65 protein-coding genes (2 of these 65 only partly in view) are annotated in these 56,857 nt (G+C 47.5%); 61 read left to right on the top strand and 4 right to left on the bottom strand.

The window, feature by feature from the left end:
* The 31 genes from rpmC to V8I28_RS10260 all read left to right on the top strand — a co-directional run.
* Positions 1–181, top strand: the 3' portion of a protein-coding gene (gene rpmC, locus V8I28_RS10410) for a 50S ribosomal protein L29 (RefSeq protein ID WP_020090139.1). 14 nt of this gene lie to the left of the window's left edge; 181 of the gene's 195 nt are visible here — the last part of the coding sequence; its start codon lies beyond the left edge, outside the window; its stop codon occupies positions 179–181.
* Positions 182–209: 28 nt separating this feature from the next.
* Entirely contained in the window at positions 210–476 is a 267-nt protein-coding gene (rpsQ, locus tag V8I28_RS10405; protein WP_168899175.1) for a 30S ribosomal protein S17, read from the top strand.
* 50 nt (positions 477–526) lie between these two features.
* Positions 527–895 (top strand): 50S ribosomal protein L14, encoded by a 369-nt coding sequence (gene rplN, locus V8I28_RS10400; RefSeq protein ID WP_168901468.1) that lies wholly within the window; start codon positions 527–529, stop codon positions 893–895.
* Between the two features lie 36 nt (positions 896–931).
* Entirely contained in the window at positions 932–1,243 is a 312-nt protein-coding gene (gene rplX / locus V8I28_RS10395) for a 50S ribosomal protein L24 (RefSeq protein ID WP_168899174.1), read from the top strand.
* A gap of 25 nt (positions 1,244–1,268) precedes the next feature.
* Entirely contained in the window at positions 1,269–1,811 is a 543-nt protein-coding gene (gene rplE / locus V8I28_RS10390) for a 50S ribosomal protein L5 (RefSeq protein WP_341780045.1), read from the top strand.
* Positions 1,812–1,830: 19 nt separating this feature from the next.
* Complete coding sequence (locus tag V8I28_RS10385) at positions 1,831–2,016, top strand: type Z 30S ribosomal protein S14 (protein WP_081624603.1); 186 nt, start codon at positions 1,831–1,833, stop codon at positions 2,014–2,016.
* Between the two features lie 33 nt (positions 2,017–2,049).
* A complete protein-coding gene (rpsH, locus tag V8I28_RS10380; protein ID WP_011668485.1) occupies positions 2,050–2,448 on the top strand; it encodes a 30S ribosomal protein S8 in 399 nt (132 codons plus the stop codon).
* Positions 2,449–2,478: 30 nt separating this feature from the next.
* The gene (gene rplF, locus V8I28_RS10375; RefSeq protein WP_341780044.1) at positions 2,479–3,015 is read left to right on the top strand and encodes a 50S ribosomal protein L6; all 537 of its coding nucleotides are present in this window, start codon (positions 2,479–2,481) and stop codon (positions 3,013–3,015) included.
* A 38-nt stretch (positions 3,016–3,053) separates the two neighbouring features.
* On the top strand, positions 3,054–3,419 hold the full coding sequence (gene rplR, locus V8I28_RS10370; protein WP_341780043.1) for a 50S ribosomal protein L18: 366 nt from the start codon (positions 3,054–3,056) through the stop codon (positions 3,417–3,419).
* A 22-nt stretch (positions 3,420–3,441) separates the two neighbouring features.
* Positions 3,442–3,945, top strand: coding sequence for a 30S ribosomal protein S5 (rpsE, locus tag V8I28_RS10365; protein ID WP_020090131.1), 504 nt, complete (start codon positions 3,442–3,444; stop codon positions 3,943–3,945).
* A 14-nt stretch (positions 3,946–3,959) separates the two neighbouring features.
* Entirely contained in the window at positions 3,960–4,142 is a 183-nt protein-coding gene (gene rpmD, locus V8I28_RS10360; protein ID WP_341780042.1) for a 50S ribosomal protein L30, read from the top strand.
* A 35-nt stretch (positions 4,143–4,177) separates the two neighbouring features.
* On the top strand, positions 4,178–4,612 hold the full coding sequence (rplO, locus tag V8I28_RS10355) for a 50S ribosomal protein L15 (protein ID WP_020090129.1): 435 nt from the start codon (positions 4,178–4,180) through the stop codon (positions 4,610–4,612).
* A complete protein-coding gene (gene secY / locus V8I28_RS10350; protein WP_341780041.1) occupies positions 4,612–5,943 on the top strand; it encodes a preprotein translocase subunit SecY in 1,332 nt (443 codons plus the stop codon). Before rplO ends, secY begins: the two co-directional genes overlap by 1 nt.
* 93 nt (positions 5,944–6,036) lie before the next feature.
* Positions 6,037–6,687 (top strand): adenylate kinase, encoded by a 651-nt coding sequence (locus V8I28_RS10345; protein ID WP_341780102.1) that lies wholly within the window; start codon positions 6,037–6,039, stop codon positions 6,685–6,687.
* A 164-nt stretch (positions 6,688–6,851) separates the two neighbouring features.
* Positions 6,852–7,070, top strand: coding sequence for a translation initiation factor IF-1 (gene infA, locus V8I28_RS10340; RefSeq protein ID WP_011668477.1), 219 nt, complete (start codon positions 6,852–6,854; stop codon positions 7,068–7,070).
* A gap of 29 nt (positions 7,071–7,099) precedes the next feature.
* Positions 7,100–7,219 (top strand): 50S ribosomal protein L36, encoded by a 120-nt coding sequence (rpmJ, locus tag V8I28_RS10335; protein ID WP_011668476.1) that lies wholly within the window; start codon positions 7,100–7,102, stop codon positions 7,217–7,219.
* Between the two features lie 26 nt (positions 7,220–7,245).
* Positions 7,246–7,611, top strand: coding sequence for a 30S ribosomal protein S13 (gene rpsM / locus V8I28_RS10330; protein ID WP_057734531.1), 366 nt, complete (start codon positions 7,246–7,248; stop codon positions 7,609–7,611).
* A 17-nt stretch (positions 7,612–7,628) separates the two neighbouring features.
* The gene (gene rpsK, locus V8I28_RS10325; RefSeq protein ID WP_125574870.1) at positions 7,629–8,018 is read left to right on the top strand and encodes a 30S ribosomal protein S11; all 390 of its coding nucleotides are present in this window, start codon (positions 7,629–7,631) and stop codon (positions 8,016–8,018) included.
* A gap of 87 nt (positions 8,019–8,105) precedes the next feature.
* Positions 8,106–9,056 (top strand): DNA-directed RNA polymerase subunit alpha, encoded by a 951-nt coding sequence (locus V8I28_RS10320; RefSeq protein WP_341780038.1) that lies wholly within the window; start codon positions 8,106–8,108, stop codon positions 9,054–9,056.
* Positions 9,057–9,086: 30 nt separating this feature from the next.
* Positions 9,087–9,470: a 50S ribosomal protein L17 gene (rplQ, locus tag V8I28_RS10315; RefSeq protein WP_168848749.1), complete on the top strand. Its 384-nt coding sequence runs from the start codon at positions 9,087–9,089 to the stop codon at positions 9,468–9,470.
* A gap of 308 nt (positions 9,471–9,778) precedes the next feature.
* Positions 9,779–10,618 (top strand): energy-coupling factor ABC transporter ATP-binding protein, encoded by an 840-nt coding sequence (locus tag V8I28_RS10310; protein WP_341780037.1) that lies wholly within the window; start codon positions 9,779–9,781, stop codon positions 10,616–10,618.
* Positions 10,594–11,466, top strand: coding sequence for an energy-coupling factor ABC transporter ATP-binding protein (locus V8I28_RS10305; protein WP_341780036.1), 873 nt, complete (start codon positions 10,594–10,596; stop codon positions 11,464–11,466). The genes V8I28_RS10310 and V8I28_RS10305 overlap by 25 nt, the downstream gene beginning before the upstream one ends.
* Complete coding sequence (locus tag V8I28_RS10300) at positions 11,459–12,259, top strand: energy-coupling factor transporter transmembrane component T family protein (RefSeq protein ID WP_341780035.1); 801 nt, start codon at positions 11,459–11,461, stop codon at positions 12,257–12,259. The genes V8I28_RS10305 and V8I28_RS10300 overlap by 8 nt, the downstream gene beginning before the upstream one ends.
* Before the next feature lie 8 nt (positions 12,260–12,267).
* Complete coding sequence (truA, locus tag V8I28_RS10295) at positions 12,268–13,065, top strand: tRNA pseudouridine(38-40) synthase TruA (protein WP_341780034.1); 798 nt, start codon at positions 12,268–12,270, stop codon at positions 13,063–13,065.
* 137 nt (positions 13,066–13,202) lie between these two features.
* Positions 13,203–13,646, top strand: a complete 444-nt coding sequence (gene rplM / locus V8I28_RS10290) for a 50S ribosomal protein L13 (protein WP_168901474.1) — start codon at positions 13,203–13,205, stop codon at positions 13,644–13,646.
* A gap of 13 nt (positions 13,647–13,659) precedes the next feature.
* Positions 13,660–14,052 carry a 30S ribosomal protein S9 gene (rpsI, locus tag V8I28_RS10285; RefSeq protein WP_011668466.1) on the top strand — a complete coding sequence of 131 codons (393 nt, stop codon included), beginning with the start codon at positions 13,660–13,662 and terminating at the stop codon, positions 14,050–14,052.
* 243 nt (positions 14,053–14,295) lie between these two features.
* A complete protein-coding gene (locus V8I28_RS10280) occupies positions 14,296–15,036 on the top strand; it encodes an SDR family NAD(P)-dependent oxidoreductase (protein ID WP_341780033.1) in 741 nt (246 codons plus the stop codon).
* A 182-nt stretch (positions 15,037–15,218) separates the two neighbouring features.
* On the top strand, positions 15,219–16,583 hold the full coding sequence (locus V8I28_RS10275) for a TrkH family potassium uptake protein (RefSeq protein WP_341780032.1): 1,365 nt from the start codon (positions 15,219–15,221) through the stop codon (positions 16,581–16,583).
* Positions 16,584–16,596: 13 nt separating this feature from the next.
* Complete coding sequence (locus tag V8I28_RS10270) at positions 16,597–17,259, top strand: potassium channel family protein (protein ID WP_168899158.1); 663 nt, start codon at positions 16,597–16,599, stop codon at positions 17,257–17,259.
* A 252-nt stretch (positions 17,260–17,511) separates the two neighbouring features.
* Positions 17,512–18,030, top strand: a complete 519-nt coding sequence (locus tag V8I28_RS10265; protein ID WP_341780031.1) for a Panacea domain-containing protein — start codon at positions 17,512–17,514, stop codon at positions 18,028–18,030.
* A 181-nt stretch (positions 18,031–18,211) separates the two neighbouring features.
* Positions 18,212–18,688 carry a Cro/Cl family transcriptional regulator gene (locus V8I28_RS10260; RefSeq protein ID WP_341780030.1) on the top strand — a complete coding sequence of 159 codons (477 nt, stop codon included), beginning with the start codon at positions 18,212–18,214 and terminating at the stop codon, positions 18,686–18,688.
* A gap of 109 nt (positions 18,689–18,797) precedes the next feature.
* Here V8I28_RS10260 and asnA read toward each other — a convergent pair whose 3' ends face one another.
* Positions 18,798–19,805, bottom strand: coding sequence for an aspartate--ammonia ligase (asnA, locus tag V8I28_RS10255; RefSeq protein WP_341780029.1), 1,008 nt, complete (start codon positions 19,803–19,805; stop codon positions 18,798–18,800).
* Between the two features lie 638 nt (positions 19,806–20,443).
* Between asnA and V8I28_RS10250 the strand changes: the two genes are divergently transcribed.
* The 20 genes from V8I28_RS10250 (at position 20,444) to V8I28_RS10155 (ending at position 40,653) form a co-directional block, all read left to right on the top strand.
* The gene (locus tag V8I28_RS10250) at positions 20,444–21,871 is read left to right on the top strand and encodes an amino acid permease (protein WP_341780028.1); all 1,428 of its coding nucleotides are present in this window, start codon (positions 20,444–20,446) and stop codon (positions 21,869–21,871) included.
* A 177-nt stretch (positions 21,872–22,048) separates the two neighbouring features.
* Entirely contained in the window at positions 22,049–23,125 is a 1,077-nt protein-coding gene (locus V8I28_RS10245) for an LCP family protein (RefSeq protein WP_341780027.1), read from the top strand.
* Positions 23,126–23,449: 324 nt separating this feature from the next.
* A complete protein-coding gene (locus V8I28_RS10240; RefSeq protein ID WP_341780026.1) occupies positions 23,450–24,232 on the top strand; it encodes a YveK family protein in 783 nt (260 codons plus the stop codon).
* A 12-nt stretch (positions 24,233–24,244) separates the two neighbouring features.
* Positions 24,245–25,000, top strand: coding sequence for a CpsD/CapB family tyrosine-protein kinase (locus V8I28_RS10235; protein ID WP_341780025.1), 756 nt, complete (start codon positions 24,245–24,247; stop codon positions 24,998–25,000).
* Positions 25,000–25,782 carry a tyrosine-protein phosphatase gene (locus tag V8I28_RS10230; protein ID WP_341780024.1) on the top strand — a complete coding sequence of 261 codons (783 nt, stop codon included), beginning with the start codon at positions 25,000–25,002 and terminating at the stop codon, positions 25,780–25,782. The genes V8I28_RS10235 and V8I28_RS10230 overlap by 1 nt, the downstream gene beginning before the upstream one ends.
* A complete protein-coding gene (locus V8I28_RS10225) occupies positions 25,782–26,450 on the top strand; it encodes a sugar transferase (protein WP_341780023.1) in 669 nt (222 codons plus the stop codon). The genes V8I28_RS10230 and V8I28_RS10225 overlap by 1 nt, the downstream gene beginning before the upstream one ends.
* Positions 26,451–26,473: 23 nt before the next feature.
* A complete protein-coding gene (gene pssD, locus V8I28_RS10220; protein ID WP_341780022.1) occupies positions 26,474–26,923 on the top strand; it encodes a PssD/Cps14F family polysaccharide biosynthesis glycosyltransferase in 450 nt (149 codons plus the stop codon).
* The gene (locus V8I28_RS10215) at positions 26,923–27,411 is read left to right on the top strand and encodes a glycosyltransferase (RefSeq protein ID WP_341780021.1); all 489 of its coding nucleotides are present in this window, start codon (positions 26,923–26,925) and stop codon (positions 27,409–27,411) included. Before pssD ends, V8I28_RS10215 begins: the two co-directional genes overlap by 1 nt.
* Positions 27,408–28,169, top strand: coding sequence for a glycosyltransferase family 32 protein (locus V8I28_RS10210; RefSeq protein WP_341780020.1), 762 nt, complete (start codon positions 27,408–27,410; stop codon positions 28,167–28,169). Before V8I28_RS10215 ends, V8I28_RS10210 begins: the two co-directional genes overlap by 4 nt.
* A 3-nt stretch (positions 28,170–28,172) precedes the next feature.
* Positions 28,173–29,609 carry a hypothetical protein gene (locus V8I28_RS10205; RefSeq protein ID WP_341780019.1) on the top strand — a complete coding sequence of 479 codons (1,437 nt, stop codon included), beginning with the start codon at positions 28,173–28,175 and terminating at the stop codon, positions 29,607–29,609.
* Between the two features lie 24 nt (positions 29,610–29,633).
* Positions 29,634–30,623 carry a glycosyltransferase family 2 protein gene (locus V8I28_RS10200; RefSeq protein WP_341780018.1) on the top strand — a complete coding sequence of 330 codons (990 nt, stop codon included), beginning with the start codon at positions 29,634–29,636 and terminating at the stop codon, positions 30,621–30,623.
* Between the two features lie 22 nt (positions 30,624–30,645).
* Positions 30,646–31,755, top strand: coding sequence for a polysaccharide pyruvyl transferase family protein (locus tag V8I28_RS10195; RefSeq protein ID WP_341780017.1), 1,110 nt, complete (start codon positions 30,646–30,648; stop codon positions 31,753–31,755).
* Positions 31,756–31,765: 10 nt separating this feature from the next.
* The gene (locus tag V8I28_RS10190; RefSeq protein WP_341780016.1) at positions 31,766–32,041 is read left to right on the top strand and encodes a hypothetical protein; all 276 of its coding nucleotides are present in this window, start codon (positions 31,766–31,768) and stop codon (positions 32,039–32,041) included.
* Positions 32,042–32,346: 305 nt separating this feature from the next.
* Complete coding sequence (locus tag V8I28_RS10185) at positions 32,347–33,846, top strand: lipopolysaccharide biosynthesis protein (RefSeq protein WP_341780015.1); 1,500 nt, start codon at positions 32,347–32,349, stop codon at positions 33,844–33,846.
* A 229-nt stretch (positions 33,847–34,075) separates the two neighbouring features.
* On the top strand, positions 34,076–35,068 hold the full coding sequence (locus V8I28_RS10180; RefSeq protein WP_341780014.1) for a nitroreductase family protein: 993 nt from the start codon (positions 34,076–34,078) through the stop codon (positions 35,066–35,068).
* 1,069 nt (positions 35,069–36,137) lie between these two features.
* Positions 36,138–37,028 (top strand): LCP family glycopolymer transferase, encoded by an 891-nt coding sequence (locus V8I28_RS10175; protein ID WP_341780013.1) that lies wholly within the window; start codon positions 36,138–36,140, stop codon positions 37,026–37,028.
* A 197-nt stretch (positions 37,029–37,225) separates the two neighbouring features.
* Entirely contained in the window at positions 37,226–37,453 is a 228-nt protein-coding gene (locus V8I28_RS10170) for a hypothetical protein (protein ID WP_341780012.1), read from the top strand.
* Between the two features lie 408 nt (positions 37,454–37,861).
* Positions 37,862–38,218, top strand: a complete 357-nt coding sequence (locus V8I28_RS10165) for a hypothetical protein (RefSeq protein WP_341780011.1) — start codon at positions 37,862–37,864, stop codon at positions 38,216–38,218.
* A gap of 107 nt (positions 38,219–38,325) precedes the next feature.
* Entirely contained in the window at positions 38,326–39,363 is a 1,038-nt protein-coding gene (locus V8I28_RS10160; protein ID WP_341780010.1) for an IS30 family transposase, read from the top strand.
* 306 nt (positions 39,364–39,669) lie between these two features.
* Entirely contained in the window at positions 39,670–40,653 is a 984-nt protein-coding gene (locus V8I28_RS10155; RefSeq protein ID WP_341780009.1) for an acyltransferase, read from the top strand.
* A gap of 299 nt (positions 40,654–40,952) precedes the next feature.
* Here V8I28_RS10155 and V8I28_RS10150 read toward each other — a convergent pair whose 3' ends face one another.
* The gene (locus V8I28_RS10150) at positions 40,953–42,494 is read right to left on the bottom strand and encodes a tyrosine-protein phosphatase (protein WP_341780008.1); all 1,542 of its coding nucleotides are present in this window, start codon (positions 42,492–42,494) and stop codon (positions 40,953–40,955) included.
* 449 nt (positions 42,495–42,943) lie between these two features.
* On the opposite strand from V8I28_RS10150, the gene V8I28_RS10145 reads away from it, so the two are divergent.
* Together V8I28_RS10145 and V8I28_RS10140 are read left to right on the top strand one after the other, a co-directional pair.
* Positions 42,944–43,267 carry a type II toxin-antitoxin system MqsR family toxin gene (locus tag V8I28_RS10145; protein ID WP_341780007.1) on the top strand — a complete coding sequence of 108 codons (324 nt, stop codon included), beginning with the start codon at positions 42,944–42,946 and terminating at the stop codon, positions 43,265–43,267.
* A 15-nt stretch (positions 43,268–43,282) separates the two neighbouring features.
* Complete coding sequence (locus V8I28_RS10140) at positions 43,283–44,269, top strand: type II TA system antitoxin MqsA family protein (RefSeq protein WP_341780006.1); 987 nt, start codon at positions 43,283–43,285, stop codon at positions 44,267–44,269.
* Between the two features lie 122 nt (positions 44,270–44,391).
* Here the strand turns inward: V8I28_RS10140 and V8I28_RS10135 are convergent, their stop codons facing one another.
* Entirely contained in the window at positions 44,392–45,339 is a 948-nt protein-coding gene (locus tag V8I28_RS10135) for an NAD(P)-dependent oxidoreductase (protein WP_341780005.1), read from the bottom strand.
* 284 nt (positions 45,340–45,623) lie between these two features.
* Between V8I28_RS10135 and V8I28_RS10130 the strand changes: the two genes are divergently transcribed.
* From V8I28_RS10130 to cydC, 4 genes are all read left to right on the top strand, one after another.
* A complete protein-coding gene (locus tag V8I28_RS10130) occupies positions 45,624–47,078 on the top strand; it encodes a cytochrome ubiquinol oxidase subunit I (RefSeq protein ID WP_233670414.1) in 1,455 nt (484 codons plus the stop codon).
* Positions 47,071–48,081 carry a cytochrome d ubiquinol oxidase subunit II gene (gene cydB, locus V8I28_RS10125; protein WP_341780004.1) on the top strand — a complete coding sequence of 337 codons (1,011 nt, stop codon included), beginning with the start codon at positions 47,071–47,073 and terminating at the stop codon, positions 48,079–48,081. The genes V8I28_RS10130 and cydB overlap by 8 nt, the downstream gene beginning before the upstream one ends.
* 167 nt (positions 48,082–48,248) lie before the next feature.
* Positions 48,249–49,985, top strand: a complete 1,737-nt coding sequence (gene cydD / locus V8I28_RS10120) for a thiol reductant ABC exporter subunit CydD (protein ID WP_341780003.1) — start codon at positions 48,249–48,251, stop codon at positions 49,983–49,985.
* Entirely contained in the window at positions 49,982–51,718 is a 1,737-nt protein-coding gene (cydC, locus tag V8I28_RS10115) for a thiol reductant ABC exporter subunit CydC (RefSeq protein ID WP_341780002.1), read from the top strand. Before cydD ends, cydC begins: the two co-directional genes overlap by 4 nt.
* A 672-nt stretch (positions 51,719–52,390) precedes the next feature.
* On the opposite strand, the gene V8I28_RS10110 is transcribed toward cydC, so the two are convergent.
* Positions 52,391–53,368: a polyprenyl synthetase family protein gene (locus V8I28_RS10110; protein ID WP_341780001.1), complete on the bottom strand. Its 978-nt coding sequence runs from the start codon at positions 53,366–53,368 to the stop codon at positions 52,391–52,393.
* Between the two features lie 105 nt (positions 53,369–53,473).
* On the opposite strand from V8I28_RS10110, the gene V8I28_RS10105 reads away from it, so the two are divergent.
* From V8I28_RS10105 to pcrA, 4 genes are all read left to right on the top strand, one after another.
* A complete protein-coding gene (locus V8I28_RS10105) occupies positions 53,474–54,382 on the top strand; it encodes a 1,4-dihydroxy-2-naphthoate polyprenyltransferase (protein WP_341780000.1) in 909 nt (302 codons plus the stop codon).
* Between the two features lie 128 nt (positions 54,383–54,510).
* A complete protein-coding gene (locus V8I28_RS10100; RefSeq protein ID WP_341779999.1) occupies positions 54,511–55,086 on the top strand; it encodes a xanthine phosphoribosyltransferase in 576 nt (191 codons plus the stop codon).
* 109 nt (positions 55,087–55,195) lie between these two features.
* Positions 55,196–56,359, top strand: coding sequence for an ATP-grasp domain-containing protein (locus V8I28_RS10095; protein ID WP_341779998.1), 1,164 nt, complete (start codon positions 55,196–55,198; stop codon positions 56,357–56,359).
* A 365-nt stretch (positions 56,360–56,724) separates the two neighbouring features.
* A protein-coding gene (pcrA, locus tag V8I28_RS10090; RefSeq protein ID WP_341779997.1) for a DNA helicase PcrA crosses the window boundary here: on the top strand, positions 56,725–56,857 show its beginning. It continues 2,120 nt past the right edge of the window; the window shows 133 of its 2,253 coding nt (coding positions 1–133); the start codon lies at positions 56,725–56,727; its stop codon lies off the right edge, out of view.

The following is a 56,857-nucleotide window of genomic DNA, read 5'->3' as shown; positions in this document are numbered from 1 at the left end:
AATCAATGAATTAACCACTGCTGAAATGCTCGATAAAGAAAAGAGCTACAAGGACGAATTATTCAACTTGCGTTTCCAATTAGCTACTGGTCAATTGGAAAACACTGCACGGTTGAAGCAGGTTCGCAAGAACATTGCGCGGATTAAGACCGCTCTTCGTCAACAAGAACTGAACAAATAGAATACGATAAGAAGGAGGTCACTAATACATGAGTGATGCACGTAATAACCGCAAGGTTTACCGTGGTCGTGTCGTGTCTGACAAGATGGACAAGACGATCACTGTCGTTGTAGAAACGACGAAGACGGATGCAAGATATGGTAAGCGTGTCAAGTACTCCAAGAAGTACAAGGCACATGACGAAAAGAATGAAGCCCAAACCGGCGACATTGTTGAAATCATGGAAACTCGTCCATTATCTGCTACCAAGCGGTTCCGCTTAGTCGACATTGTTGAAAAAGCAGTAATCATTTAGGTGTCGTTTTTATCGTATTCTGAACTAGATCTGAAGGGAGGACACTAGCTGTGATCCAACAAGAAAGTCGCTTAAAGGTTGCCGATAACTCCGGCGCCCGGGAAATCCTGACTATCAAGGTTCTGGGTGGCTCAAAACGTCGCTACGCCGGAATCGGTGATATCATCGTTGCTACTGTCAAACAAGCAACACCAGGTGGCGTTGTCAAAAAAGGTGATGTAGTCAAGGCTGTTATTGTTCGTACGAAGTCTCGTGTACGTCGTAATGATGGTTCTTACATCGGTTTTGATGAAAATGCTGCTGTGCTGATTAAAGACGACAAGAGCCCACAAGGGACTCGGATCTTTGGACCAGTTGCACGTGAATTACGTGACAACGACTTCATGAAGATTATCTCATTAGCACCCGAAGTACTGTAATTAAGAATCGCGTTAAACAAGGAGGTGCCCACAGGAATGCTTATTAAAACTGGTGACAAGGTCCGCGTGATCGCTGGCAAGGATAAAGGTAAGGAAGGTACGATTTCCAAGGTCTTCAATGCCAAGAACCGCGTGATCGTTAAAGGCGTCAATATGATTAAGAAGCACCAAAAAGCTTCTCAAACTAATCCCCAAGGCGGAATTATTGATATTGAAGCACCAATTCACGCATCCAACGTTATGCTTATTGATCCTTCGAACAACGAACCAACCCGGCTTGGCGTTCGTGTTGAAGATGGTCACAAAGTCCGGTTCGCTAAGAAGTCCGGCGAAACCATCGACAAATAATCATTGAAAGGAGGAACATAATTTCATGTCAGCTCGTTTAAAAGAAAAGTACGTTAATGAAATTACCCCATCATTGGTGGAAAAATTTAGCTACAGTTCTGTTATGCAAACGCCGAAGATCGAAAAGATCGTATTGAACATGGGCGTTGGTGATGCTGTTTCCAACGCTAAGAACCTCGACGAAGCCGTTGAAGAACTTGGATTGATTTCTGGTCAAAAGCCATTGGTTACTAAGGCCAAGAAGTCAATTGCAACCTTCCGTCTCCGTGAAGGCATGTCAATCGGTGCTAAGGTTACCCTCCGCGGTGACCGGATGTACGAATTCCTGGACAAGTTAATCAACGTGTCATTGCCACGTGTTCGTGACTTCCATGGTGTTAGCTCTCGTGCCTTTGATGGCCGTGGGAACTACACGTTGGGGATCAAGGAACAATTAATTTTCCCAGAAATCAACTTTGATAACGTTAACCGTGTTCGTGGTTTGGACATCGTTATCGTTACGACGGCAAACACTGATGAAGAGTCACGCGAAATGTTGACTCAATTCGGTATGCCGTTTGCACACTAATTAAGGAGGTTCACACAAATTGGCTAAGAAATCACAAATTGCTAAGAACAAGCGTCCTGCGAAGTTCTCTACACAAGAATATACTCGTTGCGAACGTTGTGGACGTCCACACTCTGTTTATCAAAAGTTCCACCTTTGCCGTATCTGCCTACGCGAACTTGCCCACAAGGGTCAAATTCCTGGTATGAAGAAGGCTAGCTGGTAAAACGAATTTTAAACAAAGGGAGGGTAAACGTTAATGTCCATGACTGATCCTATTGCAGACTTCTTGACGCGGATCCGTAACGCCAACATGGTGCGTCACGAATCACTCGAAGTACCTGCATCTAAAATTAAACGCGACATCGCTGAAATCCTGAAGCGCGAAGGTTTCATCCGTAATGTTGAATACATCGATGATGACAAGCAAGGCATCATCCGCGTGTTCCTGAAGTACGGTAAGGATAACCAACGTGTCATCAGTGGTTTGAAGCGTATTTCTAAGCCCGGCTTACGTTCATACGTTAAGGCCGACGCTGTGCCAAAGGTTCTGAACGGTTTAGGTATCGCTATTATCTCCACCTCTGAAGGGGTAGTTACTGATAAAGAAGCGCGTGCCAAGAAAATCGGTGGCGAAGTTCTCGCCTACGTTTGGTAAAACTTTTAAGAAGATAGGAGGTGCCTTACAGTGAGTCGTATTGGTTATAAAACTGTCGATGTCCCAGCTGGTGTCGAAGTTAAACGCGATGGTGATCAAGTAACGGTCAAGGGTCCTAAAGGTTCTTTAACCCGGACTTTCTCTGACATCATCACCATGAAGATTAGTGACGGTGCGGTTGATTTCGACCGTCCAGATAACAACAACAAGACCCGTGCTCTTCACGGAACTCAGCGCGCTAACTTAAACAACATGGTTGAAGGTGTTGTGAATGGTTTCGCTAAGACCTTGAAGTTGGTCGGTGTTGGTTACCGTGTTCAAGCCAAGGGTAAGACCTTGATCTTGAGTGTTGGTTACTCCAACCCTGTTGAAATGGCTATTCCAGAAACCTTGGAAGTTAAGGTTCCTGATAACACGACCATCAACATTTCTGGTATCAGCAAGCAAGAAGTCGGTGACTTTGCCGCCGAAGTTCGTGCCGTTCGTTCACCAGAACCTTACAAGGGTAAGGGTATCCGTTACGAAAACGAATACGTTCGGATTCGTGAAGGTAAGACTGGTAAGTAACAGTAACGCAGCTTAATTGCTGATAATTCTACAAAGAGGTGACTATTTTGATTACAAAACCAGATAAGAACAAGACACGTCAAAAGCGTCATACGCGTGTCCGGAACAAAATTTCTGGAACTGCAGAACGCCCACGCTTAAACGTTTTCCGCTCTAACAAAAACATCTACGCTCAAGTCATTGATGACGTAGCGGGTGTCACGCTTGTTAGTGCCTCAACGTTAGATAGCGAAGTCAGTGGCGACAACAAGACCGACCAAGCTAAGGCGGTTGGTGCTTTAGTTGCTAAGCGCGCTGTCGAAAAGAAGATTAGCAACGTCGTGTTTGATCGTGGCGGGTACTTGTACCATGGCCGTGTCCAAGCATTGGCGGAAGCTGCTCGTGAAAACGGGCTGGAATTTTAACAGTAAGGAGGAATAACCACACATGGCAAAATTTATTGATCCCGACAAGTTAGAACTTGAAGATAACGTTGTTGCTATCAACCGGATTACCAAAGTTGTTAAAGGTGGCCGTCGTCTTCGGTTCTCAGCACTTGTAATTGTCGGCGATAAGAACGGTCACGTTGGCTTCGGTACTGGTAAAGCACAAGAAGTCCCAGAAGCTATCCGTAAGGCTGTTGAAGCCGCTCGTAAGAACTTGATCGAAGTTCCGATCGTGGGAACGACCATTCCTCACGAAGCACTCGGTCTGTACGGTGGGGGTAAGATTTTACTCAAGCCCGCTGCTGAAGGTTCTGGAGTTACTGCCGGTGGTGCCGTTCGTTCCGTCATGGAATTAGCCGGTGTTGCTGACGTTACTTCTAAGCGTCTTGGCTCTAACACACCTGTTAACGCAGTTCGTGCCACTTTTGCTGGCCTTGCTGAGTTAAAGCGTGCTGAAGAAGTTGCCGCTCTCCGTGGTGTCTCTCTTCAACACTTAGCTGAATAAGGAGGGGTATTAAAATGGCTCAATTAAAAGTTACTTTAATTCATAGTGCTGCTCACCGCCTCCCTAAACAGCGGAAGATTGTGGAAGCTCTTGGTTTGAACCGCGTGAACAGCACGGTTTTACAACCGGACAACGAAGCCACTCGCGGTGCGCTTTTCCAAATCGCACATTTAATTAAAGTTGAAGAAGTTAAGTAGTCCTAATTTCATTTTATAAGGAGGTGCGCAATAGCATGAAGTTGAATGAACTAAAACCTGCTGAAGGCTCACGGAAGGTTCGTAACCGGGTTGGCCGTGGTGATTCATCTGGTAACGGTAAGACTGCTGGTCGTGGCCAAAAGGGTCAAAAGGCTCGTAGCAAGACTCGTTTGGGTTTTGAAGGTGGCCAAATGCCACTGTACCGTCGGATTCCAAAGCGTGGGTTTACCAACATTAACCGTAAGGAATTTGCTGTCGTAAACTTATCTGCTTTGAACGTCTTTGATGATGGTGCTGAAGTTACGCCAGCTGCCTTAGTTGAAGCCGGTATCGTGAAGAACGAAAAAGCCGGTATCAAGATCTTAGGTAACGGCGAAGTAACGAAGAAGTTAACGGTTAAAGCCGCTAAGTTCTCCAAGTCAGCTGCCGAAGCTATCGAAGCTGCTGGTGGTAAGACTGAGGTGATTTAATGCTCTCAAGCTTAAAAAACGCGTTTAAGATTAAAGATATTCGTAAAAAGATTCTCTTTACTCTTCTGGTTTTGATTGTCTTTCGGTTGGGTACCTATATTACTGTCCCCGGCATTAACGCAAAGGCACTTCAAAGCGTTGCGTCTTCTGGGTTAGTTAGTATTTTAGATACCTTCAGTGGTGGTGGGTTGACCAACTATTCCATCTTCGCGATGGGGGTTTCACCTTACATCACTGCACAAATCGTTATTCAATTGCTACAAATGGACATCGTTCCGCGCTTCGTTGAATGGAGTAAGCAAGGGGACGTTGGACGGCGGAAGTTAAACCAAGCAACTCGTTACTTAGCGATTGCGTTAGCCTTCGTTCAGTCGATCGGGATCACCGCTGGTTTCAGTGCGTTAAGCTCAATGAAACTGGTGCAAAATCCAAGTGTGACGACGTATCTCTCCATCGGGTTAATCCTGACGGGTGGGACCATGTTGACCACTTGGATGGGTGATATGATCACCGATCGTGGTTTAGGGAACGGGATTTCAATGATTATCTTTGCCGGTATCATTGCCCGGACCCCAACCGCTGTCTACAAACTCTACAAGGATTACTTCGTTGACATCGCGACCGGCGACATGTGGAAGAGTGTCCTCTTCGTATTGGGCTTGGTGGTCTTGGTTCTGGTGATCATCACGTTTACGACGTGGGTTCAACAGGCCGAACGCCGGGTTCCGATGCAGTACACGCGGCGGGTATCTGGTTCGCCAGATAGCAGCTACCTTCCATTAAAGGTTAACGTTGCGGGTGTTATCCCGGTTATCTTCGCAAGTTCGTTTATTGCCACGCCACAGACTATTCTGATGGCGTTCCAAAACACCCACTCGCAGGATGCCTGGTATCAAACCATGACGAACCTCTTTAACATGCAAACCGTTGATGGTGCCATTCTGTACACCGTTCTGATCATTGTGTTCACGTTCTTCTATGCGTTCGTGCAAGTCAACCCAGAAAAGTTGTCTGAGAACCTGCAAAAGCAGGGGAGCTACATTCCTGGTGTTTGGCCTGGTCATGAAACGCAGTCATACGTTTCCAGTTTGTTGATGCGACTCAGCACCGTTGGGTCACTCTTCCTTGGATTCATTTCCTTAATTCCGTTGTTAGCCCAAAATCTTTGGGACTTAGATGAGTCTATTGGTTTAGGTGGGACCAGCCTCTTAATCGTCGTTGGTGTGGCCATCGAAACCATGCGTCAGGTTGACGGATTGATGATGAAGCGCGAATACGTCGGCTTTATTCAAGGATCACCAGATGATCCGCAAGGTCCAGAACCAGCTTAATGAGTTTCCAGCGGGTGTGTTGATCTAATTGGCACACCTGCTTGTGTATTTCAGACTAATAATTTTGAAATAAGGAGAACGAACATGACAGCAATGAATTTAATCCTCATGGGCCTACCAGGTGCCGGTAAAGGAACCCAAGCCCAAAAGATTATCGATGAGTTCCACTTACCGCATATTTCTACGGGAGACATCTTCCGTGAAGCGATGAAGAACGAAACCGAAATGGGTTTGGCCGCTAAGAAGTTCATCGACAAAGGTGAACTGGTACCGGATGAAGTCACGAATGGCATCGTTCGGGATCGCTTAGCTCAAGATGATACCAAGGTTGGTTTCATGTTGGATGGGTTCCCCCGGTCCATTGATCAGGCCGAAGCTTTAGATAGCTTTGGTCCCGAACTGAACCGGACCATCAACGCCGTGATTAACATTCACGTTGAACCCGATGTCTTGGTTGAACGCCTTTCCGGTCGGTACATCTGCCGGACTTGTGGCGCAACGTATCACAAGCTGTACAACAATCCTAAGGTTGAAGGCACTTGTGATGTCTGTGGCGGCCATGATTTCTATCAACGTGAAGACGATAAGCCGGAAACGGTGAAGAATCGTCTGGCTGTTAACCTAAAGGCCAACACGCCACTCGTTGATTACTACACCAAGAAGGGCTTGCTCTTCACGGTGGATGGTGACCGGGCTATCGATGATGTCTACGCCGACATCGAAAAGATCTTGAAGAATCTGTAGGTTTTACTAAGTTCTTGCTAAGTTGTGGGAATTATGGTAGACTTATTCAGGTTTAGCCTGTAAATGGCGCGCTGTCGCAATTCACAGGTGCTAGGTGGGAGCAATATCCTTGCCCCTGCTGCTTTTACGTGTATTTTACACGCAATTAAAAGGGAGGTACTTTCGTGGCGAAAAGCGATGTCATCGAAGTCGAAGGTAAAGTTACCGAAACATTGCCTAATGCAATGTTCCGGGTCGAATTAGAAAACGGTCATGAGATTCTCGCTCACGTCTCCGGTAAGATTCGGATGCACTACATCCGGATTCTGCCTGGTGATCGAGTAACTGTTGAAATGTCACCGTATGACTTGTCTAAAGGCCGGATTACTTATCGTTTCAAGTAACCGCCTGGACAGATGTAGGAGGGATATTCATGAAAGTAAGACCATCAGTTAAGCCAATGTGCGAACACTGCAAGGTTATCAAGCGTAAGGGTCGAGTAATGGTTATTTGCTCAGCCAACCCTAAGCATAAACAACGCCAGGGTAAGTAATTCAATTTATAGGAGGTGCACATTTAATGCCACGTATTGCTGGAGTGGATTTACCACGTGATAAGAAAATCGCTTATGGTTTGACTTACATTTTTGGTATTGGTATCAACACCGCACACAAGATTGTTGCGGATGCTGGTGTCGCAGAAGACGTTCGGGTTCGCGATTTGACACCTGATCAAGAAGACAAGGTTCGTGCCGAAGTCGACAAGTACAAGGTCGAAGGTGACTTACGTCGTGAAGTTAGCCTGAACATCAAGAACTTGCAAGAAATCGGTTCTTACCGTGGGATGCGTCACCGTCGCGGTTTGCCTGTTCGCGGCCAACACACCAAAAACAACGCCCGCACTCGGAAGGGTAAAGCCGTTTCGATTGCCGGTAAGAAGAAGTAAAGGAGGGTCAACACTTTATGGCTACTAGAAAAACTAGTCGCAAGCGTCGGGTCAAAAAGAACATTGAATCCGGTGTTGCACACATTCATGCTACGTTTAACAACACATTGGTCATGATCACGGACGTTCAAGGGAACGCCATTGCCTGGTCATCTGCTGGTGCTTTAGGGTTCAAGGGTAGTCGGAAATCAACACCATTTGCTGCCCAAATGGCTGCTGAAGCCGCTGCTAAGGCCTCACAAGAACACGGTGTTAAGTCCGTTGAAGTTGCTGTCAAGGGTCCTGGTTCAGGACGTGAAGCTGCTATCCGGGCCATCCAAGCTGCTGGTATCGAAGTTACGGCTATTCGTGACGTTACGCCAGTGCCTCATAATGGGACTCGTCCTCCAAAGCGCCGTCGGGTTTAACGTGAGCGTTTCATTAATGAGGGTAACCTTCATGATGGGATTGACTTATAGGAGCTCAACGCGGTTTGAAAGGGGTAAACGATAAGAATGATTGAATTTGAAAAGCCTAACATTCATAAAATTGATGAGAGTAGCAACTACGGTAAGTTTGTTGTTGAGCCGTTGGAACGTGGTTACGGGACAACGCTTGGGAACTCCTTACGGCGGATCTTGCTTTCATCATTACCTGGTGCAGCTGTTACCAGCATTCAAATCGACGGGGTTTTACATGAATTTTCCACGGTTGAAGGGGTCGTTGAAGACGTTACGCAGATCATCTTAAATGTTAAGAAGATCGCGTTGAAGCTTAACGGTTCCGACGATCAGGAAGAATCCATGGAGATCAACGTTAAGGGACCAGCCCAAATCACTGCCGGTGATATTGTGGCGGGTGCCGATGTTGATATCTTAAACCCAGATCTGTACATTGCTACGGTTGCCGATGGGGCAACGTTCCATATGCGGATGACTGCGGATAAGGGCCGTGGCTATGTTTCTGCTGATGAGCACAAAGCTCAGAACACGGAAATGCCAATTGGTGTTTTAGCCGTTGATTCCATTTACACCCCAATCGAACGGGTTAACTACCAAGTAGAGAATGCACGGGTTGGCCAACGGGCTGACTACGATAAATTGACCCTGGATGTTTGGACAAACGGTTCAATTAATCCAAGCGAAGCCATTTCATTGGCTGCCAAGATCTTGACCGAACATCTGGCTATGTTTGTCGACCTGACTGACGAAGCTAAGAATGCGGAAATCATGGTTGAAAAAGAAGAAACGCATAAGGAAAAGATGCTTGAGATGACCATCGAAGAGCTCGACTTATCCGTTCGTTCTTACAACTGCTTGAAGCGTGCTGGTATCAACACGGTTCAGGAACTGACTAACAAGACTGAAGCAGATATGATGAAGGTTCGTAACTTGGGTCGCAAGTCCCTTGAAGAAGTTAAGGCTAAGTTAGCTGACTTAGGTTTGTCACTTCGGAAGGAAGACTAATTTTAGACACTCAAAGGAGGGTTTCTGGTTATGAGTTACCGTAAATTACAACGGACTAGTTCTCAACGTCGTGCTTTGTTACGCGATTTGACTACCAGTTTAATTTTAAACGGCCGCATCGAAACGACTGAAGCACGCGCTAAAGAAGTTCGGAAGACGGCTGACCAAATGATTACCTTGGGTAAGCAAGGCGACTTGCATGCTCGGCGTCAAGCTGCTGCGTTCATCCGTAACGTGGTTGCCGATGTTAAGGAAGACGGCGATGATGTTGTCGTTACCAGCGCATTACAAAAGGTATTCAGCGAATTAGCACCTAAGTACGCCGACCGTAACGGTGGTTACACGCGTATCTTAAAGACGATGCCTCGTCGCGGTGATGGTGCCGCTATGGCAGTTCTGGAATTCGTTGACTAATTTTTAGTCCGCGGTTCAAGGTGTCTTCTCGACCTTAAACGGGGAACCAATATGTTTTAAATTAATCACTAGAACCATGTGGTATAGAGCGCTACGATGATGGGGAAATCTTTCCGAGTCTAGCTTGAATGGGGGCTAATGCCTCAGCGCCGCTGGTTTGTTAGTGATTTTTTTATACCCTTTTTTGGGGTGGCGATCACGGTCCCAGCAAAATTGGGTTTTTTCCGGGAAATCGGCGGCCAACGCTTCGGTCTTAGCGGGATTTTTGGTATAATTAGCGGTGACTTTTTTAAAGGAGAAACGGGCGGATGGCAAATATCATTGAAGTAAAACATCTCACTTATCGCTATCAAGCAGACGATGCGCGGCCGGCCTTGGACGACGTGAGCTTTAACGTTCATGCCGGCGAGTGGCTGGCCATCGTTGGGCACAACGGGAGTGGCAAGTCCACCCTCGCCAAGTCCCTGGACGGCCTCTTGCCGTTTACGACCGGGGACGTCACCGTGGGCGGCATTCAATTGACGCCGGCGACCGTCTGGCAGGTCCGTGAGAAGATTGGCATGATCTTCCAGAACCCAGACAACCAGTTCGTGGGCGCCACTGTTGCCGATGACGTAGCCTTTGGCTTGGAGAACCGGCAAATTCCGCGCGACGAGATGGTCCCGCGCGTGGCGGCCGCGATCGAACAGGTCGGCATGGCCGACTTTGCCCACCGCGAACCCAGCTCTCTGTCCGGGGGGCAGAAGCAACGGGTGGCTCTGGCCGGTATCGTGGCGATTGCGCCGGACGTGCTGATCCTGGACGAGGCCACCAGCATGCTGGACCCTCAGGGACGTCGGGAGATGTTGGCGTTGGTCCGGCAGTTACGGACCGAACGGCATCTGACGGTGATTTCCATCACCCACGACATCGACGAGGCCGCCGGGGCCGACCGCATCCTGGTGATTGACGATGGTCGGTTGGTTGACGAGGCCGACCCGGCGACCATCTTTGCGCAGGCCGACCGGTTGGTTCAGCTGGGGCTGGACGTGCCCTTTACGGCAAAATTAAAGGCGGCGTTACGGCAGCGGGGCATCGAGCCCCCGGCCGCGTACCAGACGACCGCGGAAATGGAGGAGTGGCTGTGGCAATCACTTTCGAACACGTAAGCTATACGTATCAGGCGGGAACGCCCATGGCCACGTCCGCCGTTGACGACGTGTCCTTCCACGTGCCGGACCACAGCTACCTGGCCATCGTCGGGCATACCGGAAGTGGCAAGTCCACGCTGATTCAGCAGATTAACGCCCTGTTGAAGCCCACGAGCGGCCAGATCACGGTGGACGACTTCACGATTACGCCGAAGACCACCAACGCCGACCTCAAGCCGTTGCGACAGCACGTCGGCATGGTCTTTCAGTTCCCCGAGAGCCAGCTGTTCGAGGAGACGATTCGCCAGGATATCGCGTTTGGCCCGAAGAACTTTGGCATGGGGGAGACCGATGCTAATAAATTAGCCGACGCCATGCTGCAGACGGTGGGGCTCGATAGTAGTTACGCCGACCGCTCACCGTTCGAGCTGTCTGGGGGGCAGATGCGCCGGGTCGCCATCGCCGGCGTCTTGGCCATGCGGCCGCAAGTGCTGGTCCTGGACGAACCCACGGCCGGTCTCGATCCGCAGGGCCGCCAAGAGATGATGGCCCTCTTCGCCCGCTTGCACCGGGAGCAGGGGTTAAGCATCGTGCTGGTGACCCACCAGATGGAAGATGTGGCCCAGTACGCCGAGCAGGTCGCCGTGATGCGGGCCGGCAAATTGGTGAAGTTTGGCACGCCCCACGACGTCTTTAGGGATGCGGCGTGGCTAAAGGCCAACCAACTCGACATGCCGCGCGCGGCACAATTTGCCCAGCGATTGGCCGACCGGGGGCTTGCCTTTGACCGGCTGCCGCTGACCGCCGAACAGTTGGCGGACCAACTGGCCGCGCGTTGGCCACGAGAGGGGGCCGCCCATGTCTAAATTCATCTTTGGGCGGTATTTGCCCTTAAATTCGGTGGTCCACCACCTGGACCCGCGAAATAAATTACTCCTGAGCTTCTGTTATATCGTGTTGGTCTTCATGGCCAACAACCCGGTGAGTTACCTGCTAATCATCGCTTTTACGGTCGGCGCCATCCTGGCGTCCAAGATTAGCCTGGGCTTCTTCTTGCGGGGGATTCGACCGCTGTTGTGGCTGATTGTCTTCACCGTGGTCTTACAGCTCCTGTTCAGTCCCACCGGCGGGCACGTGTACTTTCACTGGGCGTTTATCAATATCACCCAGTTCGGCCTGATTAACGCCGGGTACATCTTCATCCGCTTCCTGTTGATTATCATGATGTCCACGCTGCTGACGTTGTCCACCCAGCCGCTGGATATCGCCACCGGACTGGCGTCTCTGATGAAACCTTTGCGGTGGGTCAAGGTGCCGGTGGATACGCTGGCCATGATGCTGTCGATAGCCCTGCGGTTCGTCCCGACGCTGATGGACGAGGCCACCAAGATCATGAATGCCCAGCGTGCCCGGGGCGTGGACTTCGGGGAAGGGGGCCTGTTGAAGCAGGCCAAGTCCCTGATTCCCTTGATGGTGCCACTGTTCATGAGCGCCTTCAACCGGGCCGAGGACCTGTCGATCGCGATGGAAGCGCGGGGGTATCAGGACAGCGAGCACCGCAGTCAGTATCGTATTTTGACTTGGCAACGACGAGATACGGTGACCTGGCTGATTTTCGTGGCGGTCTTAGCCGCCATATTAGCAACCCGTCGTTGGTAGGAGGAAATATGCAACGTTATAAAGTAACTTTTATGTATGATGGTACCAACTTTGCCGGCTTTCAGCGGCAACCCCACAAGCGGACCGTGGAGAGCGTGCTGACGCAGGTCGTCAATAAGATGGCCAAGAATCCCGACCCGGCCATCGTGATTTACGGGTCGGGCCGGACCGATGCCGGGGTCCACGCCTTGGCGCAGGTGGCCCACTTCGACTTTCCCTTCATCATTCCTGCGGAGAGCATGCGCAAGGGCTTAAACAGCATGTTACCGATGGATATGGAGGTCTTAAAGGTCGAGGCGGTCGCCAGTACCTTTCACGCCCGCTACGACGTCTCCGGCAAGCGCTACCTGTACCGGATGGATCTGGGAGAATTCCGGAATCCCTTTAAACGCAATTATACGGGCCACTGGAAGTTTCCGGTGGATTTAGGTAAGATTAATCAAGCACTGGGCGATCTGGTCGGAGAACACGATTTTACCAGTTTCGTGGCCTCTGGGGCCCAGACGCGGACCTTCGTGCGGACCATCTATGAGGCCACCTGCCACATCGACCAGGCCAATAACGAATTGGTCTTCGAATTCTACGGTAATGGCTTCATGTACAATCAGGTCCGGATCATGGTCGGCGTGCTCGTGGAGATTGGCGCGGGGACGCGGCCGGTGCACGATATCTTACGCTTATACGAAGTGAAGGACCGTCGGCAGGCTAGGCGAACGGTGCCTGCCGCGGGTTTATATTTGAAACATGTTTATTACCAAGGCGAGGACCCGGAGCATCCCACCAAGTTGCCGCAACATCAGCGGTAATTTTGGTTAAGGGGCAAACAATCATTGACTTTATGGTGAAAACTTTGTATTATGGTTGTTGGTATTGTTTGCCCCACGATAAGCCCCGGAAAGTTTACTTGGTGTCAGACAAACACAGATTTATGGAGGAATTTAACGTGCGTACAACTTATATGGCAAAACCCAACGATGTTGACCGCAAATGGTACATCGTCGACGCAACTGATGTTAGCTTAGGTCGTCTTGCTTCAGTCGTTGCTTCTGTATTACGTGGTAAGAACAAGCCAACGTTCACCCCTAACGTGGACACTGGTGATAACGTAATCGTCATCAACGCTGAAAAAGTCGCTTTAACTGGCCGTAAGGCAGCCGACAAGATTTACTACCACCACACTGGTTTCGCTGGTGGCTTGAAGTCACGGACTGCTGGTAACTTCCGGGATCAAAACCCAGAAAAATTGATCGAAACTTCTGTTCAAGGTATGCTCCCTAAGAACTCCTTAGGTCACCACATGGCATTGAAGCTTCACGTGTACGCTGGTGCAGACCACAAGCACGAAGCACAAAAGCCAGAAGTATTAGACATTACTAACCTAATCTAAGGAGGAAACCAAATTGGCACAAGTTCAATATCGCGGCACTGGCCGTCGTAAAAACTCCTCTGCACGTGTACGTTTAGTACCCGGCTCAGGTAAGATTGTTATGAACAACAAGGCAATCGAAGACTACATTCCATTCGCAAGTATTCGTGAAGTTGTTTTACAACCATTCAACGTTACGGAAACGCTCGGTAACTACGATGCATTAGTTACTGTTCGTGGTGGCGGTTTCTCCGGCCAAGCCGGCGCAACTCGTCATGGGATCGCTCGGGCATTGCTCGAAGTTGACCCAGATTTCCGTGGCCCATTGAAGCGTGCGGGTCTCTTGACTCGTGACGCCCGGATGAAAGAACGGAAGAAGCCAGGTCTCAAGAAGGCACGTAAGGCTTCACAATTCTCCAAGCGTTAATATTTCGATATTATCTATTGGGAAATCCTCACCATTTTTGGTGGGGATTTTTTGTTAGGACAGTTTTTGCCAATTACTTGGTATTGTTCATCGTGGACAAATTCGCTTAAATGATTATTTCGGTCAATCAATAAGTAAATGTTGTGCTAAAATAATCTTGTGCTTGTTAGTAATTTCACTTTACAAAAGCAATTGATTGATTAGGTCATTTGTTGCTAGACATAGATTTATGGAGGTAATCGGATGGCAGATTTATCAGGTAAAACAGCTTTAGTTACAGGTGGCACAAGCGGAATTGGAACGGCAATCGTCGAAAACTTCATTAACAGTGGCGCTAAGGTTGTCTTTACCGGCCGGAATGTCGAAGCCGGTCAAAAGATTCAGGAGCGTCTGGGTGATAAGGCATACTTTATTAAGCAAGATGTCTCTGACGCCGAGGCTTGGCCCCAGGTGGTCAGCGAAGGCGAACAGCATTTTTCCACATCCTTTGACATCTTAGTCAATAATGCAGGGATTGCGATTCAAAGTTCCATTGAGGATGTTTCGATTGCCGATTACGACAAGGTCGTTAAGATTAACCAGTACGGTGTCTTCTACGGGATGAAATACACGTTGCCTTCATTGAAGAAGAATGGGAACGGCTCGATCATTAACATTTCGTCAGTTGCTGGGATGGCCGGCTTCGCAGACTTGAGTGGCTACGTCTCCAGTAAGTGGGCCGTTCGGGGGATGAGCAAGGGGGCTGCGCTCGAATTCACCAAGTATGGTGTGCGGGTCAACTCGGTTCACCCCGGCGTGATTAAGACGCCGATTCTGGATACGACGAGCGAAGAATCCCTGAAGGCTACCGAGTCGGCTATTCCGATGGGCCGGGTTGGCCGACCAGCCGAATTAGCCAACATGGTCAACTTCTTAGCCTCCGATGAAGCCAGTTATGCGACTGGACAAGAGTTTGTCGTTGATGGTGGCTTAACTACCCCATAACCTCAAGCATCGGTAAAAATCAAGAACCCTAACAAACTCATAGCAAGCCCCTTCCGCCACAACGCAACCTGACGGACTGGGCCGCTATGAGTTTTTCATTTTCCCCGGGATTAGGTGTTGTTTTCCCCCAGCGGTTGTCTTAGACTGGGGTAATGGATACTGATACGAGGCAAGGGACAATCATGGATAAAATTCGACATTCAAAGTTTTATGATTTATTTTTAAATACATTATCGAAAAAAATGGTAATGGGATTTCTATTAATTATTGCGATGGGGACGTTGATGTTAAGTCTGCCGGTGGCCACTTATCGCGATGCACCCGTTTCCTTTATCAATGCCTTGTTCACGGCGACCTCGGCGACCTGTATCACCGGGCTAACGGTGGTGAACACCGCCGAGACCTGGACGCCGTTTGGGCAGGTGGCCATCATGGTCATGACCGAGATTGGCGCGCTGGGCTACATGACGTTTGCGGTGTTGCTGTTTAACGTGATGCGGCGGCACCTGAACCTCTCCACCCAGCTGATGGTCAAGGAATCGCTGAATCTGGAGCATTTGCACGATACCAAGAGTGTCATGCGCTACGTCATTGTCCTGTCGGCGATCTTTCAGGTGGCGGGGATGATTCTGTTTTCGTTTGACTTCATCCCGCGTTACGGGTGGTCACAGGGCCTCTACATCTCGCTGTTCCACTCCGTCATGTCGTTTTGTAACGCGGGCTTCGACGTCTTCGGTAACAGCCTGATGGGCTTTCGCGATGATTCCTACATGCTACTGGTGACCACGCTACTAATCGTGGCCGGGGGACTGGGCTTCCTGGTCTGGCGCGACCTGCTACTCTTCCACGAGCGTAAACGCCTGACGTTGAATTCCAAGCTCACGCTGGTAACCACGCTGTCGCTGTTCGTGATTGGCTTTGTCATCCTGCTGGTCACGGAACGCGACTTGAGCCTGCTTCCCAAGGGGACGTCGTGGTTCAACCGGACGATTAACACGCTATTTTTGAGCGTGACACCGCGGACGGCGGGACTCGTTTCGCTGCCGACCAGCGAGCTTCACCCGGGGAGTATTTTTCTGATTATGATTCTGATGTTTATCGGTGGGACGCCCGGGTCAACCGCCGGGGGAATTAAGACCACGACGTTTGGCGTGCTGATGGTCCAGAGTATCGCGCAACTCCGCGGGAAAAAGGACGCGGAGTTCGCCCATCGCCGGTTCAGTCAGGCCAACGTCAGCCGGGCGCTGCTGCTGATCTTCATGGCCAGCGTCGTGATTGCTCTGGCCACGCTGGTGCTGACCCAGACGGAAAAGATTCCGCAAAACTTCGGCCTGGAGTACATCGTGTTCGAGGTGCTGTCGGCCTTTGGTAACGTGGGCTTGAGCCTCGGGTTGACGCCGCATCTGACGGTGATCGGCAAGGTCATTATTATGTTGTTAATGTTTATCGGCCGGGTCGGCATCTTCACCACGCTCTACACGTTGTCACGCCGGCAGGTTAAGAAGAACCTGATTCGTTATCCGGAAGAAAATATCTTAATTGGTTAGGGGAGTCTGAGAAATGAAAAAGAGTTTTGCTGTATTAGGCCTCGGCCGGTTTGGACAGAGTGTCGTGGAAACCTTGGCGGAGACCCACCAAGACGTGCTGGCCGTGGACGTTCAGGAGGCGCCCGTCAACGAAATGACGGAGATTGCCACCCAGACGCTGGTCGCCGATACCCGAGACGAAGAGGTCCTGCGCGAGTTAAACATCGACACCTTCGACTACGTGATTGTCGGAATTGGCAACAACATGGAAGCCAGCATCCTGACGACCATGTTGGCCAAGGAGCTGGGCGCCGAGAAGGTGATTGCCAAGGCTGAAACCAGCGACCACGGCCGCGTGCTCAAGCGGGTGGGGGCCGATCAGGTGATCTTCCCCGAACGCGATATGGGGCACAGCATCGTCCGCAAGTTGCTTTCCAATCATATTTTAAATTTTATTGACTTGAGTGATAAATACACGCTGGCCGAGGTGGTCATCACTGATCCGACCTTCGTCAACCAGAATCTGATTGACCTGAACCTCCGTAAGCGTTTCGACCTGACGATTATCGCCATTCAGCACGGCCAGAAGATTAATATCTCGCCGCAGCCGACCGATATGGTCCAGCTCCACGACGTGCTGACGGTGGTGGGGCCCATTGAGCACGTGGAGGCCCTAGACGAGGCGCTGAAGAAGTAGGGCTTGGTTCCCGACTATACCGGAATCGCCGAAGATTACCAGCAAAAACGCTTGCGAATTTGACAAGCCTGATTTCGCGGGATTCGTAAATGAAAATACGCTAAGTGTGAGCACCTGTCGAACAGATAGGTACTCTATTTGTCCGCCCATTTAACCTCTCAGCGGGTGGATACGATTGTCATTGAATTTCCACGGCCGGCTTGGTATGGTTAGACCACTAGAAGTTAACTGACAAAAGGGGACGAGGAACTCGTGAAAGTTAAACGGATGGTCAATTGGTTACGGGTACAAAGCGAGGCCCAGATGGGGATGTACGGGGCCGAGGAACTGACGCAGTGGAAAGCCATGGCCTTGCTCTATTACGTTCAGGGCACCTATCTGGCGATGTATGGGGTGCCGGCCTTCAAGGACGAGATTATCATCGAGAAGAACGGGCCGGTCATCGCGGCGGTGCGGGAGAAGTATCACGATCGCATCCGGATTGTCGGCAAGATTGGCAAGAAGGCGTGGGCCGATGACCTCGCCATCGAAGACCGTCACCCGCAGCTCCTGGACGTGCTACACGCCGTCTGGTTGGCCTATGGCGACATGTCGACGATCGAGTTGCGCCAGCAGATGCTCAAAGAGAAGCCCTGTCAGGAGACGCCGGTCGGTCACGCCATCGACCTGGACCGGCTGACGGCCTTCTTCCAGACGGACATCGTGGCCTTCCCCGATGATCCTGTTGCCGATCCCGTGGTGGATGCGGTTCACGCGGAACCGGTCGGCTAACGGCCATTTTCGACCACTGCGGAGAGTCACCGTCAACTAGTGAACACGTGAGCCATTTAATCCCCGGATAGATCAGGGGGTGGGTACGATTGCGGTTGTTTCTCGCAGCCTGACTTGTTATCATGGGGCTAGGCAAGGCGAGTAGACGGAGTTGACGCGAAGGCTTTTTAAGGAGGCCGACATGAACAACGATATCGATCAAATCGTAAATTGGTTCCGAGTTGAGAGCCATCAGCAGATGCAGGAGCTGGATGCCGATGAGCTGAGCCGGGGCAAGGTGAGCCAGCTGTTGTACTACGTGCAGGGGATCTGTGTGGTGGTCTACGGCATCCAAGCCTTCTCCGACAAGTTGGTCGCCGGCGACCATGGCGTGATGATCCCAGCGGTCGAGGCCCGCTACGCCGGTCAGACCAGCATCGTCGGGGATGTGAGCGACGCCGATCAAGCGGACCACGATTACCTGGACGGCATTCAGCAGTTTCGCGCGATTCTGGACTGCGTCTGGCTGACGTTCGGAGATCTCTCCGCCCTCCAGCTGATGGAACGCATCCAGTGTGACCAGCCGTGGGCGGAGACCCTGCCGGGACACGTCATCACCCTAGCGGCGTTAGATGATTTCTTTAAGGATAAGGTCAGTGCCCGCATTGGCACGGAGTAACCCTAACAAATTTAAAACTAACAGAGCATACAAAAGCGTCATTCGCGGTACCGAGGAACTTCCCCAGTCTAACGAATGACGCTTTTAACTTCTATATTAACAGTTGGTTTTAGAGTAAGTGAATGTTGGCGGCTTCGCATTGGTCGATCATGGCTTGAGGCCAGATGGACGTTTGGACTTCACCGACGTGGGCCTTGCCCAGCAGTAACATGCACAGCCGGGATTGGCCGATCCCGCCACCAATGGTGTAGGGGAGCTCTTCGTTCATGATCATTTGGTGATAGGGCAGCTTCAACCGGTCTTCGGCGTGGGCGATCTTCAACTGCTTCTTCATGGAAGCGGCGTCGACCCGCACGCCCATGCTGGAGATTTCGATGGCTTGTTGGAGGGGTTCGTACCAGAACATGATGTCGCCGTTTAATTCCCAGTCATCGTAGTCGGGGGCCCGGCCATCGTGGCGCTTGCCGCTCTTCAAGGCGCCACCGATCTTCATCAGGAAGACACAGCCCAGCTTCTTGCTGATGGCGTTCTCGCGTTCACGAGGCGTCATTTCGGGGTACATGTCCTCCAGCTCCTGCGTGGTGATGAAGTGAATCTCATCGGGCAAGTGGTGAACGGCTTGCGGGAACTTGTACCACACCTCGTGTTCCATGTGCTTGATGACCTTAAAGATGGTCCGAACGGTAGCCTTCAGGGTTTCTTCGGTCCGTTCGTCCTTGGCGATAACCTTTTCCCAGTCCCATTGGTCCACGTAAGCGGAGTGGAAGTTGTCCAGGTCCTCGTCCTTGCGAATGGCGTTCATGTTGGTGTAGAGACCTTCGTGCATCTTGAAGCCGTTCTTCTTTAAGGCCACGCGCTTCCACTTGGCGAGGGAGTGGACGATTTCAATAGTTGAGTCGCCCATGTCGGCCATGGTGAAGGAAACGGGCTTTTCCACGCCGTTCAGGTTGTCGTTTAACCCCGTGGACTTCTCCACGAACATTGGGGCGGTCAACCGGGAGAGGTTCAGCTGCTTGCCGAACTCGTCCTGGAAGGTTTCACGGATGTAGCGAATGGCTTCTTGGGTCTCTTTGACTGATAATTTCGGATCGTATGATTTGGGCACAATTAAATGCATAAGCGATTCTCCTTTGGGTTTTAGGTTCGAGATAAAATAAAAAAAGTTTTTCCATCCCTTGGTTATCAAGGGACGAAAAAACTTTCGCGGTACCACCCAAGTTGCCCACTCTAGAAATGGGCCAGCTCAATTAGAGTACAAACATACTCTACCGATGGTAACGTACCGGTTAACGGCTAACCCTACCGCGCGAAGCGTTTCAGGAAGCAACTAAGAAAGTGTTATTCCGAGTAGTCGCACGCTGATTGGGTTTGCACTAACTCCCAACTCACTGACAGGCCGACTAGCCGTACTCGTCTTTCCTCCGTTTTTTATCTTATGGCCTTAATCCTAGCACCTTTTTCAAATTTGTAAATAAGAAAATTAGAATTTCACGAGAATTTTTCAACAACTGACCGCCCCAAGCCGTACCACGACTGGGGGAGTGGGGCCGTCAAAAAAATTCGACCGGCGACGGAAATGTCCCGGTTATCCCACGCTTAGCCCGCCTGGCCGGATGCCCGTGAAAAAATCCGCACCAATCCCGGTAGAATACGCTTCCACCACCAGTTAGACCTTGACATTCCACCTACGCAAAATTAAAATATAATAATTGGTCTTACCAAATTCTCATGATATGGGTGGAAGGAGGGGTCACCATGGCCCAACGGCTACAGCAATTATTCATTAAGAAGCAGGTGCAGACCGATCTGTACAAGAAAACGGGGTTGGAAAAGACCCTAACTGCTTTCAGTCTTACCACAATGGGGATTGGAGCCATCGTGGGGTCCGGGATCTTCATCACCCCCGGGCTCATCGCGGCTAACTACACCGGCCCCAGCGTCATGCTGTCCTACGTGATTGCGGTGGTCGTCTGTGCGATGGCGGCCCTGTGTTATTCCGAATTCTCTTCAACTATTCCGTTGGCCGGGAGTGCCTATACCTACGTGTACGCCGTTTTCGGTGAATTCGTGGCCTGGATCCTCGGCTGGGCGTTAATCTCCGAGTACCTCTTCGCGGTGTCCTCGGTGGCCGTGAGCTGGTCGTCGTACTTCCAGAATCTGCTGGCGGGCTTCGGGGTCAAACTTCCCGCGGTCCTGCAGGCGGCGGCCGGTACCGCCGGCGTCAAGGGCGGGGGCATCGACATCATCGCCCTACTGATTACCATGCTGGTGGCGGCGCTGCTCTCCAAGGGAATTCGCGAATCCGCCCGCATTAATAACATTATGGTGATCGTTAAAATTTTAGTCATTCTGCTCTTCATTGCCATTGCCATCTTCTACGTCAAGCCGGCCAACTACCGGCCGTTCCTACCATATGGGACGCACGGCGTCTTCAAGGGGGCGGCGGTGGCCTTCTACGCCTACATCGGCTTCGATGCCGTGTCCACGGCCAGTGAAGAAGTGAAGAATCCCAAACGCAACATGCCCATCGGGATCATCTCGTCGCTGCTGGTGGCCGCCGTGCTCTACATCGGCTTGTCAGCCGTGCTGGTCGGGGTCGTCCACTACACGAAGCTGGGCGTGGCCGATCCGGTCGCGTTTGCGCTAAACCTGATTCATCAGGACTGGGCGGCTGGCGTGATTTCCTTCGGGGCCATCGTGGGGATGACCACGGTGCTCATCGTCATGTCCTACGGGGGCACGCGCCTGCTGTTCGCCATCAGTCGGGACGGCCTGTTGCCATCGGCCCTCAAGAAGCTTCACCCCAAGACGCACGTGCCCGTGGCCAACACCTGGATCTTCGGGGTGGTCGCCAGTGTCTTTGCGGCCTTCATTCCGATCGATAAGATTGCTGAGCTGGTCAATATCGGGACGCTGTCGGCGTTTGCGATGGTCTCGCTGGGGATTGTCTTCCTGCGCCACGACGAACGCTTCAAGAACATGGACACCTCGTTTAAGGTGCCGTGGTATCCGGTCCTGCCGATTGCCTCATTTCTGGCCTGCGTCTATCTCATGACGCAGCTACAACCTTTTACCTGGGAAGCTTTTGGCATCTGGGTGGTACTGGGGCTCATCGTCTACGTCAGCTACGGCTACCATCACAGCCGCGTGCGGCGCGAGGCGGGCGAAATTAAACAGGGTTAAAACAAAACATCGAAGCGTTGCTGCAGAGACGGCAACGCTTCGTTTTTTATTAAGAATGTTATGGACTTAGGAAGCGTTAAGGAAAGGTCTCTATAATAGACGAGTCAGTTAAGCAGAGAAAAATTTAACACCACCCGGTAACGTCACGGGTGGCTGGAAGGGTGGTTAAGACTAACCATGATGGAACCACGACACAGACCTAGAAAGAAACGACACCCCATTCGCAACCTCGTGATTGTGCTGATTCTCGCGTTACTTGCGGGCGGGACGGCCTACGGGATGCATAAGTACCAGAGCTTGAAGAATACCGTCAAGACCTCGTATAAGGCGTCCGGCGTGAAGAAGCTACGTAACGTCAAGACACAGCTGTCAGAGAAGAAACCCATCTCGATTCTGCTGATGGGGACCGATACCGGCGCGCTGGGGCGGACCTTCTCCGGTCGGACGGATAGTATGATGGTGGTCACGATTAATCCCAAGACCAATAAGACCACGATTACCAGTCTGCCGCGGGACACGGCCGTGACGATTCCGGGCTACGAAGACTACGGCGTCTCCAAGATTAACGCGGCCTACGCCTACGGAAAGTCCAAGACGGCCATCACCACGGTTCAGCAGATGCTCAATGTCCCGATTGACTTCTACGCCATTATCAATATGGGCGGGATGGAAAAGATTATTAACGAGGTCGGCGGCGTGACCGTGAAGCCGACGCTGAGCTTTAGTTACGGTGGCTATACCTTTAAGAAGGGCGTCAAGACCCATATGAATGGGAAGAAGGCGCTGGCCTACGCGCGGATGCGAGACGATGACCCCAAGGGTGATTACGGGCGGCAAACGCGGCAACGGAAGGCCATCATGGCCCTGCTGGCGAAGTCAGGATCGGTCAGTACCTTACTCAATCAACAGTTCATTAGCTCATTGACTAAGCAGACGCAGACCGATTTAACCTTCAATGATCTGACGGCGCTGGCCACGAATTACCTGTCGGCCACCAAGCATATTAAGACGACCCACTTGCAGGGAACGAGTGAAACCATTAACGGTCAGAGCATGGAAGTTGCGTCGAAATCCGAACTACAACGGGTCACGACTTACATCAGAAAGGGCCTGGGATTGACGTATAAAAAAACCGGTTCCATTGCTGATATGAGTGCAACCAACACGGCTACGACTAGTACGGACATCACCGGGAACAGTGGGAGCACGGGGGATGCCGGCGGAAGCACTGGCGGACCCGGTGGCGGTTATTAAGCAATAACAACGATTAAGGTGAGACACTGTCCGAAGCGAATGCTGATGGGGAGTGTCTTTTTATAATCCGAACGAAAATCAAAAAAGTTCGGGATATGTGACAGAAAAAGTGTAATGAGAATGTATTAATTGCAGACAATGGATTAGGATATAATAAGTACTGAGAATTTAGTCAAATGTTAAAGATTCGTTGACTCAGCCTTAAAATAAACTTAAAATATATTTCTGTGGTTAAATAGTACCGGCATCATTAGTTTTGATGCTTATTATCTTGCCGTTTATATGGTAAGTTCAACACACAAACTGGCATCATTGGAGGAAGAAATGGATTCAGAACAAACAATTAGTTTGATGCAGATCATGGGGATTCTGCGGAAACATCTCAAAATGATTAGTATTACGACACTAGTGGTTTTTATGGTGGCTTTTTTTGCGACCTTTTTTGTGATGACGCCAAAGTATAGCGGTACGACGGAAATACTGGTTAATCGTAAGTTGTCTTCTACTGATCAAAGCGCTCAATTACAACAGGTTCAGGCGGATGTTCAAATGATTAGTACATATAAGGATATTATTACCAGTCCAACAGTCCTGACCGATGTTAATCGCGCATTAGAGGTTTATCCGGGATATCCGGGGTCGATGGCGGGGATTAAAGACGCTTTGAGTATCAACAATCAAACGAACTCTCAGGTCTTCTCAGTGACGGCCACGGCGACTGATCCTAAGACAGCGGCTGCGATTGCTAATGAAACGGCTAAGGTCTTCAAGCAAAAGGTCGTTAAAATGATGAGTATTAATAACGTTTCTATCGTGTCGAAGGCGACGCCTAATTATAATGCCGTGAGCCCGAGAAAGGCCTTGAACTTGTTGATTGGGTTGGTGGCCGGGGTCCTCTTGGGAATTGTCTTGGCATTTCTGCGAGAAGTTACCGATCGGACGGTCACTACGGAGTCATTCCTAACTAATGAGTTAGGTCTAAACAGTCTGGGTGTTATTAGTGAGATTGATGCGTCCGATGTGAAGAAGCAAATCGGCCACCATCAAACTAAATTTGCTTCTGACGGTCATGGTGGTATTCGTGCGCAGAAGCGCGAACGTGTGTAGGAGGTGAGTAAGATGTCATGGTTAAAACGAAGAAAGCAACACTTAGATAATACGAGTCTTAAATACGGTGTTGGACTGGTTACCTATACGGATCCAACTGGTCAAATTGCTGAACAATTCAAAACAGTTCGGACGAACATTCAGTTTTCTTCAGTGGATAGAGATTTACATTCGGTCCTCTTCACTTCGTCGGAACCTTCCGAGGGAAAATCAACCGTCAGCAATAACATGGCTGTCACCTGGGCCGATCAGGGCTCCAAGGTTGTGTTGGTAGACGCTGACATGCGGCGTCCCACGGTCCATAAATCATTTAACGTCAGTAATCGAGCAGGATTGACCAACTACTTATCAGGTCACTTGACCCTAGATGATATTATTCAGCCTACGATTGTTGAAAACTTATCGGTCATTACGAGTGGCCCGGTTCCACCAAATCCGGCGGAACTCTTAGATAGTGAACGGTTTAAGACATTGATGCGTCAATTGCAGGCAGAATATGATTTGGTTGTCTTGGACTCGCCACCGGTTAATACCGTAACGGATTCACAATTGTTAGCGGCTCAGGTTGATGGCACGATTCTGGTAGTTCCGCAAGGGATTGCCGATAAGAATGGGGTTCGTCGAGCCAAGCAATTGCTTGAAACTGTTCACGCGAACATTCTGGGAGCCATCATGAACCGAGTCACAGCTACAAAGTCTGAGGGCTACTATGGTGGTAGCTACTATGGTGGTTATTACGGTGGCTATTATGGGACTGATAAGAAGTAATGGGATTGATTGACTTACATTGTCATATTTTACCGGGTGTCGATGACGGGTCTAAGAATATGGAAATGTCTCTAGAAATGGCCCGAGTGGCTGTAAAGCAGGGGATTTCCCACATCTTAGTGACGCCACACCATATGGACGGCATGTACCTTAACCATAAGCAAGACGTCATCGCTAAGACGGATGAATTTCAGACGGCATTAGACGCCGTCGGAATCCCGCTAACGGTGTTTCCGGGACAGGAGGTTCATTTGACCGGTGACCTGTTGAAAGCCTTGGATGCGGACGATATTTTGTTTATGGATGAGGGTGGACGTTACTTACTTCTGGAGTTACCGCACAGTGGGATTCCGGAGTATACGGAAGATATGATTTTCGAATTGCAAACCCGCGGGATTACGCCGGTGATTGCCCACCCGGAACGGAATCATGGGTTTCAGAAGGATCCCGATAGATTGTATGATTTTGTCGAAATGGGTTGCCTAACGCAACTCACGGATAGCTCTTACCTCGGTGTCTTTGGGGAGAGCGTCAAGACTTTAACAGCGAAGATTATTAACGCTAACTTGGGGTTCGCGTTTGCTTCGGACGCTCATAACTTTAAGGGACGTCGGTTTGTGATGGACGCGGCCTTTAACAAGTTGACTGAGCAGGCCGGTGAGCAGTACGCGCAGACATATAATGATAACGCTAAAGCGATTATTAATGGGGATGATGTCGCGATGCCGGAGATTAAAAAGATCTCGGCTGTGAAGAAAAAGAGGAGGTTTTGGTTGTTCTGATGGAATATAGCGATAGAAAAATTAAATCCCGAATGATTGATGTTGAACATGAACAGCATCGATACATATATAGAACGGCAAAACGCGTCTTTGATTTTGTGGCCAGCCTGATTGGGCTAGTTATCCTTTCGCCCGTGTTCTTGATGGTAGCAATAGCCATTAAATTGGAGGATCCCAAAGGACCAGTTTTTTATTCTCAAGTTCGGTTGGGTAAACAGCAACGTGCTTTCAGAATGTATAAATTTCGGTCTATGGTCGTCGATGCGGATAAGAAACTGAAAAAGCTACTAAAGCATAACGACGTTGAGGGACCCATGTTTAAGATGAAAGAAGACCCACGGGTCACTAAAGTTGGCCGATTCATTCGAAAGTACAGCGTTGATGAATTGCCACAATTAGTGAATGTATTGCTGGGTCAGATGAGTCTAGTTGGACCGCGTCCGCCGTTACCACGAGAGGTTGCGGAATATACGGAGTTTGACAAGCAACGTTTAGCCGTTAAGCCAGGTTGCACTGGTCTTTGGCAGGTGACGTTGCGGAACGATGCCAGTTTTGAAGAGATGGTACGCCTCGATTTGAAGTATATCGATCAGCGGGGGTTTTGGTTTGATTTGTATGTGCTGATTCAGACTGTGGCGGTGTTCTTTAAGCCTAATGGAGCTTATTGAGAGAGATAGAGAGGTAGAAATTTATGAAAATTTGTCTTGTTGGTTCGAGCGGAGGTCATTTATCTCATTTATATTCGCTGGAACCTCTTTGGAGTAAAGAAGACAGATTTTGGGTAACTTTTGATAAAGAAGATGCGAGAAGCATTTTAAAAGGAGAGCGGACGTATCACTGCTTTTTCCCGACAAATCGAAACGTTAAAAATTTAATTCGTAATACATTGTTGGCTTTAAAAGTCTTATATCACGAGCGCCCAGATTTGATTATTTCATCTGGAGCAGCAGTCGCGGTTCCGTTCTTCTATATTGGAAAGTTATTTGGATCCAAAACAGTATATATTGAAGTTTTTGATAGAATGGATGCGCCTACTCTGACAGGAAAATTAGTTTACCATGTATCAGACTTGTTCATCGTTCAATGGGAGGAAATGAAAAAAGTATACCCTAAAGCGATAAACCTTGGGGGTATATTTTAATGATCTTTGTAACTGTAGGTACACATGAGCAGCAATTCGATAGATTGATTAAGGCTGTAGATAAGCTGGCAGGTGCTGAAAAGTTTAAGGATAATTTTCTAGTACAATCAGGTTATTCTACGTATAAATGTCGCAATTGTAATCAAAAAAAGTTTATGAGTTATTCGGAAATGAGAGTGGCGATGGAACAGGCACGTATTGTTATATGCCACGGAGGTCCTTCGACATTTATGAAATCTTTGTCATTGAATAAGGGAACGATAGTGGTGCCTCGGAGAAAGAAGTATGCGGAACATGTAAATGATCATCAATTGCACTTTGCAGAAGAAGTAGTAAGAAAGGGATATCCAATCGAAGTAGTAGAGGATGTAAATCAGTTGGAAAGTGCGATTAGAAATTGTACAGATACCAACCAGAAAACAATATCAAATAATAAAAAATTCAATGACAATTTAATAAGCCTAATAAATAAAATGATGGTGAAATGATGATCCCAAAAATTATTCATTATTGTTGGTTTGGAAGTAATCCAATGCCTGACAGTGTTGTAAAGTGTATAGATAGCTGGCGAGAGATGTGCCCATCTTTCGAGCTTAGAAGGTGGGATGAATCAAACTGGGACGTATCTGATAATCAATACGTAAAACAAGCTTTGGCGTGCAAAAAATACGCATTTGCTTCGGATTATGTACGTTTAGCTGTTGTATTAAAGTACGGTGGCGTGTATTTGGACACGGACGTTGAATTATTAAAGCCACTAGATGCATTCCTAGATTACCATGCTTTTTTTGCAACGGAGGAGCTTGGAAGAGTGAATACGGGAATTGGATTTGGTGCTGAGAAAGGAAATGAGGTTGTTTCAAGTTTATTATCTGATTATAGAGATGCAGCATTTTTGGTAGATAATGTTCCTGATCTGACGACATGTGTTGAACGAGCTTATCCGACCTTTGCAAAGCTTGGTATTAAAAATGTAAATGCCGTACAATTCTTGTCTGAAAAGAGAGTTCCTATTTTCCCACCTGATTTCTTTTGTCCAGAGGATTATGGTTCTGGAAAGGTAACACTAACTTCAAATACTGTTTCAATACATCATTATGCTGCCACTTGGAAGTCTCAGTCTACCATTGGTCGTATTTTTTCAAGTTTTAAAGTTTTAATACGAAGAACTTCAGACACATTGTTTGGCCCGGAAGTCTATAAAAAAATAAAAAAGTTTTACTATTGGTTTAGGAGAAAGTTATAAACTATGTATGAAAAAGCTCAGAGCAACGGTGTCCCGTTAAGATTTATAATTTCTATATTAGCAACTGTGACGGCTTTCTTATTCTCAGCAGTTTCAGGTATGTTCATCGTTGCTTGGCTCACTGCATTATTTGCTGGTTATTACATTAGCAAGCTAAGAAAGCAACAAGAGCTGATACTGTATTCAATAATTTTGATATTAGTTCTTCAGAATTTGATCATCGGGATTGGTGCCCATGTTAGTGGTAATACAAACGGATTAACTTTTTTGACTCAAGTTCCTTTGATATTTACGCTAGGTGTATTTTTCGGCGAGGGAATTTTAAATATCGAGTTTGATAGTGTTACCGTCCCTTTTGTACTGTTGTTGCTGGTCGCAGTGGGTTCCATGGCCTTTGGGCATGGATCAGCGGGTTCAATTTTGGCAAACATCAGGAATCTTTCTTTTTTTTACATTGTTTACGAGATCTCTTCAAAGGTGACCAGTAGCGAAAGGTTTTCGGCTGTCAAATTTTGTCGACACCTTTTGAGGTTAGCAGTTATTATAATCGTTATTGGAATTGTACTTCTTATTGGGGGATATAGTCTTTATAATTGGATTGGCATCAATGAAGTCTATAACGCGAAGAGTGCTTCTGCGTTACAGATGAATGGTGCTTTAGATGGTCGTTTTTACACAGATGTTTTTGGGGTACATGTTACAAGAATGGGGTCTTTGTATTATGAGCCAGTCAATTTGGGGTATCTTTTAGTTGGAATTTTAATCTTTTTATTGATGTTTCAATGGACGAAGAATAAATTAGAAAGTCTCTTGATGGAAAGCTTTGTATTTATTGGGGTGATCTTAACTTTTGGAAAGGGAGCATTACTTGCCCTTTTTTTGATTTTGCTCGCACCTACAATACATAAAGTAGTTAAAAAAGTCTTGTTCTTTTTTAGTGATTTTTCGATTTATACATGTATGATTGTTTTGGTTTCATTGTTTGTTTATCTTTATAGTAATTTCTATTATATGGTCTATGGTGGAGCCGTCGGCAATCATTTTACGGCGATTTCAGAGACTTGGGTAAATATTATTGCGCAACCATTGGGCCATGGATTAGGTACTGGTGGAAATGCTGCGGCAACACTGAACAGCGGGTTGGAGGAAAGTTCTTGGTTAAGTACAGGTGGGGAAACAGCGTTTCTGTCATTTGGATACCAAATAGGACTAATAGGAATTGTGCTGTTGGCAGTGACTTTCTTTAATGTTGGAAAAAAATCGATTATTAGTAGTTCCTTTTTGAAAAAGTCAGAACGGAGCAATTTAATAAGATTGGCTTATGTTCCTGTGGTATTGATTATTATAAGCATCTTTCAGGATAACACTTATGCTCCGCAGTGCATTGCTATATACATGATGCTAGTATCGATGCGCAATTACATCATAAAGACAGAATGAGGTGTAAAGAATGAGGTGTAAAGAATGAGTAATCCTTATTTTTCGATAATTATTCCAGTCTTTAATGCAGAGCCTTATTTACGCAGATGCCTGAATTCTATTTTAAAACAAGCATTTACAAGCTTTGAAATTTTGATTATCAATGATGGCTCAACAGATAACTCGGAAATTATTGCAAATGAAATGGCTCAAAATAATTCAAGTATTAAGGTGTTTAATCAGAAAAATTCAGGGGTGTCTGCTGCAAGAAACAAAGGGTTGGACAACGCAAATGGAAAGTATGTACTCTTTGTTGACCCAGATGATTACCTAGATGACGAAACATTAATTGCATTAAGCAAATGTACCAATGAGAGTCCAGATGTAGTTTGTTTTAACGTTGAGTTAGCAACTCAACAGAGAATATATAGTCAGAAACTTGAAGGAATCTTTGCTGTTTCAGGGCCAACGACTAAGGAATTCTTTATAGAAGGGTTATTCTCAAAGTTCGGTTATAGAGGATATGCTTGGAATAAAGCGTATAGATTAAATGCAATACAGGATATTAGATTTGACGAGGATGTTGCTTATTTAGAAGATGAGCTTTTTAATGTAAAAGTTGGTTTTAGTGTTCAGAAAATATATTTTCTTCCCAAAACATTGTATGTCTATTGGCAACATGAAGGTTCAGTTGTTAACGGTACTAGTTATAGAAAGATAACAGCACTTCTTGCGCTTCGCAGAATTTATGATTTGGTACCCCCAAAATTACAAAATGATATAGTTTTCCGCTTGAATTTATTTGCAATTGAATTGGCTAGTCAGCTTGGATTCCGAAATGAATCTTCGTTTAAAGAGTTGAGGCAGACATATAGAAAACAGGAGAAATTTCAAAGACATTTTGAACCTAGTCGATTTGATAAAATGGTTGTAAACATTGCTAAATATAGTTTTAGAAGTGCTACTTTGATTTATAAGGCTAAGACATACATTGTGAAGAGTAGATTTTACTATCTTTTGAAGTCAACCGTTTAGGCACATTTGGAAGGAGAATTACATGAAAATTGCAATTGTCACAATTGTTGGATACCAAAACTATGGCAATCGGTTACAGAATTATGCGCTCCAAAGAGTGTTAGAGAGTATGGGTAATGAAGTAACAACAATAAAGAACCTAACGAATGTACAAAATTCATTGCCTCAAAGGATTTTTGATAGTTTAACAACTGGTACCTTTTTAAAAAAGATGACTGATCGAATTAAACTAGAGAAAAAAAATAATGATGAGATTGATGGTATTCGGGAGTCCAATTTTAAAAATTTTACTGATAGATATATCCATGAAACAAGTTTTACGATCGACGAGACAACACTAGACTTTAACTTCGATCGTGATTTTGATTGTTATGTGATAGGTAGTGATCAAGTGTGGAACTATGATTTCAGTAGTTTTTCTGCGCTTGATTTTGCATCATTTTCTGAAAAGCCAAAAATAAGTTATGCGGCATCGTTTGGTGTAGAAAATATACCATCAAAATATCATGAACTCTATCGTCGGGGATTAAAGGGAATAACTACTATATCTGTTCGTGAAAGATCAGGTGTGCAATTGGTATCACAGTTGGCTGATCGTTCAGCGACAGTAGTATTAGATCCAACGCTTCTAATTGATAGAAAAGATTGGGAAAGTCTGACGATTAGTCAGCCTAATTATGCTTACAAGTATATAGCACTTTATTTTTTAGATAATTTGCAGCCTGACGATCGCGCATATATTCAGGATTTTGCACGGGAAAGGCATTTGAAAATAAAGCGATTAGGAGATCGTAGTGACGTAAAACTATGGGAATCAGGTCCTGAGTCGTTTCTTAATGTGATTAGACAAGCAGAGTTTGTGTTTACAGATTCTTTTCATGCTTGTGTTTTTTCAATAATATTTGAAAAAAAATTTGAGGTGTTTCATCGAAACAATATTGGCCCCTCAATGGATTCACGGCTTGATACGTTACTCGATGATTTTGACTTGTTATCTAGATGGCATGATGTCAATACAAATGTAGATCATAGAATTGATTATGGCAAAGTTAATTTGTCCTTGATGAGGGAAAAGAAAATGTCGTTAAAATTTCTGAGAAGCAGTTTGAATAAAGTAGAAAAAATGATGTGAGACGATTAGTATGGCATTAATAAAAAAATATAAAGGTTTGCCGGTACAGGTGCGAGCATCATTTTGTTTTTTAATCTGTGCATTTATGCAACGTGGTATTTCTATAATTACGACACCAATTTTCACACGATTACTCACGGCAGCGGAATATGGGCAATATAGTGTATTCAGTTCTTGGCTCAGTGTAATTACGGTAATCGTTTCAATGAATTTATATGCTGGAGTGTACATGCAAGGTTTAGTTAAATTCGAAAAAGAAAGATTGGTCTTCTCTTCTTCTTTGTAAGGTTTAACATTAGTTATGGTATTGCTGTGGACTGTGGTTTATGTGGCATTTCGATCTTATTTGAATGAGTTGTTTGGGTTAACGACTGTTCAAATGTTAGCAACGCTTGTAATTATTTGGGTGACATCAGTGTTTAATTTTGGGGCTGTGTCACAGCGTGTTGAATTTAAATGTAAAAAGTTAGATAAAGTTAATAATTTAAGAAAGTAAGATAAATATATTTTATTAATACAGTTCAGCTTGAGCAATATCAACAGTTTTGTGAAGCTGCGATTACTCTTTGTGGAAGGATGAGAGTTCGATAAATGAATAAGGAGAGAAGATTAGGCGCATTTTTATCATACATTAATATAGTTATGAAGAACTTGGTAACGTTTATGTATACGCCTTTTCTTCTAAGGTTTGTAGGGCAAGCTAATTATGGTTTGTTTCAGATGACAAACTCTGTAATGGTGAGCTTAAGCTTACTTTCTATGGGGTTTTCAAGTGCTTATGTGAGATTTTACATTGCATACAAAGTGAAAAAAGATAAAAGAAAGATAGAAAAGTTAAATGGTATGTATCTTCTAATATTTTTGGGAATTAGTCTGCTTTCACTTTTGATAGGTATCGCATTGGTGGCTAATGTAAATCACTTATTTAACAAAAGTCTCACCCCCCATCAGTTGCTTTTAACAAGATATTTAATGAGTGTAATGGTGATTGATGTAGCTGTGACGTTTATTTCGTCTGTTTTTGATTCTAACATTACAGTTAATCAACGCTTTACGTTTCAACAGGGGAGACAATTAATGCAAACGTTTCTTGTCCCACTAATCTGTGTGCCACTTGTACTTGTTGGGGTTGGTGTGTTGTCAATAGTAATTACACAGCTTCTTGTTACAACACTATTTATGTTTTTAAATGTGCGCTACTGTTTGGTTCATCTTAACATGAAGTTTAGTTTTTCAAATTTACCGTTTGGGTTACTAAAAGAACTGGGAGCCTTTTCATTTTTTATTTTCCTCAATCAAATTGTTGATTTAGTGAATAATAATGTGCCGAATTTTATTTTGGGTATGTTCAGAGGGGCAAGAATGGTTGCAACCTTCGCTATCGCTGTTCAAGTAAAAAATATGTTTTTTATGTTGTCTACCTCTTTATCGAACGTGTTTGTTCCGAGAGTTAATGAATTAGTGAGTTCTCATGAGAGTAATGATGTATTAACAGAATTAATGGTAAAAATAGGTAGGATTCAAATGTCTGTTTTGTTTTTTGTGTTCGGTGGATTTGTAGTGGTAGGCAAATATTTTGTTGATTTGTGGGCGGGATCTGAGAATTCAGAGGCTTACATTCTAGTTATTATTATGGTGCTACCATCAATCATTCCTTTATCACAGAATATAGGCATTGAGATTCAGCGAGCGATGAATAAGCATATGTTTCGTTCAATAGTGTACATTATATTTGCTATGGTTAATATTGTAATTACGATTTTGGGTTCAATTTATTTTGGATTAATAGGGGCCTCGCTGGGATATGTTGTCAGTATTTTATGCGCCAATGGTATACTTATGAACTGGTATTATCAAAAGAAAATACATTTAAATATGATATTTTATTGGAGAAGTATTTTGAGCACATGCATACCATTTTTGATTGTGGTGGTCGCGTTATTGCTTGTTCAAAGATATGTGCGCATTAATTCAATTCTTGTTTTTATCCTATTTGGTGGGATATATGTTGTGTTTTACATGGTGATTTACTTGATGTTTATCGCTAATTCTTATGAAAAGAGTTTAATTAAGAGCATGATTAAGCACTGACTTAACGGAGAATAAATCTTTGAAAAGGACGTGTTTGAAGAGAGTTATCAGCATATTGTTGGAAATGGATACGATTTTGGTATGGTGCATGGGCAGTGGTTAATAATAAAATTAAGAAGGAAAGATGGACTTATCTAGATTAATGAGTTACGGAGGGGAGACTTAGGTGAATAAGCACGCTTATTTGATAATTGCAAATAGAAATTTTGACCAATAAGGAGAGATTTCATTGAAAGAAAAGATAAAAGAGATTATTCCAAAGCCGTTGCTAGAGCAACTTAGAGAAATTAGAGGACATATCCGCGTAAAACGAGAGTATTATAAGGATGCTAGAAAGTATGTGAAAAATTCGAATCTTCGTTACGTTGGAAATTCCGCTAAAGGTGTACAAGAGTTACTTATTTTTCACAGTCATGCTTTAGAAAAAGGGCTAAGTCATCCTGAATTTCGATATAATTTTGGAAAAAGTGCCTTGCTTGGTTTAAGAGATAATTTAAATGAGTTTAGTAAATTAGGACTTAACCCAAGTCTATTTGCATACCAGAATGCAATTTCAGTTTTAAAAGCGTATAAGGAAAAACATGAAAGTAGGGGCATTAGTACACCACTATTTGACAGGTTGTTTTCGAAATCTGAAATAGATAGGGGCACTGCTATATCGGGTGTTGAAGAACATAGCAATAGGCTAACAGAAAATATGAATTTCTCAGAGATTGAAACTTATAGGGTTTCTCAGCGCGAATTCTTAAGTGATAAGGTGAACCCAGAATTACTTGTGGAAGCAACGAATTTGGCTTTAAAGACCCCCTCTGTTTGCAATAGACAGCCATGGCAGGTTTATATGATAAGTAATGGAGACAAAATATCCCAGTTATTACATCTCCAAAAGGGATTTGAGGGGTATGATATACCGCCAGTGTTGTGCATGGTAACAGTTGATCAAAGAGCTTTTGTTGGTAGTTATGAAAGAAATGAGGCTTATATTGACGGAGGGCTTTTTTTAATGAACTTTGATTTTGCACTTACTTATGTTGGACTAGCATCGTGTATTCTTAATGCGATGCAACCCAATGAAGAACAGCGAAAAATAAGGGCTATTTTAGGTATTCCTTCCTCAGAAGTGTTAATAGCGTTTATCGCGATTGGTTACGCGAAAAGTAAAGTGACAGTTGCTAAATCAGCAAGAAAGCCAGTAAAAGATATATTGAAAGTAATTGATTAGAAATTGTCCACAAATTGTTTCAGTAGAATCATAAGAGTGCCAATGTACGTAGTCGCTATAATGTTGATAGCTAGCTTATAGCGTGCTGTAAAGCGTCGGAAGAAGATCTTCGAGCAGGTGATGTTCACAATAGGTGAGAAAGTCGTATTCTTAAGGACTTCGATTATTGGGTTTTTGAGTGTTTAAATAATTATGTGTAAATGGAAAAACAAGCAATTGAAAAGGTGAAGCCTTCCCCTTATGACAGCTGGCAATCACACACTTCATAGGACATAAGAGGATTTCTCCATGATTCAGCTTAGCAAAGAAGTTATGGTAGCACTAGCGCAACAACAAGATTTGGATGAAATTTTTAGACCATATTTCTTAATATACGGAATTAATTAGTTAAAAGAATTATCTATAATTGTAATCGGTCTGTGGTAATTTGTACTCGAGCCAGTGGTAAACTAACGCGAATACTTAGCGGACTAAGTTAACCATTGGAAGATGACTTTCGAACGCGCAATTCCGCATGATTGTTTCGGGTTCTTGTTTGGGAATCGAGTTTGACTTATTCAAAGGAGGACTTCTTTCGAATTAAATAGGTGGAGGTATTGGTCGATGGTAGGTTGGAGCCATCGAATGGTGTCGAGAATTCAAACAATGGCATGAATAATTGATGCAGAAAGTGTTGTGAGAATAATCAATAAGAAGTATAATTGTAGATGTTATAGTTATTCCTGTTGAATCTTATTCTTCAACACAATTCTATGTCTAAGGTTGCGATTTGCCACTTAGTTTGAATAAAAATTGTAGAGTTGATCAGTTAGTAGATGACTTAGCAAGCGGAGTTCGTTGACACACCATTAGGCGGACTAGAGGTTATACCGATGCGGTTTGTAAATTGTCTTGCCTAACAAGACTTTGTACTGATGCTAAGTTGGATTCCGATGGACTAGGTTGTCGGATTAGTGGTTAATTTTTACATAAGGAAAGGTAGTTTTATATGCAAAAGAAGAAGCACACGTTGAGAAATTCAGTGCTCTTAGGAACACTTGTTTTGTTACTTGGAGGTTCAGCCTATGGGATGACCCGTTACAGAAGCATCAAGAATGCTGTTAACAGTTCGTTCGTTCCGACGGCGGCTGCTAAGCAACGTAATGTCGTTAAGCAAGTCAATAAGAAGAAGCCTGTTTCCTTATTGGTTGTCGGTGCGGATAGTAAGACTAGTGCAGATAGTGCAATGCTGATTACATTGAACCCCTCACAAAAGAAGACTACGGTGACAAGTATTCCTCATATGACGGCCACACGTGTTTCCGGCTACACTAAGAAGGCACCTTCTAAGTTTAAGTCAGCTTATGCTTGGGGCGGAACAAAGAGTACGATTAACACGACTCAGAACATGTTAAACGTGCCTGTTGACTTTTATGTTGTGGCTAAGCCTAGTGGCTTGAAGCAAGTTGTTACCAAGGGTGGTGGCGTTACGGTTAAGTCTAGCGCTACGTTCTCTAATTACGGTTACAAGTTCAAGAAGGGCGTTAAGACCCACTTGACCGGTAACAAGGTTCTGGCCTATGTTGCTTCTTACAAGGCTGATCCTAAGGGAACTAACGCCGGGAAGCAAGCTCGTCAACAAGCTGTGCTTTCTGCAGTGTTGAAGAAGAATGCAACGTTCAAGACGTTATTCAACCAACAATTTATCAATTCCTTGGCTGGTGCCGTTAAGACGGACATGAACTTCAACGAGATGTCCAACTTGGTTAAGAACTACCGTGGTGCAACCAAGACGGTTTCTAAGACTGCTCTTCATGGTACCATGAAGAAGTTGAATGGCGCTAACATGAAGGTCATCAAGAAGTCTGAATTACAACGTGTTACGAACAAAGCACGTAAAGGTTTGAGCCTGTCTCACAAGACGACTGGTAAGGCTGCCGTCTTCACGACGAAGCAATTGAACGATGCGGCCATTAAATAATTTCTAGTCGATAATAAAAGGTGAGAATCGAGGGAGGCCCCTCAATTCTCACCTTTTATAAATAATACATTTTTTCTAAGTTATCGAGTTCCCTGTTAACCTCGGTGATTCATCTGATGCAACTTAACCTTAACCACATGAGCCTTCAGAATCCAGCCCTTGATTATGGACGACAAACATGGCAATGGTCTGTTCTAATGGCTTTGGTTAAAAAGATTGGTTCAATCTCAACGTTGTTGAACCAATCCTTCTTGGATTCGTTGTCTAGTCAGGTTCAGACCGATCTGAGTTTTGATAACTTAACTGAGTTAGCCAAGAATTATCGTTCTGCTGATAAGGTGGTTAAGGAGACTCACCTTCAAGGTCATGGCAAAGAGCTGAATGGGCAAGATATGGAAGTTATGCATAAGAAAGAGCTTCAATGAGTTACTAATTATGTTCGAAAAGGACTGGGACTGTCCTTTAAAAAGACTGGAACAATAGCAGTTTTTACTAGTACAAATAATGCCACTACAACCAATGATAATAATAGTGAGAATTCGTCTTCAGCAGTGATCAACAATGCATATTAAAGATATTTTGAGGATTCTTTAAGTGAGTTGATAGATACGGTGCCTTTTTGCGGTATTCGTAATTGTGTCTTTACTTTATATTTGATTATATAATAATAGAGTTTTTTTGATTTTGTGTTTTAAGTCTTTTATAGAGAACCTGATCGGTAACGTCTTCAAACAGATAATAATTTCATCTTTATGTTTGTAATCGAAGACTAGTTTTAGATTTACTCTAAGAGTTAGGGATTTGTATGGTTTTTATTGTGGAGGGAAGAAAAAGTGAATAAAAGCGTTGTACTCACATATCCTATTTTGACAGGACATGGTGGCATGGAGACAGTTCTAACCGGACTACTTAATAATTATGATGGTAAAGAGAAGATGCAGTTGTTTTTGCCAGGCGGAAGCGTAGATAAAACGTGGCTGGGTCAAATTGACGATAAGAGTGAAAAAATAGTGTTACATGATAAGAAGCTTAAAGTCTTACAGTTCATAGATACATTTATGTATATGTTATCGCATAAACCCACGTTAGTAATTGTAATGAGCAAATGGCAAATACTTCCAATTGATAAATTTTATGAAGAGAAATATTATTCTAGATTTGCCAATGTTTTGAGCAAAATAATGAATTAGATTAATTACCCGGATTTAAAATTGAAGTGCAACACCGATGAGAGTATACAAATAGGCCATGGAGACCTACACTTTTAGTACCACACTAAAAAGAAAGAAGTATCTCCATGACCCAATTAAATATTACCACTATTCATAACTACCAACAACTCTCGGAAGCTGAAAGAGGCGCGATTCAAGCATTTCATGAAGATCATTATTCTATTCGCGAGATTGCTAAACGACTCCACCGAAGCCCCAGTACGATCAGTCGTGAGCTCAAGCGTGGCACGGTTCGTCAACTTAATTCAGACTATTTACCGTACTATCAATATTACGCTGATGCCGGCCAAGCTATCTACCTTAAACACCGTGCTAACTGCCGTTCTAAGGGACTTTTACAGCGGTGCTGGCTGTTCTTCTCAATGCTGTGTCTAGCCCTCAAAAAAACTGTCCGCGTTGACAGTATTGATAGCTTTGTCCACCGATTTCGGCGTAACCATCCAGGCCATCCGTGTCCCTCAACACCAACAGTCTATCGATATATCGACAAAGGCATGCTTAACTTAGACAATACTGATTTGCCAGTTAAACTCCGACGCCGGGTTAAAAGCCCTCGAAAGGCCCATGATCGCACGAATAAGCGGAACTTGGGAACATCCATTGATGAGCGTTCAGACGTCGTCAACGAACGCTTAGGCCTTGGTGACTGGGAAGGTGATTTAGTCAAGGGTAAACGAGTCGCTAGTGAGCCCGCTGTGATGACCTTGACAGAACGCTTGAGCCGCTTTGAAATCATCGTCAAGATCCCAGATCGTCACGCTGAAACTTGTCGTGACGCCCTTCAAGCTGTCGTTAATGAATACGGTGCTGAGAAGTTTCATTCCATCACGTTTGACAATGGGAGTGAATTCTCTTTACTCGATCAAGTTCAAAGGACACAGATCTATTTTGCCCATCCATACTCGCCTTGGGAACGTGGCAGTAATGAAAATCAAAACGGCTTAATTCGTGAGTTCATGCCTAAAGGCAAGTCCATGAAGAACTACACAGATGCCTATATCTCTGAAGTTCAGGACGCTTTGAACAATCGGCTTAGGAAATCACTCGGTTACCTGAGTGCCAGCGAAGCTTACCGGCTCTTCACACCAATGACATTGCACTAAATGTATAAGTTCCATGCTTGTGTTTATTCTACTGAGTGTTGCACTTGATTTGACAATTCCGGGAATTTTTTAGGACATAATTTTTTAATATACGGAATTAATTGATTAAAATAAGTTTCTATATTGCAACCAATCTATAGTAATATGCACTCGAAATAGTGGTAAAACAATACGAACGTTTAAAGGACTAGGCTAACCATTGGAAGATGATTTCCGAATGTGGAATTCTGCATGCTTGTTTTGGCCTTTTGTTTGGAAAGTAGCTTATTCAATGGTAATTGACTTTAGTTTGAAAGGAAGATGATGATGAAAAGGTATTTGCCATTTGATGCTCTCAGAGGCCTCGCAATTTTAGGAGTCATTTTAATTCATGTGTCTGGGTACTATATGATTGTCGGTGCACCAGCCGTTGTACTTAATCAGGTAGGCCGCTTTGCTGTTCCAGTTTTTTTGATTTTATCTGGTTGGGGACTAACTATTACTGACTCCTTAAAAAATGGTTATGGTAATTTTCTAATTAAAAGATCTCGGAAAATTTTACCACTCTATTTAAGCTGGTCAGTCATTTATTTTGCGTTACATATTTTGCGAGGAAGCATTAAGCTTAATCTAAAGACGATGGTGCAAGTATTCATTTTTGGGAGTAGTGAATATCACATGTATTATGTCCCGCTGTTGTTTTTCCTTTACATTACGTATCCATTTTTTCTTAGAGTCAGCCGTTATGGGTTCGGGGTGTTTTCTACTCTCGTGGTAACGCTTCTGAGTATGTATGTTAGTATTTTTAATGGGAGTTTATCCTGGTGGGGAGGTCCAAACGTGTTCAGTTGGATTGTCTACTTTTCGTTTGGAATATGGATTGGATTGAACTTCGATAAAGTGACACCAAGATTAAGATCGGTAAGGATTCGTTTTATTTTGGGAGTATTGATGATTTTGTCGTTCGCTCTGCTGTTGCTTGAAATGAAATTACTAAGGGGCATAACGTCATTAAAGATTGTGGATTTGATGACTTCGATGAAGGGTTCCGTAATCATTTATTCAATAATTATGGTCATGATATTTATGTCATGGAATATTACAACTCGGCTACTTATTAAAATTGGTAAGCACGCGTATGGAATATACTTGTTTCATCCTTTGCTGTTAATGGTTTTAAATAGAATAATAGGTGGAAGAAGTTCAATAATCATTATGCTGCTGGAATATATTGCAACTGTTGTTATCGCATACTGCTTGACGAAGATTGCAGTAAGCCTTCAAAGAACATTAAAAGAGCGTATTGGATAGTTGATAAGTAGAGGCTATTCCTTATCAAGTAGGCAGTTAAATAATTGAAAATTTACGTTATTTTATGAACGACATGCTTCTGGTGACCTTTAATTTTCCGGAGTCATGCCGTTCAATACTTTTCGGCTCTTTGTCAACCGGTATTGATGAGGAGAATTTGAGCGGTAAAGAAAAAAGAGATGGCATGAATCCATCTCTTTCATGTAATATTAGGCTACTGTTGCTACTGAAAAACGATTGATCTTAGGCCAAGTAAGTGTCAAGTTGTAAATTTAAAGCTAATCGTAGGTGGTTATTTACTAGCGTTGGTGATTCACCTGATGCAACTTAACCTTAACCACATGAGCCTTCAGAATCCAGCCCTTGTGCCCGGCATGGTCCTTAACCTTGTAGTAGGTGTGGGTCTTACCCTTAATCTTGATACGTTCAACGTTGGTTAACTTCCACGTCGTCCGTTGGTGCTTCTTAGTAGTCTTGCCCAGGGACTTTTGCAGATGAGCGTCCTTGAATAATTGCTTACGGGCCTTCAGCCGGTAAGTGTACTTGGTGCTTAGCTTCTTACTGGAGACAATCTTATTCTTGGCCTTCTTGACCTTTTTATGTTTGTGAGGTTGGCTTGCGGTCGTCGCGTTCGCCGCTGGCGTCAATGCCGGCGTCAGGAAAGGTGCCGGGGTGATTGGCGTTGGAAGTGGCGCGGGTGCCGGCATTGGTTTGGCTGGCGCCGGACTAGGTGCGGGAGTCGGTTGCGTCGGCGCGGGCGCCGGCGTTGGTTTGGCCGGTTCCGGGTTGGGCTGGGGTGCCGGCTTACTTGGTTCCGGTGTCGGTGCTGGTTGGGTTGGTGCCGGAGTAGGGGCCGGTGTTGGTTTAGGCTTAGCCGGTGCTGGGACGGGATCCGGCATGACCTTATCGCCTTCCTGGTAGGCCTTATTGGTGCCATCGGTTGAGACTAAGTACATGGCCCGCAGCTTTTCTTGTTGTGGCCGGGAGAAGCCAATGACGTTGGTGATATAACGGTTCATCGTCACGTAGCGCGTCTTGATTTCACGGAAGTATTCCTTGAGCCAAGCCAGCTTCACCGTTCGGCCCGTTTGGTAGGATTGCATGAAGTCATTCGTGATGGTCTGTTCATCCATCCCCAGAATCGACATGATCAGCACTGTGGCAATCCCCGTGCGGTCCTTACCCGATGAACAGTGGTAGAGGGTCGCGTAGTTATTTTGCAGCAGCATATTCAAGAAGTGGTTGTAACCCTGAATCGCCGATTGGCCGAATTCCAGCTGCTGGACGTAGAAGCCGCCGTCACCGGCGAAGTCCGGGCTCAGCGCGACACTGTCGGTGTAGGCCTTTTCGCCCAGGATGGAAATACTGGTATTGTCCACGCCGGCGATGTGTTGGTCGGGCAGGCCGCTAATCTGGCCATCGGTCCGGAAGTCGACGATGGACGTCACGTGGTAATTCGCCGCGAGAATGTGCTTATCGGAATTGTTAATCTTGTTCAGATTGTCCGAGCGTAACAGGCGGTGCGGCCGAATCTGGAACTGGCCGTTAGTCGTCTTGTAGCCGCCGATGTCGCGGGTGTTCTTGGTTCCGGATAACTTGACCAAGGTATCGTTGACGTTGCCGTACAGGGCAATCTGTTCGGCCATCTCGTCTTTGGTCAGGCGAGACTGGATGATGGGGTCGGTCTGGCTATTGGTCGTCCGGTTTCCCGTGGCTCGCGTCTCCGTGGCCAGTGAGGCTTGGGCGTTGGTAGCGGCACTAGCGCTCGAGACCCCGACGCTCATCAGCGAGAGAACGACGCCGGCGAGGCTTAGAGATTTGACAATAGTTGATCGATACATGGGTGAGACTCCTCCTAATTGGGTCAGTGATTTTTTATGACAAGCATTAGATTATCAAACGAATGTATCGGGGATGTAGATTCTTTGTATTAATTTTGTAAAGCCGCAAAAAGATGGGAATATAATTATGTTTATGGGTACGGTATCAGGCATGCTAAGTAAGCGAAACAATTGTGAATCACGTAAAATAGAATTTTGACAATTTAAAGATGGCTAACATCTTAGATGAGCTTTGCTGGAATTGAATCGTTAGTTCCAGCATTGACCGGATACCGCATTTTATTGGGCATGCCTGGCATTTTAAAAGTTACATTTAATACCGTCCGGTTAGGAGCACGACGCTTATCAATTGTGTGAAACCAGACTTAAACATTTTGTTGATTCGTAATTATTGCTACAAATTTGTAGCAGTGATATGATAACTGTAGACATAAGGGTGGGGGATGGCCATGGGTTCAGCTAGTGAAGCGACAATTCGACGATTCTTGCAAGACTTTAAAAAAGCCCTCAGTCACGGCGACTGGGAAATTGTTCAACGTAGAGTGGCATACGCTCAGGTAACTGAAATGACGCCCGAATCAATTAAAATTGTACTCATGAAACTGACGCCTGGTGATTACGTTAAGGGACCAGAATGGGATAGAGATAGACCAGGTGAATACCTGTGGGTTTTCTATAAAAATGGCGAAACTGAAAAGCGCTTATACATAAAATTAAAACTCATGAATGGACATGCCAAGGTCATTTCATTTCATGAAACAATTTACGATTAATGGGGGGCGATATTAATGAAAACGGAAGTAAAGTCGGTAGATGAGTCCTACACTATCCGCGGAGAAAAGGTTGATGTTGTGACGAGTGCCCGCTTTGACGTAGATAGTGGTGAACAAGTATTCGATGAAAAGCTTGATAATCAAGCAATTTTAAGCGCATTCGATGAATACCGAAGGAAGCATGGTATCATTTCTCCTGAGCGCATTAAAAGAGTGCGTCATTCGTTTGGCTTAAGTCAAAGAGACTTCGCGACCCTCTTAGGATGGAGCGCGACGACCATTGCCACTTATGAAACGGGCTCATTGCCTTCAGTGGCGAATAACAAGATATTGCTGGCCTTAGAGACGGATCCTGATGTGGCGCAACCGTTGTATGATACCTCTAAGGAAGCAATGACTGAGCGCGGTAAGGCGGCATTTGAAGAAAACGTTGGTATTTCCGGAGTAGAACAATCGAAGAAATTCATTGAAAAGGGAATTAATGCACTGTTTACGGACATTAATTACTCCGAATTTTCGGGATATAATGCCTTTGATTTAAAAAAGTTTTCCAATATGGTTTTATACTTCGTGATTAATGTGCCAGAACTGACGAAGACCAAACTCAATAAACTGTTGTTTTACGCGGATTTTACCCATTTTGCACGTAACACGGTTTCAATAAGCGGGGTTTCTTATGCGCGGCTCCCTCATGGCCCGGTTCCGGATCAATATAGTTTGTTGTATGGATCCATGGAGAGCGCTAAGCTTATCGTTGAGAAGGAAATTAGTGTAGGTCAATATGATTGGAGTTACTATGCGTCCAACGCAGACTTTAATGCAGAATTGTTCTCAAAGGAAGAGTTAGCAGTTATGCATGCCACGTTGAAGCGCTTTAAGGGTATGACTGCCAAGTCAATCGCCGCTTTCTCCCACAAGGAAGAGGCTTGGATTGATAATGAGAATGCAGAACTGATTTCGTATGACTACGCAAATTCATTGACTATTTTAAATGAAGGCTAGTAATGCTCTCATTCTTGCGGAGACATTTTTATATTCGCTGTCCCGAGATTTCGGAAAGGTACAAAGGAAAAAATGCACCAGCTCTTTTTGAGCTAGTGCATTTTCTCTTGTTCACAAGTTACTTAGTATCCCAACGCCACATCCGTCAAATTAACCGGCAAACTACCATCGGCCACCCAACTGGTCAGGTTCTTCTTAAAGATGTCCAGTACGGGCTTGGTGTTTTCCTTCGCAAATCCGGTTTGGTGCGGGGTGATCAAGACGTTCGGATAATCCCACAGCCGGGAGTTCTTGTCCAACGGTTCTTCCTCGAAGACGTCTAGCGCCGCGTGCAGCACGTTTTGATAGAGCAGGGCGTTCATCAACGCCTGCTGGTCCACCGACTTGCCGCGGCCCACGTTGATGAAGACATTGAGCCCGTCCAATTGCTTGAAGAAGGCGTCATCGAAGTAGTGTACGGTGGCACTGGTTGCGGGCATGGCGTTAATCACCGCGTCGGCATCCTTCAATAAAGTATGGTCGTCGGCCAGACTCACCGTGTCCTTGAAGCCGTCTACCGGATGCCCGGAGCGGTTCACGCCGTATGGCTGGTTACCGAAGCCATTTAACAACTTGGCAATCGCCTGGCCAATGCTACCGGTCCCGTAAATCACCACTTTTTGACTCGCCAACAAGCCCAAGTCATTGCGTTCCGGCTGTTGCCAGAAGTGGCCGGCCTGATTCTTCACCGCTTCATTGAAGCCGCGGATGAAATACAGCAAATAGCCAATCGTGGATTCCGCGATTGATGGGGAATAGACCCCGCTGGCGTTGGTCACCTGGACGTTGTGCGCCTTAATCCAGTCGAGTGGCAGGTAGTCAATCCCGGCACTGACCGTTTGAATCCATTTCACCTGGTTATTCGGCGCCATCAAGGCTGCCGGGCCCACCTCGTGATCCCAGCCAAAGATAGCGGTGATGGGCGCCTGGTTCTCCCAGTCCGCCGCGGTCACAATCTCTGCGCCGGTCTGTTCCAATTGGGCCCGTTGTTCCGCCGTTAAGGGTTGTAGGGCAAGTACGCGTTCTGTCATGCTGAAAACCTCCTCATACCAATTACTTATCTTTATTTTAGCACGACTTTGCCCAATTTCCGCGTTAAATTTGAAAGCGCATGCATTATTTTTCACCAGTCTGACACACTTTTTCATAAGTGTTACGAAAGTCAGCGAACAAAGATCACATGAATTTCGAATATATTCCATCATCTTTGGGGATATTAGTAGTCAACCATTGAAAATTCACTTATCACTAGATATAATGAACTCAAGACAGCAATTATTTATTTACACTAATAACGTTTGGGGAGGTTAGAAAAATGCTAAATCTTGGTCTGGATATCCTAGGCCTAGCGCGATTCCAATTTGGAATGACCACTGTCTTTCATTTCTTCTTCGTTCCATTTTCAATCGGGTTAGCCTTCGTGGTGGCGGTCATGGAAACCATGTACGCCATCAAAGGTGATGAGGACTACAAGAAGATGGCGCAGTTCTGGGGCAAAATGTTCCTCTACAGCTTCGCCGTCGGGGTGGTTACCGGTATTATTCAAGAATTCCAATTCGGGATGAACTGGTCCGAGTACTCCCGGTTCATGGGGGACATCTTCGGGGCACCATTAGCCATCGAAGCCCTGGCCGCATTCTTCTTGGAATCCACGTTTATCGGGATGTGGATGTTCACGTGGGACCGCTTTAACAAGTGGGTCCACACACTCTTTATTTGGCTCGTTATGTTCGGGTCTTCACTATCTGCCCTGTGGATTTTGGCGGCCAACAGTTTCATGCAAAATCCTTTGGGCTACATCATCAACCAAAAGACTGGTCACGTGCAAATGGTCAGCTTCGGTAAGGTGGTCGGCAACCCCCAGCTGTGGAATGAATTTCCACACGTCATTTTCGGGGCTTTTGTAACCGCTGCCTTCGTAATCGCCGGCTGCTCGGCTTGGCGGTTACTGAAGAAAGACCACGTCGGCTTCTACCGGAAGTCATTAAACGTGGCGCTGGTGATTGGGTTAATCTTCTCGCTGGGCTCCATTGCCAGTGGGGACCTACAGACCCGTTACCTGATTAACAATCAGCCAATGAAGTTCGCCGCTATGGAAGGGCTCTACAAGAACTCGACCAACAAGGGTGAATGGGCAGCGGTTTCCGGGTTTGACACGAAGCAACACAAGACCACCTGGTCCGTCGACGTGCCGTACGTCTTGAACTTATTGAGTTATCACAAGACGACCGGGACGGTTAAAGGCATGAATCAAGTCAACAAGGACATGCACGCGAAGTACGATAAGAAGTTCGGCAGCGACATGAACTACTACGTCCCAACTAAGACGCTGTTCTGGAGCTTCCGGATCATGGCAGGTGCTGGGGCCCTGTTTGCCTTACTCGCTATCGTGGGCTTAATCTTCAACCGTAAACGCTCGCAACTGATTATGAAGCAACGCTGGTTCCTCTACATTTTAGGGCTGTGCCTGTGGCTACCGTTCGTGGTCAACACGGCCGGTTGGTTCGTCACCGAATTTGGGCGTTACCCATGGATTGTCTACGGCTTACTGACGATTGCCGATGCCGTTTCGCCAAATGTTTCCGTGGCCTCGCTGCTGACGACCAACATTGTTTACTTCGCGATGTTTGCCATCATGGGATTAGTCATGATTATCCTCTGCCACCGGACGTTAAAGGCTGGTCCGGACGCCGAGAACACGGATGGCTACTCAGCAGGTGATACGAAAGAGTTAGATCCTTACTCGAAGGGGGCGTTCAACCATGACTAACCTACAATTCCTGTGGTTCATTCTAATTGGTGTGTTGTTCAGTGGGTTCTTCTTCCTTGAAGGGTTCGACTTCGGTGTCGGGATGTTGGTGAAGAGTTTCGCCAAGACCAGTGACGAACGCGACGTGGTCATCAAGACCATCGGCCCGCACTGGGACGGTAACGAAGTCTGGCTGATCACGGCCGGCGGGGCGATGTTCGCGTCCTTCCCAATGTGGTACGCCACCTTATTCTCCGGATTCTACCTGGTCTTGTTCCTGATTCTAGCCGCTCTGATTTTCCGGGGCGTGTCCTTCGAATTTCGCGCCAACATGAAAACGGATACCTGGCGGAACTTCTGGGAATGGGCCGCTACCATTGGCAGCTTCTGTGCGGCATTTCTCTTCGGGATGCTGTTCACTGCGATGATTGCCGGCATGCCGATCGATAAGAACGGGGACATGACCGCCCACTTCGGCGATTACGTCAACCTCTTTTCCATCGTCGGTGGGGTGGCCGTCACGGTCCTCTGCCTGGTTCACGGCCTGAACTTCATTCGCCTGAAGACCTCCGGGAGCCTGCGCGATCGGGCCCTGTCCTGGAACAAGATTCTTTATCCGGTGCTCTTCGCCGGTGAAGTGGTCTTCGCCATTCTCCTGTTCTTCTCCACGGACTTCTTCGACAAGAAGCCGATGACCACCACCGCGATTGTCGTGGCACTGGTCATCTTCACGGTGCTGGCTTACTGGGGCGTGCTGGGGAACCATGAGTGGCTGTCCTTTATCGGCAGTGGCCTGTCGCTCATCAGCGTGGTGGTTCTGATCTTCAACGGGTTATTCCCACGGGTCATGATTGCCAACAATCCCGCCAACTCGCTTCTGATTAAGAATTCATCGAACTCGCCTTACACGCTGCACCTGATGACGATTCTCACGTTTAGCATCCTGCCAATCGTGCTGGTCTACTTCATCTGGAGTTACTGGGTCTTCTACAAGCGCTTGGCGTCACCTAAGCAAAGCGCGTAGTCATTAAAACTTGATTTCGGGGATGTCGTCTTCGGGCGGCATCCTTTTTCGTTGGCGGGGATGTAAGCGGGGAATTCCCCGAGTAACCGCGAATGTAAGCGCTCGAAAATTAACGGTGAAAGCTGTATCATAGCAGTAAGACTTACTTGTTTAGAGGGGGCGTTATTTTGATTGATAAACGGGTGTTTAAATTTCCAGGCGTCAAGCCCGCGGCGGCCATCATGGCGGTCTTGACGTTCGTTCAGGCCTTCATGATTATCTTTCAGGCGAAGTACCTGTCGGTGGCCATCGTGAACCTGTGGCAACTAAAATCGGTGCGGACGATTGTGATGCCGCTAGCCTGGTTCGCCGTGGCCTTTCTGGCGCGGCATTTCCTGACCCTGGCGAAGAACTGGCTGCTGTATCCCTTCGTGGAAACGACCACCAAGACGTTGCGCAAACAGTTCATGGCCAAACTCTTTGACCTGGGACCCAGTGTCGTCGCCCAGAAGGGGACCGGTAACGTGGTCACCATGGGGCTGGAAGGCATCGACAAGATTCAGACCTATCTGATGTTGATTATCGGTAAGGTGTTGGACCTATCGTTGACGCCGTGGATCGTGTTGATTTACATAGCTTTGATTCAGTGGAAGGAGGCCCTGTTCCTACTGGCCATCTATCCGTTGATTATCTTTTTCATGATTATCCTGGGCTTGGCGGCGCAGGCCAAGGCCGACCGGCAATACGCGGGGTACCAGCGGCTGTCCAATCACTTTGTGGACACGCTGCGGGGGTTGCCCACGCTCAAACAGTTGGGGTTGAACAAGACCTACGCTAACAACGTCTACCAAGTGAGTGAGGACTACCGCAAGAAGACCATGTCGACGCTGACGATTGCCATGACGTCCACGTTTGCCCTGGACTTCTTCACGACCCTGTCGATTGCGATTATCGCGGTGTTCTTGGGGTTCGGTCTGATGGACAACACCATCCAGCTGTTGCCCGCGCTGATCATCCTGACGCTGGCGCCGGACTACTTCGCGCCGATTCGTAACTTCGCCAACGACTATCACGCCACGTTGAATGGCAAGAACGCGTTGACGGCGGTCTTAGACGTCTTACAACGGCAGACGCCCAGCGGCCGGGAGCTCTTGGCAGAACGTGACCCGGTCTGGCAAGACGGCGACGAGATTAAGCTGGAACACGTCAACGTGAGTTACGGCGATGCCCAGAAGCCCACGCTCAAGGACCTTAATTTCACCGTTAAAGGCTTTCAGAAGGTCGGCATCATTGGGGCCTCGGGTTCCGGCAAATCCACGCTGATTAATACGCTAGGGGGCTTTTTGAGCCCGGACGCCGGTCAGATTAAGGTCCGCGATACCGCGGTGCCCCATCTGGACCAACGGGCTTGGCAACGAAGCTTCGTGTACATCCCCCAAGCGCCGTACCTGTTCCACGCGAGCTTGCGTGATAACTTGGCCTTTTACGCGCCCACGGCCAGCGACGAGGCCGTCACGGCCGCCGCGGCCAAGGCCGGGCTAAGTGACTGGATTGCCACGCTACCGGACGGGCTCCAAACGCCGATTGGTGAGGGCGCCCGGGGCGTCAGTGGCGGTCAGGCCCAACGGATTGCGTTGGCCCGGGCCTTTCTGGACGACTCTCGGCGAATTCTGCTCTTCGACGAACCCACGGCGCACCTGGACATTGAGACCGAGGTCGAGTTGAAGCAGACCATGCTACCGGTCTTCGACCACCATCTGGTCTTCTTTGCCACCCACCGCTTGCATTGGATGAACGAAATGGACTACATCCTGGTCATGGACCACGGCGAGATCGTCCAACAGGGGACGCCCGCCGAACTGGCCCAACAGGGTGGGGCCTACGTTCGCTTACGGTCTGAAATGGAAGGAGCGACTGTCAAATGAAGGGATTCTTTGCGACATTTAAACACGATCACTGGGTCATGCCCTACCTGCGCCGCTACAAGAAGCTCCTGGTCTTGGTGCTCTTCTTGGGCTTCATGACCTTCTTCTGTGGCGGAGCGTTGATGTTTAACTCGGGCTACCTGATCAGTCGGGCGGCCACCCATCCGTACAACATCCTGATGATTTACGTGCCCATCGTCTTGGCGCGGGCCTTCGGGATTGGGCGGCCGGCCTTCCGGTACGCGGAACGCCTGACCAGCCACAACTGGGTCTTGCGGATCGTGTCCGACTTTCGTAAGCGGCTGTACGAGGCCGTGGAGAAACAGGCGGTCGCCATCCGACAGACGCACCAGACGGGGGATGTCCTCAGCATCTTAGCCGAGGACATCGACCACATCGAAAACCTCTATCTGCGGACGGTCTTTCCGTTGGTGATTGGCTGGCTACTGTACCTGTTCGTGGTGATTGGTATCGGGTATTTCAACTGGGCGTTCGGCCTGTTGATGCTGATTTTACTGGGGGTCATTGTGATTCTCATGCCGCTACTGTCTGTGACGGTCAACGGTCGGCGGGAGTTCCAGGCCCGGCAGGTTCAGCGGACCTTCTACACCCAATTGACGGACGCCGTACTGGGGTTAGGGGACTGGTTGATTTCCGGTCGCCGGCAAGACTTCTTGGCCCAGCAGGACGCCCCCATCGATGAGATTGCATCGTTGCGGCGGTCCGACCATCATTTCCAGTGGTGGCGGAACTTCGCGATTCAATTCATCTTCGGTGCCGCGGTCATTCTGCTGGTCTGGTGGGCCGGCGTGATGTTTACCCACAACCAGGCGGAGGCCAACTGGGTTGCCGCGTTTGGCCTGGCGCTATTTCCAACGGTGGAACCCTTCGCCGACATGAGCCAGGGGGTCAGCGAGTGGCCGGTCTACCAGAGCTCGATTCAGCGGGTTAACGCCTTGGACGAGGCCGAACCGCAGCGCGTTACCCAGACCAAGATTGGCCCGCTGGAAGAATTGAAATTGGACCACGTGAAGTTTACCTATGCGGGCGCGCAGCGTGAGGTGATTGACGACCTGTCGTTGACACTACACCCCGGGGAGAAGCTGGCCTTACTGGGGCCGAGCGGGACCGGGAAGAGTACGCTCTTGAAATTAATTCTGGGTGACGAGACGCCGACGAGTGGCGAGATTACCCTAAACGGCGAACCCATCTCCCGACTACAGGATCAGCGGGCCACGCTCTTTGGCGTGCTGGACCAGCAACCGTATCTGTTCAATACCACGGTCATGAATAACGTGCGACTTGGGAATTTGGCCGCGACGGACGAAGAGGTCATGGCGGCGGTTAAGGCCGTGGAATTAGACGACCTGATTACCCGGCTGCCGGCGGGCTACCAGACCCAGGTTCAAGAGGCCGGGAGTCGCTTCTCTGGGGGCGAACGGCAACGTCTGTCGCTGGCCCGGATTCTCCTACAGGACGCGCCCGTCATCATCTTGGACGAGCCCACGGTCAGCCTGGATCCCATCACGGAACAACACCTGCTGGACACGGTCTTTGACGTGCTACACGACAAGACCATCATCTGGGTGACCCACCATCTGGCCGGCATCAACCACGTCGACCAGGTCCGCTTCATCGAGGACGGCCACTTCGACATGCAGGGGACCCCGGCGGAACTCTACCGCGATAACGCGCGGTTCCGGTCACTGTACGATTTGGACCGTGGTCACTAGCGTACTGGAAAGATTGATGAAGTTGTAGCGAATGTGTGTTCGTTTTAAATGGTTTAAAAAATCCTCTGATTGGGTTGGTCAGAGGATTTTGTGTTGCCTGTAAAACGTGGATCGAGTCCAGCGTTTGGCCCTCGGACGGGTGATCTAAGGGCAGGTGTCGTGTGTGCCTGTATCTGGTCGTACGTGAAGAATGTGTTTTTCATGCTGATGGGTGGGTTACGATTTTGATGATTGGGTAAATGGAGCTTTATCTCATCGATTGGTTGAAAGCGGACATTTTTTGATTAAGTGCTGGGCTCAACTGTCATGATACGGATTGGCCGAAATATTCGCAAGCGAAGGGGTCCGCAATCGTCTTTAGCCATTGAGTAGTTGAATCGAAGAACTGTTCGGTTGGGGGATGACACTGACAGTGGGTGTTTGGGCGGGTGATTGGTTGGACGGGTCATCCAAGTTGAAGCGTCAACGATCGCAAAAAGGCTGGGGAAAAGTCCCCAGCCTCGTGGTATTTGGAATGAAAAGTCTGCCGCCACACCCTTGCGGTAAAGCCGGATAGGTGAGACGATTTCCGGGCAAAATCGGTCAGCGGCTCAGCCTTTAAATGGCTAAAGACGATTGCCCCAGCAAACACGCGACTTCTGCCGACGATTCCTGTATAGTGGAGCCTACGAGCTAATGGTCGCGGCGTAAGAGCATCCCGGTTAATTTCGCCAGGTCCGCTTGATTCTGGCCGGCCGGCAACTGGGCAATCAGAGCCAGCGCCTGGTCGGTCAGCTTATCGGCCAATTGCCGGGCCTGCGCGACACCCGCGTGTTGGGTGACCAGCGCCTGAACGGCCGCGATGTCATCGGTCGTCATGGCCGATTTCTTCTTCAACAGGCGATGGAAGTCCCGTGGCGCCCGCGGAATCGCCAAAATGAGGGGCAGGGAGTAAACGCCGGAGCGCAGGTCTTCCAGCACCGGTTTGCGCGTCTTCCGCGGATCACCGGCGTAGTCGAGGATGTCGTCGAGGATCTGATAGGCACTCCCGATGGCGAGCCCAATCTCGCGGGCGTGGTCGCTGACGGTTTGCGGGGCCGCCGCTAACTTGGCGCCCTGATAACAGCTCAACGCGAAGAGTTCGGCCGTCTTGCCTGCAATTTCCTTGAGATAGGCGTCAATGCTGACGTCTTCTTGATAGTTCAGGGCCATCTGGCTCAGTTCGCCCTGGAGGATTCGGTGCATGGCATCGATGTGGTTTTGAATCAGATCGCGGTCGGCCGTGGACTTGAGCACCTGATTGAAGTAGGCTGTGAACATGAAGTCGCCGGCGTAGATGGCGTTGCGTTGGCCGTACTTCATCTGAATGGTGCGCACGCCGCGCCGGGTCGGGGATTCGTCGATCACGTCATCGTGAATCAGCGTGCCCACGTGGAGGATCTCCAAGGCCGCGGCGCCCGCTTGGAGCTGGGCCGGGGTGGCCTGATTGCCAAAAGCGGCGAATAAATAAAAGTAACCGGGGCGCAGAAGCTTACCGCCGGCGTTTAATAAAGCTAATATCTTACTGTGGATGGGTTGGTTATCTAACTGGACCGCGGCTAACAAGTAATCTTGTAGCGCGACGAGTTGCGGTTCCACCTGGGGAAATTGCCGCCAAAGTTGTCGATCCATACTGCACCTCACTATATGTACGTTAAAATTTATCTTACCGACATGTGGAAACGTTGTCAAATAAAGGTTATCATCTAATTAGAATTCGTTTTCGGGGGGATTAAATTGACACTCAATATCTTTTTAGAGTTAGTGGAAATTAAGGCGAAAATTGCCTCAATCTGGCCCTTTTTGCTGGGGCTCATCTTTGTGCAGGCCAACTTCCACCAGTTGAACTGGGCGGTGACCGGCTGGTTCTTCATCGCCATGTTGCTCTTCAACATGGCGGTCGACATCAACGACAACTACCAGGATTACACGCGCGCCGGCAACCAGGCCGCGGAGTGGAAGAAAAAGACCAACATCATTGGCGTACAGCACTTACGGGTCAACCGGATCTTCGCGTTGATGGCCAGTTTTGCCGTCGTGGCCGGCGTCATCGGCCTTTATTTGGTCTGGGTCACGGGCTGGCCGCTACTGGTCATGGGGGTGCTGTGTTTTCTAGTCGGCTACCTGTACGCCGGCGGCCCCCGTCCGCTGTCCGGGACGCCGACGGGGGAGTTCTTCGCCGGCTTCACCATGGGCTACCTCATCATGTTGATTACCGTCTACCTAAACCTGTATCAGACCGGCCAATTCACCGGTGCACTTCTCCTGCGGGTGTTACTGGCCTCGGGCATTGCCGTCATGGCGATTGCCGCGCTGTTACTGGCCAACAACATCTGTGACGCCAAAGAAGACCTCGATTTGAACCGCAAGACCATCGTTTATTATCTGGGTAAACAACGCGCCCTGTGGCTATTTGCCGGCTTTTACGTTGTCGGGTATCTGGCGTTAATCGCCAGCGTCTTGCTGGGGGATTTGCCGAAATGGTCGTTGCTGTCCCTCATCAGTATCCCACTAATTTACAAAAATGTGGCGGCTTTTTTCCGAATTCAGGTCAAAAAACAAACTTTTATCCTGGCCGTTCGTAATCTGGCGCTTCTCGCGTTAACCACGGTCTTAGCCGAATTGCTGGGCTTGTGGATTGGTTAAGGCTTGGTAAATACCGGCGTTGGCCGTTGCTCTTTTAAGGTTGAATCGGGTAAACTAGACTTAAACGGGTTGGCCGGTAGCCAAATGGTGGCGGACCAACCCAAACTACTAATGGAGGCCGCATTGTCATGAAACTTTTAGAGGACCGCATTCGTCAGGACGGAACCGTCTTACCGGGCAACGTCTTAAAGGTCGATAACTTTTTGAATCATCAGGTTGATCCCCAATTAATGGACCAACTGGGCGCCGAGTTCGCGCGTCGCTTTGCCGATGCCGGCATCACCAAGATCTTAACGGTCGAATCTTCGGGAATTGCGCCGGCCGTCATGACGGGGCTGCACCTGAACGTCCCCGTGATTTTCGCCCGCAAGCACAAGAGTCTCACGCTCACGGACCATCTTTACACGGCGAAGGTCTTCTCCTACACCAAGCAGGTTAACAACGACATCTCGATTGACCGGCGCTTCCTGAGCCCCGAAGACCGCGTCCTCATTATCGACGACTTCTTGGCCAATGGGCAGGCCGTCCAAGGCTTGTTAGACATCGCCCGGACCGCACAGATTGAGGTCGCCGGTGTCGGCGTGGTCATCGAGAAACGGTTCCAGAAGGGCCACAAGCTGGTGGTCGATGCCGGCATTCAATTAGAAGCACTGGCCAGCATCGCCGCCTTCGAGGATAACACGGTTATTTTCGCCGAGGATTAACTAAACACCTCGCTTGTTTATTCACCGCGCAAACTTTAAAATGTATCATGTGAAGTCTCAAAGCAAGTGAACGAATCATTTAAAATTGAGTTAGAAAGTAGGGAGCAAATTGGCGAACACAGTCTTATATCCTGGAGATACCATTGGCGTCATCGGAAACAGTGCCAACGCGGCCATGTTAGTGACCACCGCGCGGAAGATGGGCTTGCGGGTTGGCGCGTACGGCGCTGATGAAACCAGTGAAGCATTACAATTAGCAGATTTTAAAGCGATTGGCGGCAACAAGGATCGCGACAAGCTGCAGCATTTTGCGGAGAGTTGTGCGGCCATCGTGTATGATTCCGATCAAGTCAGCACCGACGTTGTGAAGTTCTTGGCCCAATACACACGGATTCCCCAGGGTTCGGATATGCTCGAAATGATGCAGGACCGGCTGCTTGAACGGGCGTTTTTTGAACAGTTAAACGTCAACATTGCGCCGTACGCCACCATCATTAGCCTCGATGACGTGTACCAATCCATTAATTCCATTGGGTACCCTTGTGTGCTCAAGCCGATCCAAAAGGAATGGTCGCGCGGTCGGGAGCTGGTCATTAAGACCCAGACCGATATCGCCAAGGCGGCCGGACTCTTGGACTGGGGCACCTACATCCTGGAATCCCAGATCGCTTATGACCGCGAGTACTCAATCATCGTGGCCCGCGACCAGGACGGCAACGGCCAAGCCTTTCCGATTACGGAAACGCAGTCCGTCGACGACCGGCCGATTCGGACGTGGGTACCGGCGCAGGTCGATGAGGCCGTGGCCAGCGAAATCCAACGCATTGCCACCGAAGTGACCAAGCACGTGAACTACGTGGGGGTCTTCGAGGTGTCCTTCTATCTCACCAGCAGCGGGGCCATCTACGTCAAGAAGATTGTGCCGGCGCCAAGTGAGACGGGCTACGTCTTCGAAGCCGCTGCTAACATCACGGAGTTCGACCAACATTTGCGGGCCATCGCGGGCTTGCCACTAGCCTCGGCCCGGATCTTAACGCCGGCCGTCACCGCGGCCTTTACCACCGCGCAGCTACCGGCGATGCGGACCCAGTGGCAACTGAAGGCCAACTGGCACTTCACGTTCTACCACCTCAAGCACCAAGAAGATGATGACCTGATGGGCCACATCGCCGTTCAGGGCGACAGCATCAAACCGATCTTGGATCAGCTGGACGATACCGGCATCTGGTCGGACACGCCGGACGACTCGGCCAACGCGTCTACCGACGATTAATTAATCAGAATGAAACGACTGCACCGTCTCGAAAAGAAAGTCTTCGGGGCGGTGCAGTTTTGGCGTTAAGGCCGGTGCGTCAAGCCTTGGAAACCGAATCATAAGTGAAGTCATAAGAGTTTTTCAAAAATCGGATAAAAGGGTAGGCTAACCGGGTGACGTTTGGTAAAATGGTGAAGGATTAGAAAAGGGGAACGTATGTGCGCGATTGGTAATCGACCAGCGCTAAAATATCGGGGACTACGGGGATTAATCTCCCAGAAACGACCAGGACCGTTGCCGAGATTGTCGGGTCTAACGGTGTCGTTACCCCTAGAATTTTGCTATAATAGTCAGGACTAACTACAGAGAGGATTGTGTTCACGGTGGCAGGAGAAGAATTGTTAACTGGCATGAATGATAAACAAACGGAGGCGGTGCTTCAGACGGAGGGCCCCCTTCTGGTATTGGCGGGTGCCGGTAGTGGGAAGACGCGGGTCTTGACGCACCGAGTGGCCT

The sequence above is a fragment of the Levilactobacillus sp. HBUAS70063 genome, from assembly GCF_038374745.1.
GTDB lineage: Bacteria > Bacillota > Bacilli > Lactobacillales > Lactobacillaceae > Levilactobacillus.
The sequence above is the reverse complement of the archived record's forward strand: the minus strand, read 5'-3'. Positions and strand labels throughout refer to the sequence as shown.

Coding starts and splice junctions, on each gene's coding strand:
- rpsQ (WP_168899175.1), top strand. CDS start 210: ATGAGTGATGCACGTAATAACCGCAAGGTTTACCGTGGTCGTGTCGTG.
- rplX (WP_168899174.1), top strand. CDS start 932: ATGCTTATTAAAACTGGTGACAAGGTCCGCGTGATCGCTGGCAAGGAT.
- rplE (WP_341780045.1), top strand. CDS start 1,269: ATGTCAGCTCGTTTAAAAGAAAAGTACGTTAATGAAATTACCCCATCA.
- rpsH (WP_011668485.1), top strand. CDS start 2,050: ATGTCCATGACTGATCCTATTGCAGACTTCTTGACGCGGATCCGTAAC.
- rpsE (WP_020090131.1), top strand. CDS start 3,442: ATGGCAAAATTTATTGATCCCGACAAGTTAGAACTTGAAGATAACGTT.
- rpmD (WP_341780042.1), top strand. CDS start 3,960: ATGGCTCAATTAAAAGTTACTTTAATTCATAGTGCTGCTCACCGCCTC.
- rplO (WP_020090129.1), top strand. CDS start 4,178: ATGAAGTTGAATGAACTAAAACCTGCTGAAGGCTCACGGAAGGTTCGT.
- secY (WP_341780041.1), top strand. CDS start 4,612: ATGCTCTCAAGCTTAAAAAACGCGTTTAAGATTAAAGATATTCGTAAA.
- V8I28_RS10345 (WP_341780102.1), top strand. CDS start 6,037: ATGAATTTAATCCTCATGGGCCTACCAGGTGCCGGTAAAGGAACCCAA.
- rpmJ (WP_011668476.1), top strand. CDS start 7,100: ATGAAAGTAAGACCATCAGTTAAGCCAATGTGCGAACACTGCAAGGTT.
- rpsM (WP_057734531.1), top strand. CDS start 7,246: ATGCCACGTATTGCTGGAGTGGATTTACCACGTGATAAGAAAATCGCT.
- rpsK (WP_125574870.1), top strand. CDS start 7,629: ATGGCTACTAGAAAAACTAGTCGCAAGCGTCGGGTCAAAAAGAACATT.
- V8I28_RS10320 (WP_341780038.1), top strand. CDS start 8,106: ATGATTGAATTTGAAAAGCCTAACATTCATAAAATTGATGAGAGTAGC.
- rplQ (WP_168848749.1), top strand. CDS start 9,087: ATGAGTTACCGTAAATTACAACGGACTAGTTCTCAACGTCGTGCTTTG.
- V8I28_RS10310 (WP_341780037.1), top strand. CDS start 9,779: ATGGCAAATATCATTGAAGTAAAACATCTCACTTATCGCTATCAAGCA.
- V8I28_RS10300 (WP_341780035.1), top strand. CDS start 11,459: ATGTCTAAATTCATCTTTGGGCGGTATTTGCCCTTAAATTCGGTGGTC.
- truA (WP_341780034.1), top strand. CDS start 12,268: ATGCAACGTTATAAAGTAACTTTTATGTATGATGGTACCAACTTTGCC.
- V8I28_RS10280 (WP_341780033.1), top strand. CDS start 14,296: ATGGCAGATTTATCAGGTAAAACAGCTTTAGTTACAGGTGGCACAAGC.
- V8I28_RS10275 (WP_341780032.1), top strand. CDS start 15,219: ATGGATAAAATTCGACATTCAAAGTTTTATGATTTATTTTTAAATACA.
- V8I28_RS10270 (WP_168899158.1), top strand. CDS start 16,597: ATGAAAAAGAGTTTTGCTGTATTAGGCCTCGGCCGGTTTGGACAGAGT.
- V8I28_RS10260 (WP_341780030.1), top strand. CDS start 18,212: ATGAACAACGATATCGATCAAATCGTAAATTGGTTCCGAGTTGAGAGC.
- asnA (WP_341780029.1), bottom strand. CDS start 19,805: ATGCATTTAATTGTGCCCAAATCATACGATCCGAAATTATCAGTCAAA.
- V8I28_RS10250 (WP_341780028.1), top strand. CDS start 20,444: ATGGCCCAACGGCTACAGCAATTATTCATTAAGAAGCAGGTGCAGACC.
- V8I28_RS10245 (WP_341780027.1), top strand. CDS start 22,049: ATGATGGAACCACGACACAGACCTAGAAAGAAACGACACCCCATTCGC.
- V8I28_RS10240 (WP_341780026.1), top strand. CDS start 23,450: ATGGATTCAGAACAAACAATTAGTTTGATGCAGATCATGGGGATTCTG.
- V8I28_RS10235 (WP_341780025.1), top strand. CDS start 24,245: ATGTCATGGTTAAAACGAAGAAAGCAACACTTAGATAATACGAGTCTT.
- V8I28_RS10230 (WP_341780024.1), top strand. CDS start 25,000: ATGGGATTGATTGACTTACATTGTCATATTTTACCGGGTGTCGATGAC.
- V8I28_RS10225 (WP_341780023.1), top strand. CDS start 25,782: ATGGAATATAGCGATAGAAAAATTAAATCCCGAATGATTGATGTTGAA.
- pssD (WP_341780022.1), top strand. CDS start 26,474: ATGAAAATTTGTCTTGTTGGTTCGAGCGGAGGTCATTTATCTCATTTA.
- V8I28_RS10215 (WP_341780021.1), top strand. CDS start 26,923: ATGATCTTTGTAACTGTAGGTACACATGAGCAGCAATTCGATAGATTG.
- V8I28_RS10210 (WP_341780020.1), top strand. CDS start 27,408: ATGATGATCCCAAAAATTATTCATTATTGTTGGTTTGGAAGTAATCCA.
- V8I28_RS10205 (WP_341780019.1), top strand. CDS start 28,173: ATGTATGAAAAAGCTCAGAGCAACGGTGTCCCGTTAAGATTTATAATT.
- V8I28_RS10200 (WP_341780018.1), top strand. CDS start 29,634: ATGAGTAATCCTTATTTTTCGATAATTATTCCAGTCTTTAATGCAGAG.
- V8I28_RS10195 (WP_341780017.1), top strand. CDS start 30,646: ATGAAAATTGCAATTGTCACAATTGTTGGATACCAAAACTATGGCAAT.
- V8I28_RS10190 (WP_341780016.1), top strand. CDS start 31,766: ATGGCATTAATAAAAAAATATAAAGGTTTGCCGGTACAGGTGCGAGCA.
- V8I28_RS10185 (WP_341780015.1), top strand. CDS start 32,347: ATGAATAAGGAGAGAAGATTAGGCGCATTTTTATCATACATTAATATA.
- V8I28_RS10175 (WP_341780013.1), top strand. CDS start 36,138: ATGACCCGTTACAGAAGCATCAAGAATGCTGTTAACAGTTCGTTCGTT.
- V8I28_RS10170 (WP_341780012.1), top strand. CDS start 37,226: ATGGCTTTGGTTAAAAAGATTGGTTCAATCTCAACGTTGTTGAACCAA.
- V8I28_RS10160 (WP_341780010.1), top strand. CDS start 38,326: ATGACCCAATTAAATATTACCACTATTCATAACTACCAACAACTCTCG.
- V8I28_RS10155 (WP_341780009.1), top strand. CDS start 39,670: ATGAAAAGGTATTTGCCATTTGATGCTCTCAGAGGCCTCGCAATTTTA.
- V8I28_RS10150 (WP_341780008.1), bottom strand. CDS start 42,494: ATGTATCGATCAACTATTGTCAAATCTCTAAGCCTCGCCGGCGTCGTT.
- V8I28_RS10145 (WP_341780007.1), top strand. CDS start 42,944: ATGGGTTCAGCTAGTGAAGCGACAATTCGACGATTCTTGCAAGACTTT.
- V8I28_RS10140 (WP_341780006.1), top strand. CDS start 43,283: ATGAAAACGGAAGTAAAGTCGGTAGATGAGTCCTACACTATCCGCGGA.
- V8I28_RS10135 (WP_341780005.1), bottom strand. CDS start 45,339: ATGACAGAACGCGTACTTGCCCTACAACCCTTAACGGCGGAACAACGG.
- V8I28_RS10130 (WP_233670414.1), top strand. CDS start 45,624: ATGCTAAATCTTGGTCTGGATATCCTAGGCCTAGCGCGATTCCAATTT.
- cydB (WP_341780004.1), top strand. CDS start 47,071: ATGACTAACCTACAATTCCTGTGGTTCATTCTAATTGGTGTGTTGTTC.
- cydC (WP_341780002.1), top strand. CDS start 49,982: ATGAAGGGATTCTTTGCGACATTTAAACACGATCACTGGGTCATGCCC.
- V8I28_RS10110 (WP_341780001.1), bottom strand. CDS start 53,368: ATGGATCGACAACTTTGGCGGCAATTTCCCCAGGTGGAACCGCAACTC.
- V8I28_RS10100 (WP_341779999.1), top strand. CDS start 54,511: ATGAAACTTTTAGAGGACCGCATTCGTCAGGACGGAACCGTCTTACCG.